This window comes from Alteromonas sp. ABD4_190, assembly GCF_056160105.1.
Genome location: NZ_JBSWWN010000001.1, coordinates 922,747 through 980,417, shown reverse-complemented (window position 1 = coordinate 980,417; position 57,671 = coordinate 922,747). Strand labels below are relative to the sequence as shown.

Annotated in this window: 43 protein-coding genes and 1 other RNA gene (1 of these 44 running past the window's edge); 27 read left to right on the top strand and 17 right to left on the bottom strand. The window is 43.9% G+C overall.

What is annotated here, in order from left to right; all coding sequences use genetic code 11:
* Positions 1-811: the 3' portion of a hypothetical protein gene (locus tag ACXAFM_RS04335; RefSeq protein WP_474827242.1), read on the top strand. It extends 176 nt beyond the left edge of the window; 811 of the gene's 987 nt are visible here — the last part of the coding sequence; its start codon lies beyond the left edge, outside the window; it ends in the stop codon at positions 809-811.
* A 100-nt stretch (positions 812-911) separates the two neighbouring features.
* Here ACXAFM_RS04335 and ACXAFM_RS04330 read toward each other — a convergent pair whose 3' ends face one another.
* Positions 912-1,982, bottom strand: a complete 1,071-nt coding sequence (locus tag ACXAFM_RS04330) for a LysR family transcriptional regulator (RefSeq protein WP_474827240.1) — start codon at positions 1,980-1,982, stop codon at positions 912-914.
* Positions 1,983-2,133: 151 nt separating this feature from the next.
* Here ACXAFM_RS04330 and ACXAFM_RS04325 point away from each other — a divergent pair, with 151 nt between their 5' ends.
* The 7 genes from ACXAFM_RS04325 to ACXAFM_RS04295 all read left to right on the top strand — a co-directional run bounded on the left by ACXAFM_RS04325 (position 2,134) and on the right by ACXAFM_RS04295 (position 10,615).
* Complete coding sequence (locus ACXAFM_RS04325; protein WP_474827238.1) at positions 2,134-3,411, top strand: efflux RND transporter periplasmic adaptor subunit; 1,278 nt, start codon at positions 2,134-2,136, stop codon at positions 3,409-3,411.
* Positions 3,411-6,533, top strand: a complete 3,123-nt coding sequence (locus tag ACXAFM_RS04320) for an efflux RND transporter permease subunit (protein ID WP_474827236.1) — start codon at positions 3,411-3,413, stop codon at positions 6,531-6,533. The genes ACXAFM_RS04325 and ACXAFM_RS04320 overlap by 1 nt, the downstream gene beginning before the upstream one ends.
* 163 nt (positions 6,534-6,696) lie before the next feature.
* Complete coding sequence (locus ACXAFM_RS04315) at positions 6,697-7,407, top strand: SIMPL domain-containing protein (protein WP_474827234.1); 711 nt, start codon at positions 6,697-6,699, stop codon at positions 7,405-7,407.
* A 176-nt stretch (positions 7,408-7,583) separates the two neighbouring features.
* Entirely contained in the window at positions 7,584-7,874 is a 291-nt protein-coding gene (locus tag ACXAFM_RS04310; protein WP_474827233.1) for a DUF1289 domain-containing protein, read from the top strand.
* 20 nt (positions 7,875-7,894) lie between these two features.
* Entirely contained in the window at positions 7,895-8,719 is an 825-nt protein-coding gene (locus ACXAFM_RS04305; RefSeq protein WP_474827231.1) for an HDOD domain-containing protein, read from the top strand.
* 132 nt (positions 8,720-8,851) lie between these two features.
* On the top strand, positions 8,852-9,655 hold the full coding sequence (locus ACXAFM_RS04300) for a DUF481 domain-containing protein (RefSeq protein ID WP_474827229.1): 804 nt from the start codon (positions 8,852-8,854) through the stop codon (positions 9,653-9,655).
* A gap of 213 nt (positions 9,656-9,868) precedes the next feature.
* Positions 9,869-10,615 (top strand): DUF481 domain-containing protein, encoded by a 747-nt coding sequence (locus ACXAFM_RS04295; protein ID WP_474827227.1) that lies wholly within the window; start codon positions 9,869-9,871, stop codon positions 10,613-10,615.
* Positions 10,616-10,836: 221 nt separating this feature from the next.
* Here the strand turns inward: ACXAFM_RS04295 and serA are convergent, their stop codons facing one another.
* The 7 genes from serA to ssrS all read right to left on the bottom strand — a co-directional run bounded on the left by serA (position 10,837) and on the right by ssrS (position 17,706).
* Positions 10,837-12,066, bottom strand: coding sequence for a phosphoglycerate dehydrogenase (serA, locus tag ACXAFM_RS04290; RefSeq protein ID WP_474827225.1), 1,230 nt, complete (start codon positions 12,064-12,066; stop codon positions 10,837-10,839).
* Positions 12,067-12,525: 459 nt separating this feature from the next.
* Positions 12,526-13,182, bottom strand: coding sequence for a ribose-5-phosphate isomerase RpiA (gene rpiA, locus ACXAFM_RS04285; RefSeq protein WP_474827223.1), 657 nt, complete (start codon positions 13,180-13,182; stop codon positions 12,526-12,528).
* Positions 13,183-13,272: 90 nt separating this feature from the next.
* Complete coding sequence (locus tag ACXAFM_RS04280; RefSeq protein WP_474827221.1) at positions 13,273-13,920, bottom strand: 5-formyltetrahydrofolate cyclo-ligase; 648 nt, start codon at positions 13,918-13,920, stop codon at positions 13,273-13,275.
* 33 nt (positions 13,921-13,953) lie between these two features.
* Entirely contained in the window at positions 13,954-15,582 is a 1,629-nt protein-coding gene (locus ACXAFM_RS04275) for an ATP-binding protein (RefSeq protein ID WP_474827219.1), read from the bottom strand.
* Positions 15,583-15,641: 59 nt separating this feature from the next.
* On the bottom strand, positions 15,642-16,583 hold the full coding sequence (locus tag ACXAFM_RS04270; RefSeq protein WP_474833543.1) for a nucleoside hydrolase: 942 nt from the start codon (positions 16,581-16,583) through the stop codon (positions 15,642-15,644).
* Between the two features lie 22 nt (positions 16,584-16,605).
* A complete protein-coding gene (locus ACXAFM_RS04265; protein WP_474827217.1) occupies positions 16,606-17,502 on the bottom strand; it encodes a ribokinase in 897 nt (298 codons plus the stop codon).
* A 21-nt stretch (positions 17,503-17,523) separates the two neighbouring features.
* Positions 17,524-17,706, bottom strand: a non-coding RNA gene (gene ssrS, locus ACXAFM_RS04260) — 6S RNA.
* A 532-nt stretch (positions 17,707-18,238) separates the two neighbouring features.
* On the opposite strand from ssrS, the gene ACXAFM_RS04255 reads away from it, so the two are divergent.
* The 8 genes from ACXAFM_RS04255 (at position 18,239) to ACXAFM_RS04220 (ending at position 27,837) form a co-directional block, all read left to right on the top strand.
* Positions 18,239-18,805, top strand: a complete 567-nt coding sequence (locus tag ACXAFM_RS04255; protein WP_474827215.1) for a UPF0149 family protein — start codon at positions 18,239-18,241, stop codon at positions 18,803-18,805.
* A 75-nt stretch (positions 18,806-18,880) separates the two neighbouring features.
* Positions 18,881-20,194 carry a Xaa-Pro aminopeptidase gene (pepP, locus tag ACXAFM_RS04250; protein ID WP_474827213.1) on the top strand — a complete coding sequence of 438 codons (1,314 nt, stop codon included), beginning with the start codon at positions 18,881-18,883 and terminating at the stop codon, positions 20,192-20,194.
* A gap of 45 nt (positions 20,195-20,239) precedes the next feature.
* On the top strand, positions 20,240-21,628 hold the full coding sequence (locus ACXAFM_RS04245; RefSeq protein WP_474827212.1) for an FAD-dependent monooxygenase: 1,389 nt from the start codon (positions 20,240-20,242) through the stop codon (positions 21,626-21,628).
* Positions 21,615-22,787 carry an FAD-dependent monooxygenase gene (locus ACXAFM_RS04240; RefSeq protein ID WP_474827210.1) on the top strand — a complete coding sequence of 391 codons (1,173 nt, stop codon included), beginning with the start codon at positions 21,615-21,617 and terminating at the stop codon, positions 22,785-22,787. Before ACXAFM_RS04245 ends, ACXAFM_RS04240 begins: the two co-directional genes overlap by 14 nt.
* A gap of 347 nt (positions 22,788-23,134) precedes the next feature.
* The gene (locus ACXAFM_RS04235; RefSeq protein WP_474830504.1) at positions 23,135-24,685 is read left to right on the top strand and encodes a M28 family metallopeptidase; all 1,551 of its coding nucleotides are present in this window, start codon (positions 23,135-23,137) and stop codon (positions 24,683-24,685) included.
* A 52-nt stretch (positions 24,686-24,737) separates the two neighbouring features.
* On the top strand, positions 24,738-25,613 hold the full coding sequence (locus tag ACXAFM_RS04230; protein ID WP_474827208.1) for an EamA family transporter: 876 nt from the start codon (positions 24,738-24,740) through the stop codon (positions 25,611-25,613).
* A gap of 142 nt (positions 25,614-25,755) precedes the next feature.
* Positions 25,756-26,739 (top strand): MBL fold metallo-hydrolase, encoded by a 984-nt coding sequence (locus ACXAFM_RS04225; RefSeq protein WP_474827206.1) that lies wholly within the window; start codon positions 25,756-25,758, stop codon positions 26,737-26,739.
* A 165-nt stretch (positions 26,740-26,904) separates the two neighbouring features.
* Positions 26,905-27,837, top strand: a complete 933-nt coding sequence (locus tag ACXAFM_RS04220) for an exopolyphosphatase (protein ID WP_474805405.1) — start codon at positions 26,905-26,907, stop codon at positions 27,835-27,837.
* Between the two features lie 51 nt (positions 27,838-27,888).
* Here the strand turns inward: ACXAFM_RS04220 and ACXAFM_RS04215 are convergent, their stop codons facing one another.
* The 6 genes from ACXAFM_RS04215 to ACXAFM_RS04190 form a co-directional block, all read right to left on the bottom strand.
* Positions 27,889-28,737 (bottom strand): LysR family transcriptional regulator, encoded by an 849-nt coding sequence (locus ACXAFM_RS04215; RefSeq protein ID WP_159117926.1) that lies wholly within the window; start codon positions 28,735-28,737, stop codon positions 27,889-27,891.
* A gap of 93 nt (positions 28,738-28,830) precedes the next feature.
* Entirely contained in the window at positions 28,831-30,147 is a 1,317-nt protein-coding gene (locus ACXAFM_RS04210; RefSeq protein WP_474833539.1) for a sugar MFS transporter, read from the bottom strand.
* Between the two features lie 121 nt (positions 30,148-30,268).
* Complete coding sequence (gene nagA / locus ACXAFM_RS04205) at positions 30,269-31,396, bottom strand: N-acetylglucosamine-6-phosphate deacetylase (protein WP_474833536.1); 1,128 nt, start codon at positions 31,394-31,396, stop codon at positions 30,269-30,271.
* Positions 31,397-31,398: 2 nt separating this feature from the next.
* Positions 31,399-32,400: a glucosamine-6-phosphate deaminase NagB-II gene (nagB-II, locus tag ACXAFM_RS04200; protein WP_474833533.1), complete on the bottom strand. Its 1,002-nt coding sequence runs from the start codon at positions 32,398-32,400 to the stop codon at positions 31,399-31,401.
* Position 32,401: 1 nt separating this feature from the next.
* Positions 32,402-33,280, bottom strand: a complete 879-nt coding sequence (locus ACXAFM_RS04195) for a glucosamine kinase nucleotide-binding domain-containing protein (RefSeq protein WP_474833530.1) — start codon at positions 33,278-33,280, stop codon at positions 32,402-32,404.
* Positions 33,281-33,290: 10 nt separating this feature from the next.
* Positions 33,291-34,376 carry an acyltransferase family protein gene (locus ACXAFM_RS04190; RefSeq protein ID WP_474833528.1) on the bottom strand — a complete coding sequence of 362 codons (1,086 nt, stop codon included), beginning with the start codon at positions 34,374-34,376 and terminating at the stop codon, positions 33,291-33,293.
* A gap of 201 nt (positions 34,377-34,577) precedes the next feature.
* Between ACXAFM_RS04190 and ACXAFM_RS04185 the strand changes: the two genes are divergently transcribed.
* From ACXAFM_RS04185 to ACXAFM_RS04145, 9 genes are all read left to right on the top strand, one after another.
* Positions 34,578-35,612: a LacI family DNA-binding transcriptional regulator gene (locus ACXAFM_RS04185; protein ID WP_474827193.1), complete on the top strand. Its 1,035-nt coding sequence runs from the start codon at positions 34,578-34,580 to the stop codon at positions 35,610-35,612.
* Positions 35,613-35,817: 205 nt separating this feature from the next.
* Positions 35,818-38,463: a TonB-dependent receptor gene (locus tag ACXAFM_RS04180; protein WP_474833524.1), complete on the top strand. Its 2,646-nt coding sequence runs from the start codon at positions 35,818-35,820 to the stop codon at positions 38,461-38,463.
* A 59-nt stretch (positions 38,464-38,522) separates the two neighbouring features.
* The gene (locus ACXAFM_RS04175; RefSeq protein WP_474833522.1) at positions 38,523-40,745 is read left to right on the top strand and encodes an alpha-N-acetylglucosaminidase; all 2,223 of its coding nucleotides are present in this window, start codon (positions 38,523-38,525) and stop codon (positions 40,743-40,745) included.
* A 202-nt stretch (positions 40,746-40,947) separates the two neighbouring features.
* Positions 40,948-42,027: a glycine cleavage system aminomethyltransferase GcvT gene (gene gcvT, locus ACXAFM_RS04170; protein WP_334038196.1), complete on the top strand. Its 1,080-nt coding sequence runs from the start codon at positions 40,948-40,950 to the stop codon at positions 42,025-42,027.
* Between the two features lie 26 nt (positions 42,028-42,053).
* Entirely contained in the window at positions 42,054-42,443 is a 390-nt protein-coding gene (gcvH, locus tag ACXAFM_RS04165) for a glycine cleavage system protein GcvH (protein ID WP_014979989.1), read from the top strand.
* 121 nt (positions 42,444-42,564) lie between these two features.
* The gene (gene gcvP / locus ACXAFM_RS04160; protein WP_474833518.1) at positions 42,565-45,462 is read left to right on the top strand and encodes an aminomethyl-transferring glycine dehydrogenase; all 2,898 of its coding nucleotides are present in this window, start codon (positions 42,565-42,567) and stop codon (positions 45,460-45,462) included.
* Positions 45,463-46,283: 821 nt separating this feature from the next.
* Entirely contained in the window at positions 46,284-48,221 is a 1,938-nt protein-coding gene (locus ACXAFM_RS04155; RefSeq protein ID WP_474833514.1) for a hypothetical protein, read from the top strand.
* A gap of 2 nt (positions 48,222-48,223) precedes the next feature.
* Positions 48,224-48,916, top strand: a complete 693-nt coding sequence (locus ACXAFM_RS04150) for a hypothetical protein (protein ID WP_474833512.1) — start codon at positions 48,224-48,226, stop codon at positions 48,914-48,916.
* On the top strand, positions 48,913-49,809 hold the full coding sequence (locus tag ACXAFM_RS04145; protein WP_474833508.1) for an SIR2 family protein: 897 nt from the start codon (positions 48,913-48,915) through the stop codon (positions 49,807-49,809). The genes ACXAFM_RS04150 and ACXAFM_RS04145 overlap by 4 nt, the downstream gene beginning before the upstream one ends.
* A gap of 721 nt (positions 49,810-50,530) precedes the next feature.
* Here the strand turns inward: ACXAFM_RS04145 and ACXAFM_RS04140 are convergent.
* The 3 genes from ACXAFM_RS04140 to ACXAFM_RS04130 all read right to left on the bottom strand — a co-directional run bounded on the left by ACXAFM_RS04140 (position 50,531) and on the right by ACXAFM_RS04130 (position 53,244).
* Entirely contained in the window at positions 50,531-50,752 is a 222-nt protein-coding gene (locus tag ACXAFM_RS04140; protein WP_474833506.1) for a hypothetical protein, read from the bottom strand.
* 119 nt (positions 50,753-50,871) lie between these two features.
* Positions 50,872-52,041, bottom strand: coding sequence for a serine hydrolase domain-containing protein (locus tag ACXAFM_RS04135; RefSeq protein ID WP_474833504.1), 1,170 nt, complete (start codon positions 52,039-52,041; stop codon positions 50,872-50,874).
* A 156-nt stretch (positions 52,042-52,197) separates the two neighbouring features.
* On the bottom strand, positions 52,198-53,244 hold the full coding sequence (locus ACXAFM_RS04130) for a hypothetical protein (RefSeq protein ID WP_474833502.1): 1,047 nt from the start codon (positions 53,242-53,244) through the stop codon (positions 52,198-52,200).
* A gap of 390 nt (positions 53,245-53,634) precedes the next feature.
* Here ACXAFM_RS04130 and ACXAFM_RS04125 point away from each other — a divergent pair, with 390 nt between their 5' ends.
* Both ACXAFM_RS04125 and ACXAFM_RS04120 read left to right on the top strand, forming a co-directional pair.
* Positions 53,635-54,819, top strand: coding sequence for a PQQ-dependent sugar dehydrogenase (locus ACXAFM_RS04125; protein ID WP_474833500.1), 1,185 nt, complete (start codon positions 53,635-53,637; stop codon positions 54,817-54,819).
* Between the two features lie 90 nt (positions 54,820-54,909).
* Complete coding sequence (locus tag ACXAFM_RS04120) at positions 54,910-57,564, top strand: ATP-binding protein (RefSeq protein ID WP_474833498.1); 2,655 nt, start codon at positions 54,910-54,912, stop codon at positions 57,562-57,564.
* Positions 57,565-57,671: the final 107 nt, after the last annotated feature.

Sequence of the window (57,671 nt, the reverse complement as noted above, 5' to 3'; positions counted from 1 at the left end):
TTTTGATTCGAATTTTGACTACTTAGCGCCAGGCACTCCCCACGAAGCTTTTGGTATTCGCTACAATACTGTAGCCGGCTCTTCTGGGTTACTAGGTAATAGCAACTCAGCTTCTGGTGATGTTACAAGTGGTGATGATTTTTCTCTCGTCTCGCTTACGGACATGACTCCCGGCTCTTCTTTTGATAATCACGTTCGTTGGAGTGGTACTAATAGCGTAATCAATATCGTACACGACTTTTTCTTTAACGATGATGAAGAACGAGTGAATATCAAAACTACGATTGAAGCGCTTGTTGATATTACCGACCTGTTGTTCGCTCGTGCAATCGACCCGGATCCTGATTCAAGGGCGCATGGAACGTCAGCGACTAACAATCAACGTGGCATCGACAATAACAACGATGGTGATGCGCTTGATTCTGGTGATGTGGCCGTAGAGAACTTTGTTGGTTCTTTAGGTTCTGTTAGTGGCACCCCTCTGGGCTTGTTTGCAAACACCTCGTTTACACAAAATACAGGTATCGTAGGCGCATGTTGTAGTGTTTTTGATCCCCTTACCTACCTTGCTGGTGGAAACTTGGGCGATAGTTCAACCGGTGATGATGGAATCGGAATCGCTTTCAATTTGGGTGATTTGTTGGCTGGTGAAAGTGTGTCTGTTGACTATGCTTATGTAATGGCGGGTTCTTTGGCTACTATAGACTTACCGGATGATGATGATTCGACAACTGTTCCTACACCGTCTTCAATAGGTTTATTTGGACTTTGTTTGTTAGCACTAACACGTCGTTTCAAACTGAAAAAATAAAGTTAGACATTACAATACAAACGCTATCTATCGATAGCGTTTGTATTATTTCTTACCAATCAATGTAGAGATAGAACTTCTGGTAATACAGCTCTTTCAATTATGCTGTTTCTTTTCCTGCTATGATTTTTGCTTCTTCATCGTTGCTCGGTGTTTTTAAGTGCGCAGGCGTGAACTCTTCACAATCCATATTACGCTGGTCCATAAAGCGTTTAACCGTATCGGCACAATATGCTTTGCGGCAGCACTGAGACAGCAGCATCTCGTGGCGCTGAACACGCTCACGAACAAATTTAACAACTAAGCTCCTAAGCCACTGCAAGCCAGCGTCTTGGTCTTGGCGTTTATGCCACATTATAGACAAAGGTGAGCTAATAATTTCCACAGGCGTTTCAAATACCGCTAACTCACCCGAGAAAATTTCCTTTTCCATGACCAATGAAGGCGCAACACAAATAAGGTTACTCTCTTTTAATAGCGGGGTAGCGTTGTAAAATTGGTTTACTGACATGGCAACGCGGCGCTTGAGGCCCAAATTAGCGAGCGCCTGATCTGTTGGGCCTGTCACATCGCCTGTCACTGACACTAGCAAGTGATCTGCTGCTACGAAGTCTTCCAACGATAATTGTGATTTTGCCAATGGATGATCGGGACGCATTACCACCACCCAGCTAGGGTCAAGCACATGTTCAGAGCGAATTACAGAGCCAGGCTCTTGGTGTTTAGAGAAGGTCAGTTCAGCTTCAGCATCTTTAAGTATTTTATCCGTTTCCATATCGTAATTAGGAATAGCATGGATATTAATACCAGGAGCCTCATTCTCAATGACTTTGCGAAGCGGCCCCCATACCATAGATACAATGCTGTCTGTGGCTGCAATACGAAAAGTCCGCTTTGCCGTTGCGGGGTTAAAGTCAGTCGGGTTTACGGCAACTTCAAGTTCGCCTAACGGGCCTTGAATCTGACTCCACAAGTTTTTAGCAAAAGAGGTAGGCTGAATACCACGGCCGTCTTTCACGAATAGCTCGTCGTTCCAGGCAGTGCGCATGCGAGACAATGCATTAGAGACCGCAGGTTGCGTCATTGATAACCTGTCAGCTGCTCGGGTAATGGCACCCTCAGTCATGATGGCATCAAAAATCATTAATAAATTTAAATCATGTGGACGCATCGTTCTCTCCGCTTTTTTCTTAATAAGCTCAAATTTAAATATATAACATAATGTGATGTGTTTCATATAAAAAGATAATTATTTTTATTGTTTGAGGGTGTGCATAATGCGCGGCATCAAACTTTAGTCTAACTTTTTAGAGAATCTTGCGATGAAAACTTTTACCCGTTTATTGGCAATAGTCAGCCTAACTGCGCTAGTCGCTGCATGCGGAGGTGACGAGCAGGATCCAAGTCAATCAATGAGCGCTGGTTCAAATGCCGGTGTTCCAGTTGATGTGGCTACCGTGGTGACTCAGCGTTTAACCGAGTGGGATAATTTCACAGGGCGTTTAGAATCGCCGCACATCGTTGCACTTCGACCTCGCGTGTCGGGCTATATCGATTTTGTCGCGTTTGATGAAGGTGAATACGTTGAACAAGGGCAAACCTTATTCTTAATCGATAACCGTGCATTTAAAGCTGAAGTGAACCGCTTAACTGCTCAACTTGAAGAAGCCAAAAGTCGCGTTCAGTTGGCGGAGCAAAACTACAGCCGCGCATTCAAACTGCGCAAAACACAAGCGGTATCTGAAGAAGTGCTTGACGCTCGCCTAGCAGAAAAAAATCAAGCACTAGCAAGCTTAAACCAAACACAAGCCGCACTTGAAGTAGCTCGCTTAAATCGCGGTTTCGCCCGTGTTGAAGCGCCAATCTCTGGACGTGTATCCCGTGCCAATATTACAGAGGGTAACTTTGTGACTGCAGGGCAAACAGAACTAACCCGTATTGTCTCCACTGACCGTTTATATGCTTATTTCGATATAGATGAGCAGACTTACCTGAATTACGTTAATAGCGATAAAAGCGCCTCGAGGGCGGTAAGCGACCAGCCAGTAGCGATGCGCCTTGCTAACGAGTCTGACTACAACCACTGGGGGCAAATCGATTTTATCGACAACCAAGTTAACGGTAGCACTGGCACGCTTCGCGTTCGAGCTGTGTTTAATAACGAAGAAGGGCGTTTAATTCCTGGCTTATTTGCACATTTAAAATTAGCAGGTGACACCGAAGAACAGGGCATTCTTATTAAAGAAAAAGCTATTGGCACAGATCTGAATAATAAGTTTGTACTGGTTGTAAACGACGAAAGTAAAGTGGAATATCGCGCAGTGAAGCTGGGTGACAAAGTGGGCAGCATGCGCATTATTACAAGTGGCCTAAACGCTAACGACACTATTGTGGTTGATGGCCTACAGCGTGTGCGCCCTGGTGCACAAGTTGCCGCAAATAAAGTCCCCATGGGTGATGAAGATGCACTTGCAAACCTATCTGATTGGCAATCAAAGGTCGATAACGCTACTCAAATAACCCAAAGCATGGCGCAGGTTGAAGATGTTTTATCTGGTGGTTCATTTACCTCAGGTACAGCAACAGCAGGTCTTAAGTAATGAATATCTCGCAGTTTTTCATTAGCCGCCCGATTTTTGCGGGCGTGCTTTCCCTACTTATTTTTATCGGTGGTGCCATCGCTGTTTGGCAACTGCCTATCACTGAATACCCTGAAGTAGTGCCGCCTACCGTGGTGGTAACTGCGAATTATCCTGGTGCAAACCCTGAAGTTATTGCTGAAACAGTCGCCACGCCGTTAGAACAAGAAATTAACGGTGTTGAAGATATGCTGTATATGTCTTCTCAAGCTACCAGTGATGGGCGTATGACGCTAACTGTTACCTTCGCGATTGGTACAGACCCAGACGAAGCTACAACGCTGGTACAAAACCGTGTTAATCGCGCTACGCCACGTTTACCTCAAGAAGTGCAGCGCCTAGGTGTGGTTACCGAAAAGTCCTCGCCAGATTTAACCATGGTGGTGCATTTAACGTCGCCTGATAAACGTTATGACATGCTGTATCTTTCAAACTATGCCGATCAGTTTGTTAAAGACGAATTAGCTCGCATAAATGGAGTGGGGCAGGTACGCCTGTTCGGTGCAGGCGAGTTCAGCATGCGAGTATGGCTAGACCCTAACAAGCTTGCATCGCTTCAATTAAACCCTGGTGATGTAGCAGCGGCTATTGCCGATCAGAACCAGCAGGCTGCGGCAGGTAGCCTTGGTGCGCAGCCAACAGGCAGCAGTGAATTTCAGCTACTTATTAATGTTCGTGGTCGTCTAAAAGACGAAGCCGAATTTGAAAATATCATCGTTAAGTCTGGCGAAAATGGCGAGATTACCCGACTTAAAGACGTGGCTCGCGTTGAGCTAGGGGCGAACAATTATGCGTTACGTTCGCTATTAAATAATAACCCAGCTGCGGCAATTCCAATATTCCAAGCCCCAGGCTCAAACGCTATTCAAATATCGGATGATGTAAGAGCGCGCATGGCAGAGCTTTCAAAGATGTTTCCCGATGGCTTAGAGTACGACATTGTTTACGATCCTACCGTGTTTGTAAGAGGCTCGATTGAAGCCGTGGTAAACACGCTTTTAGAAGCGGTATTACTTGTTGTTCTAGTGGTTGTGCTATTTCTTCAAACTTGGCGAGCATCCATTATTCCACTAGTGGCAGTACCTATTTCACTGGTAGGAACATTCGCCTTTATGCAGTTAATGGGTTTTTCTCTTAATGCGCTGTCTTTATTTGGCTTAGTGTTAGCTATTGGTATTGTTGTAGACGATGCCATCGTTGTAGTGGAAAACGTAGAGCGAAATATTGCTGAAGGTAAATCGCCATTTGACGCTACTGTCCAAGCAATGAAAGAAGTGACGGGGCCGATTATTGCTACCACGCTGGTTTTGGCTGCCGTATTTATACCAACGGCTTTCATGAGCGGCTTAACCGGGCAATTCTATAAACAGTTTGCACTTACTATCACTATTTCAACGGTAATATCTGCAATTAACTCGTTAACATTAAGCCCTGCTTTATCTGCTCTACTATTGAAGCCTCACGGTAAAGCAAATGATTGGCTTACTCGCGGTATGGATAAGGTGTTTGGTCGCTTTGTATTTGCGCCATTTAACCGGGTATTTGATCGTGGTTCGAAACAATACACAGGTGCGGTTGGCGGCTTAATTCGCAAAAGCGGCATTGTACTGGTGTTATATGCAGGCCTTATTGCGCTTACTTATAACCAGTTTGCCACTACACCTACGGGTTATGTTCCAGGTCAAGATAAGCAGTATTTGGTGGCTTTTGCGCAACTTCCTAATGCAGCGAGTTTAGACAGAACGGAAGAGGTGATCCGTGAAATGTCTCGCATTGCGATGGAACACCCAGGCGTGTCAGATGCCGTAGCGTTTCCTGGCTTAAATATTAACGGTTTTACTAATAGTCCAAGTTCTGGAATTTTATTTACGCCGCTTAAGCCTTTTAGTGAAAGACAGTCACCAGAGTTATCTGCTGGCGCTATTGCTGCAAAACTCAATCAGCAGTTTGGTTCGATCAAAGGGGCTTATGTCGCTATTTTCCCGCCGCCTCCGGTGATGGGGCTAGGCACTATTGGTGGCTTCCGCTTGCAAGTGGAAGATAGAGGGAATTTAGGTTTTGAAGAGCTAGAGCGTGTAACCCAAGAAGTGATTGGTAAAGCCTGGGCGCACCCAGCGCTAACAGGTTCATTTACAAGCTTCACCGTAGCCGTGCCACAACTTGATGTAGACGTAGATCGTGAAAAAGCAGTAAGCCAAGGGGTAAACATCGATACGTTATTTACCACGATGCAAGCTTACTTGGGTTCCCTTTATGTAAATGACTTCAACTTGTTTGGCAGAACATACCAAGTGAACGTGCAGGCTGATGCTCAATATCGTCAAGAGATAGGGGACATAACCCAGTTCAAAATCAGAAATAGCCAAGGTGAAATGATACCGTTAGGTTCATTCCTAGACGTTCAACATAGCGCCGGTCCAGACCGAGTGATGCACTACAATGGCTACGTTACCGCCGAAATTAACGGTGCTCCTGCGCCTGGCTATTCGTCAGACCAAGCGAAAGCGGCTATCGAAGAGATATTGGCTGAAACCTTGCCACTTGGCATGACCTACGAGTGGACAGAGTTGACCTACCAGCAAATATTAGCCGGTAATGCATCAGCGTTTGTATTTCCACTGGTTGTGCTTCTTGTGTTCTTAGTACTAGCTGCACAGTATGAAAGCCTTCGTTTACCACTGGCAATTATACTGATAGTTCCTATGACCTTATTGAGCGCCCTTATTGGTGTTCAGATTTACGGTGGTGACAACAATATCTTCACCCAAATTGGTCTAATTGTATTGGTCGGCCTTGCTACAAAGAACGCCATCCTTATTGTCGAGTTTGCTAAAGAGCTGCAGGACAGCGGCATGGATGCGCTTGCGGCAATTAAAGAGGCAAGCCGCTTACGTTTACGTCCGATTTTGATGACATCAATTGCCTTTATCATGGGGGTATTACCTATGGTTATCTCTACTGGCGCGGGTGCAGAAATGCGTCAAGCCATGGGCGTGGCCGTATTCTCTGGAATGATAGGCGTCACTTTCTTCGGCTTAATTCTTACTCCCGTATTTTACTATTTGCTAAAACGTAAAGGTTAACTCTCCCGTCTACCCAAGCGTTGCCCTCTTAAGGGGCTCTTTAGGCCACTCATTTGAGTGGCCTTTTTTTTGCCACCTTTGGTCAGCATTTGTGTCGTTTTGTGAAACCGAAAAGCTTATATTCGCTTGTATCCTGTTGAAAACAGACAGAATGGAGATTCGAATGAAATTAGGTGCGGCGATAGTAATGGCAATGGGCATGGTGGTTGCTGTGTCTTTGCTTGGTGTTCAGGTGTCTTCTGCCATGAACGATATGCAAACGTGGGATAGAGTAGTAACCGTAAAAGGATTGTCAGAGCGAGAATACATTGCTGATCAGGTTATTTGGCCTATTCAATTTGTCGACGCGGGCAATGACTTACCTCAACTGTATGAACATATCGAAAAGAATAGCCTTCAGGTGGCTAACTTTTTAGAAGAGAAGGGTATTTCAGCAGAAAGCATTACTATTGGAAAGCCTGAAATAAATGACAAATTGGCGCAACAATATGGAAGTAGTGAAAAAGCGCCATTTCGCTACAGTGCCATTCAAACCGTTACTGTCTTTTCAAATGATGTTGAAAAGGTGCGAGCGCTTATGCAGCAAATTGGGGAGTTAATTAAAACTGGTATTGTATTATCAGATCAAAGCTATCGCGCTCAGCCCGACTATGTATTTACCCGCTTAAACGAAGTAAAGCCGGAAATGATAGAAGAAGCGACGCTCAATGCGAGAGAGGTTGCGGAAAAATTTGCCAAAGATTCAAAAAGTACGTTGGGCAAAATTAAGCGCGCTAACCAAGGGCAGTTCAGTATTTCTAGTCGCGACGGTCATCATCCACACATAAAGAAAGTGCGCGTGGTTTCTACCATCGAATATACTCTTGTAGATTGATATTCATGCTATGCTAAGACCGCCATGTAGACACGGCAAATTCACGCATTTGTGCACTTTATGTATTATATTACTGCTAATGTCTAGTGGCTAGATTTGCGGGTATACGTTTTAATTTAAAGAAGTGCTGAGTACTTCAGCGCTTAACGCTTAATGATTAAGGTGGCAAGCCTGGAATGAAGGACCCTAAAGCGCAGTCCCAACAGCTTGAGTTTTTCGAGATTCCAAGCCCATGTATTGGTGTCTGCGAGTCGGGTCCAAGAGGGTTTTGTAAAGGCTGTTACAGAAGTCGAGATGAACGCCTCTATTGGCTTAAAGTTGATGATGCGACAAAACGAAAAATAATCAGTGCGTGTGTAAGACGTGAAAAAGCAGTAATGGCGAAGTTACGCAAAGCGCAAGAGCTTAAAAGTGAAGAGTCAACCGAACAGTTTTCTCTTTTCAATGAGCCGCCTGAAAGAAGTTAAAAAAGTTAGAGAATTTTTTGATGCCGTTAGATAAGTATGTTTCATATGCTGCGAAATCGTTTACGTTACCCGATATATGCGTTCGCTTGCGTTCAACGCTAGATGATCCTCGTTCTAGTATCGAAGAGATTGCTGTATTAGTTAGTGCCGACCCCTCTCTAACTGCTAAGGTGTTACGCCTGGCCAATAGTTCGCTTTTTCGTTTCCCCTCTCAAATTGAATCTGTAACAAAAGCCATAAATGTGATTGGTGGCGAGGCCCTTTATAATTTGGTTATTGCTGAAACTGCAACCACTGCCTTTAAGCACTTCGATACACTGCTAATTGATTTAGACAAGCATTGGCATGCTTCTGTTTATTGCGGGATGGTGGCGAAGAGTCTAGCCATGCGGCTGAATGTACGTGGCGCCGAACGCTTTTTCGTGATGGGTATTTTGCAAAACCTGAGCGAACTCATAGTTGCGAAGAAAGAGCCTAAGCTTTATGACGATTACCGCAATGCGAAAAAGAGCGACTTGCCACATATTGAACAACTGGCTCATTTCGGTTTTACGTTTGCGCATTGCAGCGGTATCATACTTGAAAAATGGCACTTACCTATTGGTCTTTTTTATCCCGTATCATTTATGAACGATGAAGCAAAATATACTTCTGATGTTGATATATGTGTTCTTGCAATTGCTAGTCGTATAACGCTTAGTCAACTTGATAAAGAAAATTATGCTGACATTGAACTTTTTACACCAGAAATAGCCAATACAGTAAGTCTCGACATGGAAGTGATAAGTAACTCAATTGAATATGCTGAACAAGAAACAGCAAAAATTGTGTCGCTTATTCACTGAGCTTTCAGTGCACTAATGCGGTAAGGTACTCTACATCGCAGAACATAGCAAAGCTCCGCCATAGGATTGGTATTTTAAGCGTCTCAATTAGACGTAATCTAATAACTATAAAGCTCGACGTAAAACCAGATTATGTTCAGAAAACTCTTCCGGCCACGTGTTGTTGTAGGTGCCATTTGTATTGGCGTGTGTTTATCTGCAAACGCGAGGGATCTCATTGAAACGCTTTATCATGCAGACTTCACTCCCGATGCCGATGATGAAATACCGCGTTTTACATTAGACGGAGAGCTCGGTGTTTTAATTAATACCGGCAACACATCTGCAGCCAGCGTGAAAGCGGCAGTGAATGCCGACCATGAAACTGAAAACTGGAGCAGCATTTATTTTGCTGAGCTGCTGTACAAAGAAAGCGGTACGCCTACCACGCAGCGCGACATAAGCGCACAGCGCTTTTTTACCAGCGCACAATTCGACTATAAACTGCTTACGCCTGGCCGCCGCCTTTTCATGTATGGCGATTACGAAGACGATAAATTTACAGGGTATGAGCACAGGGCTTCATTAGCCGCGGGTTGGTCACAACGCGTTTGGCGAAACGAAGACAGTGAGTTTCGTTATAGTGTAGGGCCAGGTTACACCTTTATCGAAGCAGAAGAAGACAGCGATAATCTTGTTAACGACGGGGTAATAGTACGCGCATCAGCCGAGTACAAATATCACTGGAGCTCGGGTGCCAAACTGCGTCAATTTCTGAGCACAGAAGCTGGTGAAGAAAATACCAAGTCCCGTTCTGAAACCTCGCTTTCAGCTAATGTATTTGGCTCTTTAGCGATGAAGCTATCTTTTATATTGAACCATGAAACCGACACGCCTGAAGACGTTGCGGCGTTAAGTACTGAAACGTCAGTAGCCTTAGTCTATCAATTCTTTTAGTCAATTAGTGTAAATTAACGGTCTAAATAGGGCTTTTTAACGTGTTCGCATTGACTGAGAGGCTTGAAAATGTACACTGCGCACCATTGTTTGTAGTGTCGTCTTCCTTGCGGCATTACTGAAAAGACTTCTTTTAAAACTCGTGTTGTACCGCCTTGTAGTTCAAAAGGTGTCGTGTACAACGAATGGACCGTTAATCAATAGGATTGTTCAATGAAAAAGCAAGCGCTTGCATCTCTAGTTGCAATTTCCCTTTCTCCTGCTGTATTCGCTCAAGACGATGAAGTTAAGCCTTTTACAATGGAAGGTGAACTAGGTTTCATCTCTACGTCAGGTAACACTGAAACAACATCTATCAGCGCAGGTATTCAAGCGCATCAAGAGCTCGAGAAGTGGAGTAACGACTACATTCTTAAAGGTCTTTACAAGAAAGAGACGGTAGAAGGCGATGACGGGGAAGATGTTGAATTTACTTCTGCACAAAAGTTCTTCGGTTCAGCGCAGGGTAACTACAAACTTGCCAACCCAGATAACCGTTTATTCGGTTTCGCATCTTATGAAGACGACAGATTCAGTAACTTTAACTACCAGGCTACTGTAGCTGCGGGTTGGAACCAAAAGGTTCTTCAAAACAAGCGCCATACCTTAGAATATTCAATCGGTCCGGGTTATTCTTTCATTGAAACTCAAGACGGTGAAAACCTTGATAGCATGATTGTTCGTGCATCATCAGCATATTCTTGGAAGATTTCTGATACTGCTAAATTTACTCAAACAGTGAGTACAGAAGTGGGTTCTGACAACACTAAGTCACGTGCTGAGTCAGCCCTAACTGCTACCATTAGCGGTAACCTTTCTATGCGTCTTTCATTTAAGTTAGATCACAACACCAACGTTGATGACGATGTAGAGAAGCTTGATACTGAAACTGCTGTAAGCCTAGTTTACAACTTCTTCTAAACTTTACTGAAGCGCCTTGACTGCTCGGTTGTGCGGTGAGGCGGTTTAATGTTTTACCTAGGTAATTCCTTTATACACTGATGCCATAGTGTTGTTGGAATAGGCGCTAGAACCAGTGCATTGCTGAGTAAAACAAAAGTACAGATACAAAAAACGCTGCAATGTTGCAGCGTTTTTTTATTCCATGTTCTTCAAAAAAGCCTAATGAAGAAAAGCGCTTTTTAGTGAAGAATGCGAGTCTTGATCGTACCATCAATTTGTTGAAGCTCTGCCAATGCCTCATAGCCACGGTCTTCTTTAACATCCACAACCACGTAACCAATTTCCGCGTTAGTCTGTAGATACTGGGCTTCAATGTTAATGCCTTTTTCTGCAAACGCTTGGTTAATTTGGGTAAGAATACCCGGTTGGTTTTTATGTACGTGAAGAAGTCGTGAACGACCGGTGTGCTCGGGCAGCGATACTTCAGGGAAGTTAACCGCTGACAACGTAGAGCCGTTGTCGCTGTATTTCGCTAGCTTTCCAGCCACCTCAATTCCGATGTTTTCCTGCGCTTCTTGTGTGCTTCCGCCTACGTGTGGCGTAAGAATAACATTGTCGAACGCGCGAAGCGGTGACTCAAACTCTTCAGTGTTAGACTTAGGCTCTACTGGGAACACATCGATGGCAGCGCCGTTAAGGTGGCCACTTTCCAGTGCCTTAGCCAGTGCGTCAATATCAACTACGGTACCGCGTGATGCGTTAATAAGAATGCTGCCTTTTTTCATTTGAGACAGTTCTTTCTCGCCAATCATATCTTGGGTTTGCGGCGTTTCGGGAACGTGTAGTGATACCACATCAGAGGTATTAAGTAGCTTTTCAAGCGACTTCACCTGAGCAGAATTACCTAACACTAACTTGTCTTCGATATCGAAAAATTGAACGCGCATGCCTAAATGTTCAGCAAGAATACTTAGCTGAGTACCAATGTGACCATAGCCAATTATACCTAAGGTTTTTCCGCGAGCTTCATAAGAGCCTACTGCGGTTTTCTCCCACTCACCGCGGTGCGCCTTAGCGTTTTTGCTAGGCACTTGGCGAAGCAAAAGAATAATTTGCCCAAGAACAAGTTCTGCAACAGAGCGTGTGTTAGAAAACGGGGCGTTAAATACCGGGATGCCACGACGTTGTGTGGCTTCAAGGTTAACCTGGTTGGTACCAATGCAGAAACAGCCGATGGCAACAAGTTTTTGTGCTGCATCAACTACTTTTTCAGTAATTTGAGTGCGTGAACGAATGCCAACAAAGTGGGCGTCTTTGATTTTCTCTATCAACTCATCTTCAGGAAGAGAGGTTTTGAGAAATTCAATGTTGCTATACCCATTGCTTTGTAGTGTTTCCAAAGCACTTTGGTGAACACCTTCCAACAACAAAATTCGGATTTTATCCTTCTCTAATGAAACTTTGCTCATGAACTCGCTATCTCTCGCTGATTTAATTTGGGTTGCTGGCAGTGCGAACCATAGACTCTTGTGATTTTCTCAGTAGTGAATAATCTAAATATGCACTACTTTCTTTGCAATAGAGCCTGGTCTGGCGCCTGCTGTCTAGCGTTTTTAATTACGCTATTTGCTTTAATAAAAAAGGTTTTCAACCTTAAGCAATATATACATCTAGCCGCAAAAACACCTATCACTTAAGACATCTAGACGTCTAAACGGAAATTAACAGAAAACACGCTAAGTTAAAAGCAGTATTTTGCGTAGCTTTTCACCAAAACGCTTTGATACCCACGGCTAAAATGCCTGTTCCGTTTATACTCATTGAATACGTTATTTAGAAGTAACACTTTTTGTAATGCAACACCAAGGCGCGTGCATACTGGTTGTTCTGTTATGCCATTGGCTGTACTTAGCATTTTTTAAGAGGTATCACTTAAAGGTTTCGACACCACTTTCTGTGGCACTTAGTACAATATCCGCTCCTCTTAGCGCAAAGATACCGTTAGTCACTACGCCCGGAATATTATTTATTTTTTGTTCCAGTTCGCGCGGATTAAGAATCTCAAGGTTGTGTACATCTAAAATAACGTTACCGTTATCTGTCACTACTCCCTGTCGGTATTCAGGATCGCCACCAAGTTTTACCAGTTCACGGGCTACAAAAGAGCGAGCCATAGGAATAACTTCTACAGGAAGTGGGAAGTCACCTAAAACAGGCACGCGCTTACTTTCATCTACAATACAAACGAACGTGGTAGCGGCACCGGCTACAATCTTCTCGCGGGTCAGAGCTGCGCCGCCGCCTTTAATCATATGCTTGTGTTCAGTAACCTCATCAGCCCCATCGATATAAACCGAAAGGTTGCTGACTTCGTTTAACTCGAACACTTCAATGCCTAGGGCTTTTAAACGCTCGGTAGATGCTTCTGAGCTTGATACTGCGCCTTCAATTTTGTGTTTAATGTTACCGAGTTCTTCAATAAAGAAATTTACGGTAGAACCAGTACCCACACCGACAATGCTATCTGCTTCAACATATTCGATGGCTGCTTTGGCTACGGCTTGCTTTTTTGCGTTCTGATCCATGGTGACTCTCCGAATTATCGTGTTCGCAAGTGTAACGTATAAGCGCACATGAACCCACAAATTCGTATGCTCAATTTGTTATAGCGACTATCACGATTTAGTAAATTGCAGAGTGCGCGTGGGTGTTACGATAGCATCGAGCGGCACATCCCACGGTGCAATAGGTAGGGCATCTACTTCTTGAATGTCGTGGGCAATGCCTACCAACTTTGGCGCACGTTTTTCTGAAGGCGAATGGAAACCAGTTTTGTGTTGAGTGAAGCTCAATGTGCGATCGTAATAACCACCACCCATACCCAAACGATTACCCTTGCTATCAAAGCCTACAAGGGGCATAAGAATAACGTCACACTGCGTAACAGGAATAACGTTTTCACAAGCCAGCACGGGTTCTTCAATGTTGTATTTGTTACAAATAAGCTGGGTGTTTGGGTTGTAACATAAGAAAAGTAAGTGCCCTCTGCATACAGGGTGTAGTACAGGAAGTGCGAATCTTTTTTTGCTTGAAGCTTGCCAAACACAATCGATGTAGTACTTTAAATTGACTTCGCCATCATTAACTAAATAACCCGCAATTGTTGTGCTGGTGTTGAGTAAAGGCAGGACATTAAGTTGTGATGCTATGCGTTTAGCAGCATCCTCATGTTGTTCATAGGATAGTTTACGACGTGCATTGCGAAGTTTTTTCCGCAACTGAGCACGAGCTTGCATGCTTTCCTGTGAAACGTATATTTGCATGATTGACGGCCTTACTCGCTTTAAACCAGAAAGTTAACGATCAGATTCACCTAAATATTGATTAAGTACACGAACCAATTCACTACTCTCAATGGGTTTGGTCAAGACATCATCAAGACCTTGCTCACGCAAATATTCTGGCTGGGTTATCACATCGGCCGTTAATGCAACAATAGGCAAATTTGGCTTGAAACCTTTTATTTTAGCTGTGGCTTCATCGCCTTGAATGCCAGGAAGGTTAAGATCCATAAGAACTAAATCCACAGGATTAGACTTGGCGTATTCAACACCTTCTTCGCCAGTGCTCACTACAGAAAGGGACACGCCAAGTTTTTCGAATAAGGTTTGAATAACCACTTGGTTTATATAATGGTCTTCGACCACTAAAACATTGGTGGATTTGCTAACGTTGACTTGGGCCACAAAACTGCGTGGTTCAGCCTCAACAAATTGGTTAGCATTTAAAGCATCAGCAGGTAAAGTCACGCTAATTCGCGTACCTTGGTTTAATTTACTGCTTACTTTGATAGTGCCATCCATAAGCTCGAGCAAGCGTCGAGATATGTTTAAGCCTAAACCCGTTCCATCAATTTGGTGCGCATTTCCCATACGCTCGAAAGGCGTGAAAAGACGCTTTTGGTCTTCATCGCTAATACCAATGCCTTGGTCAATGACATTAAATATTACCTGACCGTTTTTATATTTTACCTGCGCCTTCACAGATTTACCGCGACCAGTAAACTTAATTGCATTGGACAGCAAATTAAGCGCGACTTGTCCAAATTTGGTGTCGTCAAAAAGCAGCGTATCGGGCACGGCGTCATCAATATTTGTAGAAAATATGATACCGCTGTCTTCAGCACGGATCTTCGTTAATGAAAACAAGTGGGTGAAAAAATCTTTGGTGTTTACAGCGCGCGGCATTACGCGCATTTTTCCCGCTTCTATCTGCTTAATGTCTAAAACAGAGTTTACTATTTCTAAAAGCCTTTCACCGCTTTGGCTCACATGGGAAAGTGGTGTAGTAAATGACGAGGGTAAATTTAACTTTTGAGCTTCGCCTTCAAGCAGCTGGCTAAAGGTGTTTATCGCGTTAAGTGGCGTTCTGATTTCGTGACTTATGTAAGACAGAAAGTCTGATTTAAATTGACTGGTGCGCTCTAGTTCTCGGTTTTTACGTTTTAGCTCTAAATGCGCTACTACCGATTTGCTTAGGGTTTGAAGTGATGCTTTCTGCGCTTCTGTCAGTGTTTTGGGTTTACGGTCAATGGCGCAAAGTGTGCCGATTGCGTGACCTGAAGGTGTTATGAGTGGTGCACCGGCATAGAAGCGAATATCAGGGGCACCTGTTACCAAAGGGTTGTCATGAAATCGAGGGTCTATCGTAGCGTTAGATATTTCAAACACTTCTTCTTGCAAAATTGCATGAGAGCAAAAAGCAATTTCACGGGACGTCTCTTCAGCATCCAAACCCACTCGTGACTTAAACCACTGGCGGTCAGGGTCAATTAAGCTAATAAGTGCAATAGGGGTTTCGCAAATTTGCGAGGCCAGCGCTGTTAGGTCATCAAACAGCTGTTCAGCTTCGGTATCAAGTACGTCGTAACTGAGCAACTCGGCAAGACGCTCTTCCTCATCAACGGGGATTGGGGCTGATTGCATTGATTGAACCTAACGCTGAAATAAAAAAGGGATTGTTCATTAACAATCCCTTAAACATATCACAAAGCGTAGGTGTCTATGAATAGTTGTTCCAGTTTTTGATGGTCAACTTTAGTCGCTACCTTTATGGTATTTGCTTCATTCCATAGCGGGCTAGGTGTTGTACCAGTTGGCGCAACCACCGTTTGGCCTCTATCAAGTGTACCTGTACCAACGCGAACGTGACCTTCAGTCAGTTCAAATAGCTCTGGGTGACGAAGGTGAGCAATAGGGAATGCATCGTGGAAGAAGCACACGCGGTCTTCACGGTTTTGTGAGTAAAAGTCCATGTAGAACTGGGCGCTTTCTTTCACAAAGCCGCCAAGCGTATTGTTTTTCTCTTCTAGCTTTTCAACAAAAGCTGGCGAGAATGGCGTGAAGTTCGTCACGTCCAAACCAAACATAGTCAATTCCCAATCTGCCGCAAATACGATTTCTGCTGCGTGGGCGTCATTCCAAATGTTTGCTTCTGCTACAGGCGTAACGTTGCCAGGTACAAACGCAGCGCCACCCATAATGCTAACACCTTTAACCAACTTAGGTAGTTCTGGCTCTAGACGAAGGGCTAGGGCTAAGTTCCCCAATGGACCAATTGCCACTAATGTAATTTCGCCTGGGTACTTACGCGCCATGTCTACGATAAACTGCGCAGAGCTGCGAGGGTCTAGTTCCGTCTTAGGCGCTTCAGGTTTCATATGACCAAAACCGTGTTCGCCGTGCACAAAGTGTGCATAGGTAGACTCAGGCCCTACCCACGGCATGCCTACGCCTTTGGTTACAGGAATGTCTTTACCGGCAATTTCACAAAGGGTTAGCGCATTTTGCGCAGCCATTGTTACCGGGACGTTCCCGTAAACTGTGGTTAAACCAAGTACTTCAATGTCTGGAGATTGGAAAGCGAAAAAGATCGCCATTGCATCATCAATCCCCGGATCTGTATCTAATATGATCTTATGTGCCATCAAATTTTCTCAGTACGTCTTGCTAGTTGGCGTGTTTCGCTAAGAAACGATCCACTTCTTTTTGTGTTGGAATACTCTGTGCTGCGCCTTCGCGGGTTACCGCAATGGCCGAAGCTGCACACCCTCGACGCAATGCTTGCTTAGCATCGGTGTGGTTGCTGTATGCAGACAAGAAATAACCGATAAAGGTGTCACCGGCTGCGGTGGTATCTACCGCGTCAACAGAGAATGCTTTTACTTCTACAACTTCATTTTGGCGCAGCATCATTACACCGGCTTTACCCAGTGTAATAATAACTTCGCAGTGTGACCACTGCTCTTTGAAAACTGTCACAATATCTTCAAGTTCTTCTTTACCGGTAATCGCAGCAGCTTCGGTTTCGTTTACAATAAGTAAATCTACACAGTCTAGCGGAAGCTGTTTAACCGACTCGCTCATAGGCGCTGGGTTGAAGGCTACTTTTAGCTGTTTTTCTTTCGCTTGGCGAAGTACTTCTTCAATGCAGCTGGTTTCGTTCTGCGTTAATACCCAGTCCGAAGGGCGCGTATCGTCTAGCGCTTGCATTACGGTTTTTGCGGTAATAGTTTGGTTAGCACCACCAAATAATACGATGGCGTTTTCACCGCTTGGGGTAACTTGGATGATGGCGTGACCTGAAGGAACTTCTGAACACTTTACACCACGACAATCAACACCCTTTTTAATAAGAGCTTGTTTAAATGAGGCGTCGTTTTCGTGAATGCTGCCAACGTGCCTTACGTCTGCACCTGCTTGCGCTAGAGCAATAGATTGGTTTGCACCCTTACCACCTAACAAGGTTTGGTAATGGGTTGAGGCCAACGTTTCCCCAGGCTGCACAAAGTGGTCTACCTGATAAACGTGGTCAATATTTATAGAGCCAAAATTTATTATTGCCATTTCTTCTTCCGTCGAAAGAGGGCGCTTCCCAGAATGCCGCTGTCCATGTTTCGCCCGTGAACCGAAAAGTTCAGGGCGGAAGTATCACAATTGCCGTAGGCTTCTCGATACGCGCCGAGCTTGCACAATAGCAGCTGTTTCAACTTCCTTGGTTTAAAGCATCGGCCAGGGACATGAATGAACTAGCAAACATCCCAGGAAACATTGTTGTTGTATTAACGCAACAGGGTATAACAAACGCGAGATCCAGTGAAGAGGATCACCTAACGCGCTTTATAACTATTTTTGCGTGGTGAATATAAAAGCGGTAAAAAAATAATATTTTCTTGACCAATTGGTCAGCAATTATACACGCATATAAGATAAGCTCAATAATAACCAAACACGTAATTTAGTTACAAACTTAAAAGTCTTTTAAATACTGCTGCGAGAGGAATTCCGTATCCAACAACGAGGATCTTAGATTAATTATGCGTTCGTTGCTAGGGATAGCAGCGCTCATTTCGTTAAATTAACGTCAATTCGCGGTTGTTTGAACAGTCAGTAAACAATGTATGAGTTTGTTGTACAAAGTATAATCTTTACTATGAATGCGCTGTTTAAACACTGCACGCTAAATTGCCAAAAGTGGGCTTTGTATATTGATTTTTGCTAGTATTAACGCCATCACGGAGTAACGGCCGAAATCAAAAAGGGCTGTGAAAACTCAACTCATCTTAAATAAAGAGAACGAATCGTGGAAAAACAGCTCGAATACGATAGCGTAACTAATAAATTGTCACAGCAAGGTATCATTGTTGATGCGGCAGAAGTACACGGCATTCTAACCGGAATGCTTTGTGGTGGCATGTCGCTTACCGACCAAAAGTGGCTTGAAGCCCTTAGCGAAACCATCAACCAAGGTGATGCGTTCAGCGACCAAACTCAACACCTTCTCAATACGCTTTTCAATCAAACCTGTCAGCAGTTATTAGAGCCTGAATTTGCGCTTAGCTTGTTGCTTCCAGAAGACCAAGCGCCTATTAACGACCGCGGCGCTGCGCTTATCAACTGGGTGCAGGGTTTTATGCTTGGTTTCGGTTTACACCAGCAGGACCTTGTGCAGTGTTCTGACGATGTTAAAGAAGCCCTTGAAGACTTCTCAGATATCTCTCGTATGGAAGAGCCAATGGATGCCGATGAAGAATCTGAAAAAGCACTTTTCGAGGTGGAGGAGTACGTGAAAATCTCAGCTATTTTATGCTTCAGCGAACTTGGTCAATCACTTCTTGATGATCAACAAGACACGCCGTCCGTACACTAGTACATAGGGAAAATTGAAAGTAGTAGCTGTTTAAACGGCCTACTTTTCAGTGAATTAGTTAAGGTTTTCTAGTTTATGATTAGCGCTCAAGAGTTTATTGCTAGGCAAGACAGGCTTCTTGCACAGTGCCAACCAAACAGTGTATGTATAGTACCTGCCGCTGGGCTGGTAACGCGAAGCCGAGATACCGAGTATACCTTTAGGCAAGATAGCGACTTTTGGTATTTAACGGGTTTTGAAGAGCCTGATGCATGGTTGATATTGTCTAATCACCCTCGCTACGGCGAGAGCTATCGCGCAATGGTAGTTCAGGAAAAAGACAAAAGCGCTGAAATTTGGCACGGTAAGCGCCTTGGTGCTGAAGCTGCGCTATCACGGTTCAGCCTAGATGAAGCGTTTGAAACACATGAGTTAGAAGAAGCCTTGTTGGCGTCCATTCAAGGGCAAGATAATGTGTACTTCGCCTTAGGACACAGCAAGCCTCATGACCGATTATTTACCGAAGCCCTAAATACTTTGCGTGAAGCGCCAAAAGAATCATTAGCGCCTGGCGCGATACACGATTTGCGCCCACAGCTGCATGAAATGCGATTGTTTAAATCAGCCTGCGAAGTAGCAATGATGAAAGCGGCAGGGGAAATCAGTGCCCGAGCTCACAAACGGGCTATGCAGTTTTCCTCTCCTGGCTGTTTTGAATATCAACTGGAAGCTGAAATTCACCATGAGTTTGCTATGGCTGGCGCGCGTTCGCCTGCGTACAGCACTATTGTAGGAAGCGGTGATAACGCCTGTATTTTGCATTACACGCAAAATAACGCTCAGGTAAATGATGGAGATTTGATCTTGATCGACGCAGGCGCAGAATATCAAGGTTATGCTGCAGACATTACCCGAACATTTCCTGCAAACGGTAAGTTTAGTCACGCTCAGCGTGAAATTTACAGTGTTGTATTGAAGGCGCAAAAAAGCGTATTGGATATGCTAGTGCCCGGCGTAACGCTTTCTGAAGCAATGCTACACAGCGCAGAAATTATTACTGAAGGTTTAGTTGACCTTGGTGTTTTAGAAGGTAGTGTGGCAGAAAACCTCGAGAGCGAAAGCTGGCGCCAGTTTTATATGCACGGGTTAGGTCACTTCTTAGGGCTAGATGTGCACGACGTAGGTAACTACAAAATAGACGGCCAAGACCGCCCATTAAAACCTGGAATGGTTATAACGGTAGAGCCGGGTATTTATATCAGTCAAGACAGTGAAGCTCCTGATAAGTACAAGGGTATAGGTGTTCGCATAGAAGATGACGTGGTCATTACTGCATCGGGTGTGGAAATTTTGACATCTGACGTGCCTAAAGAAATTGACGAAATCGAATCACTAATGGCGAAAAACTAAAACAATAAAAAGCGCTAAAGCTAGAGCGACGGGAAGACAAATATAGTGGAATCGGCAACGGTTGATGTAGTTATTATCGGTGGTGGGATTGTAGGAACCGTGCTTGCTAAAGCACTTTCTGAAAACATATCTCTCGAAAATTCCGAGGGTGAAAAGCGCGGATTAAGTGTTGCACTTATTGACGCTGCAGACCCAAAAGAAACGACACCCTCTCACAATGATTTCAACCCATTTACCGATACACGAGTTATTGCGTTAGCAAGACGTACCGTTAACGAACTAGCCGATGTTGGTTTAAGCCTTGACGACTTAGCCAAGCAGCACAACGGCGAACTACCTCCTAAAATAAAGCAGATAGAAGTGAGCGATAAGGGCCATCTTGGCCTTTTAAATCTGCACAGTAAAGATTATCACATCGACGCGTTTGGCCAGGTGGTAAGTTTAAGCGCGCTAACGCGCTTAGCAGCAAATGCGAGTACTGCGTATCAGCACATAGCACCAGCAAAAGTGACCGGTGTTGAGCAGCACCGTGACAATGTAGACGTGTTGCTAGATAGCGGGGATGTGATAACCACTAAGCTGCTAATACTTGCAGATGGCGGGCGTTCGGGTTTGGCCGAGCAGGTGGGTATTGCTAAAACAGTTAGTGACTATCACCAAACTGCCATTGTATTTAACGTGCATACGCAAATGCCTCATGAAAATAAAGCGTACGAACGCTTTACCGATTCTGGCCCTCTTGCTTTTCTCCCCTTTGATAGTGAAATTGACGGCGTAAAGGCAAATGGCAATGGTTTTTCAGTGGTATGGACGCTAGAAACGCAAGCCGCTCAAGCACTTATGGAAATGGATAAAGCGTCGTTTATTAACGCGCTTCAACAAGCCTTCGGCTATCGTCAGGGCAAAGTATTAAGGGTGAGTGATACCGCTAGCTATCCCTTAGCGCTGACTAAAGCCCAGCAAGTTACCAGTCACCGAACGGTAGTGGTGGGGAACGCTGCGCAGGCGCTACACCCTATAGCGGGGCAGGGGTTCAATTTGGGTTTGCGAGATTTGAGTGCACTCGTTTCTGTACTGAAAAAAGAATCTGTATTTAAAAGTGCTGTACCTAAGCATTCTATGTCGCCAATTTCGAAGCAAGAGAGCAGTCAAGAAACGCAAACGAAAGCTGGTGCTGACCACTTTGATGCTGGGGCATTCAATATCGTTCAGCGATATGCGAACGAACGTAAGAAAGACCGAGATAACACGATTGCGCTTACCGATACCTTAGTGCGAACTTTCTCCAACCAGTATTTTCCTACCGTCATAGGCCGAAACGTTTCCTTACTTGCATTAAGTATGATGCCGCAAGCGAAGAAAACCTTCGTAAAGCACACAACAGGTTATGGTGTAACACCACACGAAAATAGAGATAACAATGCAGCATGTTGATATAGCAATAGTGGGCAGTGGAATTGTAGGGTTAACCCTAGCCGCAGCGCTAAAAGACAGTGAACTGAATATAGCGGTTATTGACAAGTTACCCTGTTATCAGGTGCTTGCAGATAAGCCAACGGCGCGTGTTAGCGCAATCAATCAGGCTAATATTAAAGCGCTGCAACAGTTTGATGTGTGGCCTCATTTACAGCAGGACCGCGCCAACCCTTATACTGAAATGCATGTGTGGGACAAAGACAGTTTTGGTGATATACATTTTTCATGTGATGAAATGGGAAGCGATACCCTAGGGGTAATCGTAGAGAATCAAGCCTTAGTGAATGCGCTTGCTAAGTCAGTAGAGGCACAGCCTAACGCGCATCTAGTCACTGCGGGTATTGAAAGGGTACTTGCTGGCCCTAATCAAACCATGCTAATGCTAGACAACGACGACGTGCTAAGCTGCAGGTTGCTTGTTGGCGCAGACGGCGCTAACTCTTTTGTAAGAAAGCAGGCCGGCCTGCCAATTACCTTCAAAGATTATGAGCATACGGCCATAGTCGCTAATATCAAAACCGAAGAGCCACACAGCAATGTGGCGCGCCAAGCGTTTGCGCCCACAGGCCCACTTGCGCTACTTCCAATGGCAGAACCAAACGTCTGTTCAATTGTGTGGTCTCAGACGCCAGATCAAGCAAGCTCATTAATGGCACTGGATGACCACGCTTTTTGCCACGCTTTAACTGCCGCAAGTAATAGCGTGCTTGGCACTATTTCGCTAGAAACCGACCGCGCCGCATTTCCACTAACCATGCGCTATGCAAGGCAATGGGCCAAAGATGGGGTGGTGCTGGTGGGCGATGCAGCGCATACCATTCATCCGCTAGCAGGGCAGGGCGCTAATTTGGGAATGCAAGATGCGCTAGCGCTGGCGGAAACTCTAAATGACTTAAAGGTGTCGGGCAAAGACATAGGTTTGTACAAGCACCTGCGCAGCTACGAGCGAAGCCGGAAAACAGAAGCTACGAAAATGATAGCAGCAATGGACGGCTTCAAATTCCTATTCGACGGCAACGACCCTATAAAAAAACTAGTACGCGGTATAGGACTTTCAGCTACAGACAAACTCAGCAGCATTAAAAACGCCTTCGTCAGCCACGCCATGGGCCTATAAACCCAAAAATAATGGGGTCAGAGTACTTTTTCGAATAGTGGGGTCAGAGTACATTATTGGCTTTCCCTATTACAAAACCGAATAAATGTACTCTGACCCCATTCTTGTGGTTTAGTCGTTTCGGCATTGAGATAGTCAGAGGTAAAGGATACTCTTCGGTATCCTTTTTTTATTTCTTGCAATGGCTTATGTTTACTTTCTTGTGCAAACCTTATCGCGCCTTTTCCTTTGCATGCGCAGCGTCTCTACTTACTTCTACTTTACTTACTGGTTCAGCGAATGCTGACGTCACTACTTCCAGTTTGACCTCGGTTGAGCCTTCGTCGACTAAAGCAAAAAATGCACAGATGTCGCTGAGTAACGCTTCTATCGATTTAGAAGTGTATCGTCAGCACGTTAAAACATTGGCTAGTGACGAGTTCGAAGGGCGAGGGCCGTTATCAAAAGGCGAGAAGAAAACCGTAGACTATTTGGTAGCAGAGTATAAGAAGTTAGGGCTGAAGCCGGCTTTTGGTGACAGCTATACGCAAGCTGTGCCGCTCGCAAAAATTACGCCCAGCAACATGAGCACATTAAACATTGGCGACCTTTCTTTTGAAGCGGGCAGTGAGTTTACTGCACGAACACAACGTATAGTAAATGAATACTCACTAACTGAAAGTGACGTGATTTTCGTGGGGTACGGTATAAATGCGCCCGAGTACAATTGGAATGATTACGCCGGCCTTGATGTAAAAGGAAAGACGGTGGTAATGCTGGTAAACGACCCGGGTTTTGCTTCTAAAGATCCAGCGCTGTTTCAAGGCAATGCCATGACCTACTATGGCCGTTGGACTTATAAATACGAAGAAGCCGCTAGGCAAGGCGCAGAAGCTGTTTTCATTGTTCACGAAACTATGCCCGCTGGCTACGGCTGGGGCGTTGTCGAAAACTCGAATTCTAATACTAAGTTTAGCCTAGTCGATGACAACAACAATGCGTCGCAAGTAGGCGTAATGGGGTGGCTTCATCTAAATGCCGCTAGGCAGCTTTTCGAAAAAGCAGGTTTAGATTACGGCGAGATTAAAAGAAAAGCATCTACGCCCGGCTTTACGCCTATCCCGTTAAACACAACAGCATCGTTAAGTTTCGCTAACTCTATCGAGCATGCTGAATCGCAGAATGTTGCCGGTATTTTAGAAGGCACCTCAAAGCCAGAAGAGTGGGTAATGCTGCACGCGCATTGGGACCACCTTGGTAAGGTAGAGAAGAATGGCAAAACCACTATTTACAATGGTGCGGTGGATAATGCGTCTGGCACAGCTGGAGTGCTAACGCTGGCAGATGCGCTCTCAAAGCACAAAGAAGGCTTTGCGCGTACGCTAATGTTTAGCGCATTTACCGCAGAGGAAACAGGGCTGTTGGGTGCTGATTATTTTGCAAATAACCCACCTGTACCTACCAAGAACATGGTAGCCTTTTTAAATATCGACGGCATGAATGTAAACGATGATGTTGATTACATCTTGCAGTACGGTGAAGGTTATTTATCTATTGAAGAGGATTTGGCAAAGGCTGCTTCACTACAAGGTCGAACGGTTAAAATGGACCCGCGCCCTCAAAATGGTCTGTTCTTCCGCTCTGATCATTTCGCACTCGCAAAACAGGGCGTGCCCTCTATTTTGTTCATGAGCTTAGGTGATACCGACCCAAGCTTTATCGCTAAACGCTATCACAAAGCAGATGACGATTATCTTCCAAGCTGGACATTAGGTGGCGTAAAACAAGACCTATCTCTTATTGGAACCATGCTTACTCATTATGCTCAAGGTGATGTATGGCCTTATTGGAAGCGCGAAAGTGACTTCAAAGCAAAGCGTCTACAGGCGTTATCTGGTAGCGAAACTAACGCTAAATAAAACACGCTTGAACGGCAGCTAGTAAAATGACTTTAAAGGTAAAGCAACGCTAATGAGTTGGGTTTTATTTACATTGGGCGCGGTTATCATGCAAACCGTGCGTAATGCGCTGCAAAGCAGACTAAGTGGTTCAGTTAACACCTCGGGCGTTACGCTATCTCGTTTTATCTTGGCTCCGCCCATAGCCCTTATTTATTTGCTTACGCTCTACAGCACTAGTGCCAGCCAAATACCGCAATTTACGGGCCCATTTATCACAGTGATCTTGTGTGCTTCACTGCTTCAAATAGCGGCCACTTCTTTAATGGTGATTTTGTTTAAGCAAAAGAACTTTGCTATTGGAGCAGGCTTGGCTAAAAGTGAAGCTTTAGTGGCGGGTGTGGTAGGCATGCTGTTTTTTGGTAGTTACCTAACACCCCTTGGGTGGGCAGGCATAGTCATAGGTGGAATAGCTGTATTTGTGCTAAGCAGCGGTAACCGACTTCATGGTATTAGTGTGAAAACCATGGCTATCGGTCTAGCTTGCGGTACTTGCTTTGCGCTGACATCACTTCTAGTGCGTGAAGCTAGCCACATGCTTAATATTCAGCATACAGTAGCCGCAGCATGGGTCTTATTATGGGTGCTCTGCGTTCAGACGGTTGCTTTAAGTTCATACATAGCATTAACCAAACCCTTCGTGTTTAAGCAACTAGTGAGCGCTAAGAAACAGGTGCTAGCGATAAGTACAGTAAGCTGTTTAGGCTCAATATGCTGGTTTACAGCTATGGCGCTACAGCATGTGGCGTTGGTGAAAACACTGGGGCAACTAGAGGTGTTGCTCACTTTAGTACTCTCACATTATTGGCTAAAAAACACGGTTACAAAACGCGAAATTATTGGGCTGCTGTTAATTGGCGTTGCGGCTATTATGGTGATGTGGGCTTGATGTTATGTAGCTTGTCTTTCTTGTTTTTTGCTTAGCTTTAAAAAGGTAAGAAACAGATATTTTTAATGGGAATAAAAAAATTTTGAAACATCTATTGGGTCTTTTAATTTTCTCAGCGTTAAGCGCTTGCAGCACTGCTTCAGTGAGTGATAGGGAAACGGAATATAACGTTACTGTTGAAACAAAAAAAAGCGATGTAGAACCGGCATTTCAACTTGTTACATTGGGCGATACTGGCGGTATTAAAGACGGTAATTTGAGCGCATTTTTACTGCGAAGTTTAGAAGAGGAGCGCTATGTTGCGCTAGACGCAGGAAGCATAGTTAACGGTATTGATGTTGCGTTGAAAGAAGGGGCTTTTAGCGGCTTAAAAAGTAAGCCCGACGAAAACCTGCGAGCTAACGGCAACGTACTGCATAATCACGTTGCTGCATATCTGATTAGCCATGGTCACCTAGATCATGTAGCCGGGTTACTCATAGCTTCACCAGATGACAACAATAAACCCATCTATGCCCTAAAGTCAGTAAACGACACCATGGAGGCAACCTACTTTAATTGGCAGGCATGGGCAAACTTTACCAATCGAGGTGTAGAGCCAAAGCTGAACAAGTACGATGTTATCGATCTGGCTCCGCAACAAACCACTTCAATTAAAGGCACGAATTTAACTGTCACGCCTTTTAGTTTAAGCCACCCTTTAGAGTCGACGGCTTTCGTTATTGAAAGTGACAACGATATGTTTGTTTACTTTGGTGATACTGGCCCGGACGATGTCGAGAAAGAAGGCAAGTTAGCCGAAATATGGCGCTATCTTGCACAGCAAATGCGAAACAAAACGCTAAGAGGCATGGTTATTGAAGTGTCTTTTGATAACAGTCGCCCTGACAATCTACTGTTCGGACACCTTACGCCTAAGTGGTTGATGCAAGAACTTACTCGCTTCTACGAACTAGTTGAAGATAAAAGCCAGGTTCCAGACATAAATATTGTGATAAGCCATATCAAGTACAGTTTAAAAGCAGGAGAAAACCCGCGTTCTGTCATATCAAAAGAGCTAGAGCAGGCTAACAAACTAGGCTTTAATTTTATACTAGCAACACAAGGCCAATCGCTTATCTTCTAATAGCCTTTTGGAATAGTGAAGTAAGTAAACATTTGAGGAGTCAGGCCTTTAGTTATACTTTCGTCGCGTTTTACGACTTTGTAATCAAAATCTATATAGGTAATCTCTCAAAATTTTTACTAGCTGTTACACTTACTTGATAATCGTTAATAAAGGAAACACGTGATGTCAGAACGAAAGTTTAGATTAGTTACCCGAAGTGATTTTGACGGGCTAGTATGTGCAGTATTACTGAAAGACTTAGACATAATTGATGATATTTTGTTTGTGCACCCTAAAGACATGCAAGACGGCAAAATAGACATCACCGAGAACGACATTACCACCAACTTACCTTACGTTGCAGGCTGCTATCTAGCCTTTGACCATCACCTTAGCGAAACCGTACGAAACGACAGCGATATCGAAAATCATATTATCGATCCAGAAGCGCCGTCTGCTGCCCGTGTTGTTTACGACTATTACGGAGGTGCAGATAAATTTCCTAATATCTCAGTAGATATGATGGACGCGGTAGATAAAGGTGATTCTGCGCAGTTTTCAAAAGAAGAAATTTTAGAGCCTACCGACTGGGTGCTTATGAATTTCATTATGGACGCGCGTACTGGGCTTGGCCGTTTCAGAGATTTTAAGATCTCTAACTACCAGCTAATGATGAAGCTAATAGATGCTTGTAAAGACCACAGTATTGAAGAAATACTGCAAATGGAAGATGTTGCTGAGCGCGTAAGTTTGTATCACGAGCACAACGAAATGGCGAAGGCACAAATTGCTAAGTGCTCCACCGTACACGACAACCTCGTTGTGCTCGACTTAACAGATCAAGAAACCATTTACGCTACAAACCGTTTTGTTATTTACGCAATGTACCCCGACTGCAATATCTCTATTCACAAAATGTGGGGGCTTAAAAAGCAGAACGTGGTTTTCGCGATTGGTAAGTCTATTACTAACCGCAGTTCAAAAACAAATGTTGGTGAGTTATGTTTGAAGTACGGTGGCGGCGGTCATATGAACGCAGGCACGTGCCAAGTTGAAACCAGCAAAGCAGAGACTGTGCTTGCTGAGATTATCGACACCATCACAAGCGACGGCTAACGCAAATTAGCATACGGGTGGAGGGGCAGAAAAAGTACTCTGACCCCTTTTTTACTGGGTTAGCCGCACTTTAAAGAATTCGGCGAGGGTTTTACTTATTACCGGATGCTGGGTGTCTTGGTTAAATAAGCAAATATTGACCTTTCCCAACTTAGGCAGATGCGGGTGGTTCAGTACGGCTAAATTAGCCGGTAGGCTCGATTTTGCTAATGCTGTAACACCAAGCCCTTGCTGAATGGCGGCAACCAAACCGCCTAAGTCGGCGTTGGTGTAGCTGATTTTCCAAGCAAACGTTTGCTGCTTTAGCTGTTCGATTACTCGGCTTCTATACATGCAGCCATCTGGCGCTAGCACTAGTGGAATGTTATTCCCCACTAACGGGTGAGACGTATCACCAACCCACACCACGTCATCTTCTAAAACAACTTCGCCCTCAGTTTCTTCATCTGGATTAACAAGTGCCAGAATTAAATCGAAGTGATCTCGTTGAGACGGATGAAGCAGATCGCGACTTAGCGCAGACGTTACCTCTAACGATACATCAGGGTAGCGCTTTGAAAACTCACCAATTAGGCCAGGCAGTAGCGTAGAGGCAAACTCGTTGGGGATGCCTAAACGTAATCTGCCGCTAAGTGGTGCAGGAGTGAGGCTTCTAAAAATGTTGTCGTTAAGTTCTAACAGTTCTTTCGCTTTTGGGTACAACCAGTTTCCATCGGCGCTAGGTACATGGCGCTGACCCACTTTAGTAAATAGCTTTCGGTCTAGCTGCGATTCAAGCTTTTTGATTTGCAAACTAATAGCAGGCTGAGAACGACCTAAAAAGTCGCCCGCCTTTGCATAGCCACCAAGTTCAATAACGCTAACAAAGGTGCGTAAAGTATCTAGAGAAAGCTGCTTCATTGTTAAAGATGGGTTCCGATATCACCATTATTAAACACATCAATCAAGAATACCACTTATGCGTATGTTAAACCCATCAAGTCGTCGCCTAAATTACCATTCTCTTAGACGCCACCCTTTCAGCGCATAGAAAAGAATAAAGGCATAGCAAGGTATCGTTGTCCAATAAGCATTTAAAACGCCGAAGTGGTCAGCCGCAAATCCGAATAGTAACGGAATAATTGCTCCTCCAGCTATACCCATTATCAAGAGTGCAGAACCGCGAGCAGTGAATTTACCTAGCCCCTCTAATGCTAGAGGCCAAACTGCAGGCCAAACAATGGCGTTAGCAAGTCCCAAAAGTGCAATAAGAGTAATAGGATCAGGAAGCGTTGCAATACCTGTCCAACCCCACAGAAAACTTGCAAAGACGTGGCTTTCAGCGTTAGTGAACGGTATACCGATTGACAAAACAATACCTAAAACTGAAGAGAGAGTAAGTAATTGGTGCTGAGTGCAAATTCGGGGCACAAGCACTAAACCAAGGCTGTACCCAATGACCATAAAAAACATGGTGTATGACGTGAGCCCTAGTGCTCCCGGAACGCCAAGTTGCGAGCCCGCTAGGCCAATGGTATCTCCGGCAACAACTTCTACGCCTACATAACAAAAAAGTGCAATTACACCTAATACTAGCTGAGGGAATTGTAATACTGAGCCTTTACCTTTTCCGTATTCAGCGAGTTTTTTATCCTCAACATCAAGGTCCAATTCAGGCAAGCCAGAAAAACTTAGCGCAACAGCAAGTAATACTAACGCTGCGGCCATACCTAAGTAGGGCAATACAAGGCTTTGTGCTAATTGCTGTATTTGTGCACTACGCTCAGCTTCTGGCAATGCAGCGATACTTTGTTCGGTGATACCTGATAAGTCACCGAGTACAAGAGCAATAAACACCATTGGTGCGAGCCAGCCAGCTCCTTTATTCAGTAGCCCCATAATTGATATTCGTGCTGCCGCACTTTCTGACGGCCCAATTTTTACTAAATATGGGTTTGATGCGGTTTGTAAAATAGTTAAACCGGAACCGACGATGAACTGAGCTGTAATAAATAATATGAATGTTTGCGTTTTAGCGGCAGGAACAAATAAACAGCACCCTGCAGCAATCAGTAAAAGCCCGAAAGTCATGGCGTTTTTATAGCCCAATTTATTGAGCACGAATGACATAGGAAGTGCCATAACAACATATGCGATATAAAAACTAAACGCGATTAGCAGTGCTTCTGTTCCGTTCAAATTGCAAACAATTTGCAAGAAGGGGATGAGTGCTCCATTTAACCATGTGATAAAACCAAAAACGAAAAACAATGTGCCGATTATTGCCATAGGGAGTATCGTCGACGGGGGGGATTTAACTGCAGTTTGCATCACGTTACCTTCTTATAATGTTTTTATTTCACTGTATTGCTTACTTAATATTTTAATTTTTTGTGAGTACGTATTATCTATTGTTCAAAAGAATACCGGGCTATGCATATTAGCTGCATACCTACCGGACGACTTCGCCGTTGCGCCAACAGCGTGTCACCCTTAAGTCTTTATTTAGCGTTATGAAGTTAGCGAAAGAACCTGTGCGTAACGTTCCAATGTTCGCGTCGCTTTTTATAAATGAAGCAGGGGTCGATGTTGCCATTTTCAATGTTGCTTGCAGGTCAATACTCAGGTCGAAATGCGTATGCTGGATGGCCTCTTCCATCGTTAATAGCGAACCCGCCAAGGTACCGTCGTTAAGACGAAGTGCATTATTTTTACGTATGACTTTTACGCCTTGATAAACGAAGTGGTCGACGTTACTTGCTGCCGGTGCCATAGCATCGGTTACCAGCATTAAGCGTTCATCACCTTTAAGCTTTATCGCTAGCTTTGCTGACACAGGATGAACATGATGATGGTCAACGATTAGTCCGCAATAGACGTCATCTCTGTAAAGTGAGGCCCCAACCACACCAGGCTCTCTGCTGGTAAACGGTGACATGGCATTGAAAAGATGTGTAGCACCGGTAGCCCCCGCATCAAAAGCGGCAAAGCAATCGTCGGAGGTGGCGTTAGTGTGACCTATAGACACAATTACGCCTGCATTGGTTAGGGTCTTAATATCTGAGGGCGAGACCGCTTCTGGTGCTAGCGTGACAATTACTTTACCTAGATCATTTCGAGTAAATAAGGCCAACTCTTTGTCGCTCAGTGATCGGATGTGCTTCGAACTATGCATGCCCTTTTTGGTTGTGCTGAGGTGAGGCCCTTCAAAGTGGACACCCGGGATAGCGCCTGGATCCCATTTGTGACCTAACGCTATAGCGTCAGCGCCTTTATTCATAACGCCGATGTCGTCAGTAATAATGGTTGGCATTAAGCTGCCCGTACCCACTTTTAAAAAGGCCTCTGCCATTTGCTGAAGCGTAGACAGTGTGGGCGTTTCGTTAAACTGAACGCCGCCTCCACCGTTTACCTGAACATCTACCATGGCGGGTATGACTAGCTCATGGATGACCTCAGCATTGCTATCATCCACGCTGCCTGCGCAGAAAGCGGACACTCGGTTGTTAATCACTTCAAAGCGCACGTTCGAATGAAATGAAAAGCCGTCAAAAAGGAGTTTGGCAAAATAAGATTTCATTGCTAGAGGGTTTCCGTTACTTTTTTAAGTCCTATAGGGCTGTCTGGATCCATATCCATATCGCGCGCAGCTTTTTCAATATCTAAGTAAAAACGTTGCATAACAATGAGCGCCGATGTGAGAGGATGCACGTCCAATGGTACCTCAAATAAAGGGAAAACTTGTGCTCCTCTGTGGATCACTTCTTCAATTTGTGACTTATGTACAGCACTTGAAGCGTCAGGAATATGGGCATCGATAATAGCTGTTTTGCGGTTTAGAAGGGATATGGGCCCGTGAAGAAATTCCGCGCTACTGAAAGCCTCAGCCTGTATTCCACAGACTTCTTTCATTTTAAGCGCTATTTCTCTGGATATGGCGTAACCGAAAGCGCGGCCTAGTACAACGCATCGTTCAAGCGGAGCTAAGTGCTCTGCGGTAAGTACAAAGGGGGAACTTATTACCGACTCTAATTGTGTAGGTAGGGCAAGTAAAGCTTCGTGAAGATCGTTGAGTTTAGTGAAATTTGCAACAATGCTTAATAACGCATACAAGGTCGCCAGATAGCTTTTGGTGGCGGCAACGGCAATTTCTGGCCCGGCACAAAGTGGTATAAATATATCTACAATATCTTTAACTGGTGATGACTCATCATTTACCAGCGCAACACACAGCGCACCTTTTTCCTTTGCCATTTTGGCTTGTGCAAGTATATCTGGACTTCTGCCCGATTGAGAAATGATAAAAACCAGTGCTCTATTTAATCGAAGGGACTTGCCGAAAACGCTGTTTACCGATGGCGCGGCAGAAGCAACGGGCAGCCCCATTTCAGTTTCAATCAAATATTTTCCAAACACGCCGGCATGGTCTGAGGTGCCGCGACCAATAATATACACAAACTCTGGATCGTGTTTTTCTATCGCTTCAGATAATTTGTTATATATATGGCTATTGTTGTTTAGTTGTCGTTTCAGCACTTGCGGCGTTTCTGCTGCTTCAGACGCCATTTTGGTCACATAAGCCATATTAACACTCCTTTACCAGATCTTTTATCAATGAAATTGCACCAAATTCAGGTGAACACTTTGCGGGTTGTAAACGTTGTTGAATATTGTCAGGTAGCCACTCAGCCCATTGCGAAGACAAGCCACCAATCATTGATATGCGTTTAGCGCCGAGTTCCTCGAGTTGAGAAACGACACCTGAAAGGTACTGCTTTCCTTCGTTCACAATACTAAGAGCAACGGGGTCACTGCCGTTAGCACATTTCGCAACAATTGGCGCAAACTTACCGAAATCACTCGACTTGAAGTGCAGCGACTTACCAACTATCGCCTGAGGGTCGTTTGTACCAAGAGCTTCGCACATATCAGTAACGAGCCGAGAGGAAGGTACCAAGGAATCGAGTGCTTCAAGGGTGTATTGCAAGGCCTGCAGGCCAAGCCATGCGCCTCCCGCTTTGTCGCCTAAAGGGAAACCGTGGCCACCGATACTTGTTAAGTTGCCACTCAAGCTTGCAAGTGCTGAACTACCGGTTCCAGTTATTATAATTGCGCCGTCTTGACCTGCATGAGCGCCTAAACAAGCAATGTGTAGATCGGTGGTTATGTGTGTACGTTTAAATGGAAATATCCAACTCTGTGCAATTTCTCGATAACGCGTAACGTTTACACCTGCAAGACCTAGACAAACATTAAGATTGCTTATTTTCGTCGCTGACATTGAGGCTGCCTCTAATGCCAGTGTCGTAGCTTCGATAATTGAAGCGAACGCGGTGTCGGCTGATTGAGCAGGGTTGCATGGACCTGACAATCCTTCGCCAAGCAATTCGCCTTGTTCGTTTTCAAGTCGCGCTTTGCATTTAGTGCCACCGCCATCAACGCCTACAAAGTAATTCTGAGTCACAGATTCCACCTTAAATCTTTACGAAAATTTGTTTGCGATAGAGGACATATACAGGAATAAAACAAACGCTGAGAAACAGAATGACCCACAACGTTGCACTTATAAAATCACTTGCTCCCATATCAGACATAAATGTGGTGTAGCTGTTGTGAACGGATACACCGGCGATTTCCCAATCAAGTAGCTTCTCTATGATTACGTGCAGGATATATGCGGTGATCGCGTTAGCCCCAAAGATGGTGGCTATTTGAGTACCGTTTCTGAAGCCTTTAATATCGGTGTACCACATCATACAGGCCAATATCATGGCGCCTATGCCGCCGGTGGCTAATACAAATGAGCTGGTCCACGCCTGTTTGATGAAAGGAAAACCTAGGCTCCAAATACATCCTAGAGAAAAAGTAACAAAGCCGAATACAAATAAATTCATCACCGTGGTAGGTAAGTCGTCCTTGCCTTTAACTATAATCTGGCCAATGAGCATACCCATAATACCGGTAACAATGGCAGGAAAAGTACTTAGCAGACCTTCGGGATCCCAAGTACCACGCCACAGCATACCCGGTACAAATTGATCGAACCAGTTTATAATGTTCTCTCCACGAGCAAGATGCCCGCTAGGGAGGCCCGGGGCAGGAACCAATAGAATAAATACCCAGTACAGAAACAAGATACCAATGCCCACTTTAACCACGCTCTTTGGTTTGCAGTAAATTGCTAAATAACAGCAGGCAATATAAACAATGCCAATTCGCTGTAATACGCCTAGTAACCTTATTTGTTCGAAGTGGGTATAGAACAAATTAACAATGAGCCCGATCCCAATGAGCGTAAAGCCTCTTCTCCACACTTTTTTCAAAATACTGGTCAATTGTGGTGAAGATGAATCAATATTCTTGAACCCCAAACTAATTGCTACACCCACAATGAGAATGAAAAAAGGAAACACTAAATCGGCAAAGTTGATGCCTATCCAATGTGCGTGCGCGAGTTCTCCATAAGTATTCGGACTGTTTACTACAATCATTGCGATTATGGTGAGCCCTCGAAATACATCGAGAGACAGAAGTCGTGAAGATGTCGTGTTTGTTGTCATGTTTCTTGCTTTTTTTATATTCAGTTGTTTAACCCTAACCCTTTTCTTTAATCTATGTCAACGTTGTCATTGTTGTTTTTTTTAACCTTGATGAAATTGTATTAGTTATTCATTGGTTAACGAAGGCCAAGAAATTTGCTTAAACAGGGGGTTCACTTTATTCTCTCTAACACTCAATACCTTTCACCGAAAAAGAGTTTCATGAAAAAGCCAACTATTAAGGATGTCGCGAAATTAGCGGGAGTATCGTTTAAAACGGTTTCGCGAGTGGTTAACCAAGAACCAAATGTTAGTGAGTCGGTAAAGGAAAAAGTGCTTGAGTCAATAAAGCAGTTGAACTATCAGCCTAACCACACAGCAAGGGTAATGCGTAAAGCACCGTTTTCTCTTGCGTTTGTTTATGACAATCCCAACAGCCATTATGTGATTGAAATGCAAAATGGAATTATTTCTGAATGCAGAAAAAAAGGGTTTGAGTTAGTTATTCACCCCACCGATTCTCATTCTGATGAGGTAGGGAATGAACTTGCGGCTATGATTGGTTCAAATCAGATTGGCGGAATTATTCTCACCCCGCCATTGTCCGAAAATAAAGAGCTTGTTACATTTTTACTCAGTAGAGATGCTAAAGTAGTTAGGATCTTATCTGGCGAGCAACCCCCTGATAATCTAGCCCCGGTGTTGCATGTAGACGACGTGGATGCGGGATTTAAAATAACGCAGTATTTGCTGGATTTAGGCCACAGAGATATTGCTTTTCTTGGTTTTCATGCCTCGCATGAGTCTAGTTTAGGGAGAGTAAGAGGTTTTAAAAAGGCACATGAAGCAGCAAAATTGCCTTTTGATAAAAATTTAATCATTGATGGGGAGTTTACTTTCGAATCCGGCATGGATATGACTAAACAAGTACTTGCCATGCCCAAACGACCTTCCGCCATTTTTGCATGTAACGATGAAATTGCAGCGGGAGCTGTATTTATGGCGCGTCTTAACAACCTTAAAGTTCCAGAAGACATCTCGATTGTTGGTTTCGAAAACAGTCCCTTCGCCATGCAAACGTGGCCTCATCTTACTACGATCGACCAGCCTAACTTTGATATTGCAGCAACAGCTGCAGCAATGGTTATTGAAATGATGAAATCCAATGATATTCATGCTGTTGATTCAAAAGGGTTTTCTCTTGATGTAGTTGTAAGAGACTCGGCTTCTAATTATTCGCTTGAAAGCGTAGTTTAGCGTTTTCGTCTTACTGAAAGTTCATATTTTGGTCTACCCAATATCGTAGTAATAATTCCTTATTTTTTGTTGACAACGTTGACATTGGTTGGTAGCGTCAATGGCAGGTGATGAAAAAATCATCGTTAATAATAAGAAATAAAATTAATCAGCTGGTTGCCTAAAGCTGAACAACAACCACTACAAAGAAGATGGGAACCACATCATGAATAACGCTCGTCCAAAGAAAACGTTACTCGCCAGTGCTATCGTAGGCATTCTTAGCTCTCCTGCACTGGTTTTTGCTCAAGCTGCCTCAGACGTAAGTGATAGTGAAGTTGAACGTATTGACGTTACTTATCGTTCTAGTTTGGTCCAAGCTGCGGCACTAAAACGCGATGAAACGAAAGTTGCAGACATTATTACATCAGAAGATATCGGAAAGTTTCCTACCGAGAACATTGCTGAAGCAATCCAGCGAATCCCTGGCGTACAGATATCAAATATTAACGGTAGAGGTTCTACAATCAGTGTTCGCGGTTTAGGCTCCCAATATGCCAGAACTACCGTGAATGGCCAAACTATGGCGAGTGCGGATTTTACTGGTGGCTTTCGTTACGACATTATACAGTCTGAGCTAGCTTCAAGTATTTCAGTAATTAAATCTCCCAGTGCAGACATGGATACTGGTGGTTTGTCAGGTACTATTAATATCGATACTACGAAGCCACTTTCCTACAGTGAGCGTAAAGTTGTAGCTTCGGTTAAGGGGCAATATTCGGAATTCTCACCCACAGATGATGTGACCCCCAAAGGTAATATCACCTATATCGACCAATTTGCTGATGACACAGTAGGATTATTTTTAAACGCAGGTTATCAGGAACTTGACGACAGGGTAGATAACTTCTGGATGGGTAGGTGGTTCAGCGATGATGAAGGTAATGATATTCCTCGACGTCCGCGTTACCGCCGTATTGACCGCGAAACCAAACGCTATTTGATGAACGGCGCAGTACAGTGGCGTCCTAGCGATAATTTCGAAACAACGTTTACCGCAATTTATGCTGATGACGACACGGTACAAGATTTGAACCAGCAGGTTTTCTTGTTCGATCGCGACGATATCACGCTACTTGGTGAGCCGGTAAATGGCGTTTATAACCAAGTGCGTATTGACGACTTTACTCTTGAAAATAATCGCCAAGCTGAGGACAAACAGGCTACCAGTAAAGCGTTTACGCTTGAGTCAAAGTACGAGACAGAAAACTGGACTTTAGTCGGTGTAGCTCATTACACGAAAGGCGAGGCTGTGCATGCAGAAGAGGCGGTAATCTTAGCGACTACGGTATCTGCGAACATGGATATATCAGATCGCAATAACGTTATCTTCAATGTAGATGAGGATCTAACCGACCCGTCTTTATACCCTGCTGATATGCCAAGAAACGAGTACCCGAATGGTGCAACTCGATATATGGATTCTTCTGAAAGTGCACTTCAATTTGACGCAATTCGCGTGCTTGAAGGCGACTTCTTCACTGGTTTTGCTTTTGGAGGAAAATTCCGTAAAGAAGAATTCAATAGAGACGTTTTTCGTACGGATAGATTCGCCATTGGTGAAGCTGATCCAAGCGACCTTCCGTTAATGAGTGACTTTAACTATATGGTAACTGACTTCTTGGACAACCAAATGTCCATAGAGCATGGCTGGGTCGCGCCAGATATTCAAGCTTACCGAGATGCGCTTGTGGCCGAAGGGGTAACAGTTCCCACTTTATTCGCTGCTCAATCTTCATATTCAATAGAGCGAGATATCCTATCGGTTTACGGAAAAGTTGATTTCGAAAGTTACATCGGTGAAATGACGTTGAGAGGAAATATTGGTGGTCGTTATGAAACTACCGACAGGACGATCAATACCTATCTGACCGGTGAAGATAACCCGATTAACTCTGAAATCAGTTTAGTGATTGGCGAAACGGCATTTGACTACGATTACAACAATTTTTTACCTAGCGTAAACCTTGTGCTCGAATTGACAGACGAAGTACAAGCGCGATTTGCTGCTGCCAAGGTGCTAGTCCGTCCATTACTGACATCGCGCACACAAATTGCTGCCTCTGAAACGTCGGTAAATAATTCTTTCGGTACGCGTACTTACACTGTAGATCTTGGCCAGCCTAACATGAAAGCGCTGACTGCCGATCAAGCCGACTTAGGGCTAGAGTGGTACTACGGCGAGGGTAATAGCTTAGCACTCACTCTTTTTTGGAAAGAAATTAAGAACGGGTCGGTTTCTGAGTTTGTTTGCCCTGATAGCTACAATGACGTTGCGCTAAGTGGAACGCCGGAAGATTGTGTGGACACAGAAGGTAACATCTATGAAATCACCAGCACCTATAACGATGATAGTGGTACGACTATCAAAGGGTATGAACTAGGTTGGAACCAGAGCCTTGATGCATTGTTACCTATCGATGGTTTCGGTTTCTCAGCAAACTATACCTTCATCGATGCGGAAGATAGCGAAGACTTTGTGCTAACCAATTCGTCAGAAGAAACATGGAATTTCATCGGATATTGGGAGAACGACACCTTTAGTGCAAGGGTCGCAGTGAACAACCGTAGCCCTTACGTTCAAGATAACACTGATGCATTCTTTGCACGCGAGGGAAGGGTAGTCGACGGTAGAAATCAGGTTGATATTCTATTGAGCTATAACGTTACTGAAGCACTTAACCTTCGTTTTGGAGCACTGAATATCAATGGTAACAACGAAGAAGCCTATTTCACAGAAGAGAAGCCGGTGTGGCAAACGACAAGTATTATAGGCACTAGCTTTTATCTGAGTGCGGTTTACTCATTTTAAGACAATTATGCTGCGGGCAACCGCAGCATTTTTTTACGATTTTATCAGGATATTAAGCAATGAAGAAAACGTGGTCACTCTCGATAAGCGCATTGTGCCTAAGCTTATCTGCTGTATTAGCTGGCTGCGAACAGCAGCAAGAAGTCTCAGAAGTTGCATCTAAACCGTTAGACCCTCAGGTGAGCGCTGTTCTAGAGCGAGTTACACAGGGGCAAGTAAAAAATATATCAACGATTAAAGTAACTGATAAAGAGCCTGAGTGGTTTGAAGTAAATGTAATTGATGGGCAAGCGGAAGTGCTGGCAAATAGTCGTACCGCACTAGCGTATGGCGCTTATCAATACTTACGAGAACAGGGCGCTTTGTCAGTAAGTTGGGAAGGAAAGCGCGTTGCGTTCCCTGACGTGTTTGAAGACTTTGATGGTGCAAAAACAACAACCCCATTCGAACAACGTACTTATCTGAATGTTTGTGCTTACGGTTATACAACACCGTGGTGGGACTGGGAGCGTTGGGAGAAAGAAATAGACTGGATGGCGCTTCACGGAGTAAACAATCCTGTAGCAATGGAAGGGCAAGAATTTGTATGGCAAGCATTATGGAAGGATTTCGACGTTACCGATAAAGAACTAGCCGATTACTTTTCTGGTCCAGCATTCACGCCATGGCAACGCATGGGGAATATCGAAGGGCACGAGGGGCCTCTGCCGCAAAGTTGGATAAACAAAAAACATCAACTGCAAAAACAAATCCTCAAGCGCATGAAAGCGTTGGGTATGCAGCCCGTTGTACCTGCGTTTAGTGGCTACGTACCTAAAGCGTTTGTTGAGCGTTTTCCCGACGCCAAGGTTTATGAAATGCCACGCTGGACTGGATTTGAAAATGCTACCTATTGGTTAGACCCTGCTGACCCCCTCTTTAAAACAGTGGCTAAGCGATTTATTGAGCTTTATACCGAAATTTATGGTGTACAGGACTATTACCTATCAGACGCATTTAACGAAATGCTACCGCCGGTTTCTGAAGAAAACCGACACGCTGAGCTCGCATCCTATGGAAAACGCATCTACGAATCTATTGCGCAGGTTGCACCTGATGCTGTGTGGGTAATGCAAGGATGGATGTTTGGCGCAGACGAAGAATTCTGGGACCTCGCGTCTATCGAAGCGTTCTTAAAAGATGTTCCTGATCAAAAAGCTATGATCCACGATATCGGAAATGACAGATATCACGTGTGGCAGCGAACGGAAGGTTTCAAAGGCAAGCCATGGGTGTTTGGCTTCATTCACAACTATGGAGGTTCAGATCCTGTTTATGCTGGCTTCGCAGACTATGTCGAGCAGCTAGACGTGGTGACAAACTCTGATAAAAAAGGCGTGCTAACCGGGTTTGGTGTATTTCCCGAAGGGATCCATAACAATTCTGTGGCCTATGAATTTCTGTTCGATTTGCCTTGGAACGCCAAGCCCGATATGAAAAAGTGGCTAGCAAATTATACTAAAGCGCGCTATGGAAAGACTTCACCCGAACTTATCGCAGCATGGGAAAAGGTGATAAAAGGAGTGTTCTCTGTTAGCTATTGGAAAAGCCGCTGGTGGGAAGGCTCAGCTGGCGCGTACTTGCTGTTTAAGCGCCCAACAATCGACATTGTAAACTTTGATGGGCACCCGGGTAATTTAATGGCCTTAGACGATGGTATCTCACAGCTAATTGAACTGGCACCGTTGATGGATAATGCGTACCTATATCAGTACGATATTGTCGATTTTGTGAAGCATGCAGTGTCTTTGCATGTTGACCTTATGCTGCAAGAGGTGGTTAACGCGTATTCATCAAAAGACTTCGAACGTGGCGACGAACTTATGGCCTCAATTGACGTTGCCATCACTAAGCTAGACAACTTGCTAGGGTTTCATCAAGAAAGCCTGCACACGTGGTTAAGTGACGCCTCAGCTTATGGTGAGACTGCGCAAGAGTCTGCTTATTACGTAAATAATGCGCGCCTGCAAGTAACGCAATGGGGTGGACCAAAACTGAAAGATTATGCATCTAAAGCGTGGCAGGGTATGTACAAAGACTATTATTTGCCTCGCTGGAAAATGTACTTATCTGCGTACCGCATCGCACAGGAAGCTCAAACTCCGTTTGACGATGCTGCGCTGCAGGAAGCGCTGATAAACTGGGAGCGTGATTGGATAAATCAAACGGAAATTCCAACGCAATATACCCCTGAAACACCAATCGAAGATGCGCAAGCGCTTATGGAAACGATAAAGCGATAATAAAAATTGGTGTGTCCGCTCTGATCAAAAGCCCCGTTACCGACTTGAATACGGGGCTTTTTACATTTGTATATCTAATCCAGTTGTTCGAATACATTTGCTTTTTAAATGTATTGATAAAAATTTCCAATTTGTTGCATAAACGCTAGCTCACTATACTCAATCTCGTTTTCTACCTTTCAAATTAAAAAGAGTAAGTGGAATGTCTAGTACCACCGCCCTACACGCAAAGCACCTAGAAGCCGGTGCGAAAATGGTCGATTTCTTCGGCTGGGATATGCCAATTAACTATGGTTCACAAATTGAAGAGCATCACGCTGTGCGTCAAGACGCCGGTATGTTTGATGTGTCTCACATGACCATTGTTGACGTAAAAGGCGCGCAAGCCAAAGCGTATCTTCAGTACCTTTTAGCCAACGACGTGGCAAAATTAAAAGACAAAGGCAAAGCGCTATACAGTGGCATGCTTAATGAAGAAGGCGGTGTTGTAGACGACCTTATCGTTTACCACTTCGACGAAACTAACTATCGCTTAGTGGTTAACTCAGCAACGCGCGAAAAAGACATGAACTGGTTAATGAGCAAAGCTGAAGGCTTTGACGTAACCATCACCGAGCGCCCTGAATTTGCCATGATTGCCGTACAAGGCCCTAACGCAAAAGAAAAAGCCGCCAGCCTGTTCAGCGCAGCGCAAAAAGAAGCGGTAGCGGGCATGAAGCCATTCTTTGGTGTACAAGCAGAAGACTTGTTCATCGCTACCACAGGTTACACCGGTGAAGCAGGCTATGAAATTATGGTGCCAGCTGAACAAGCGGAAAGCTTCTGGCAAGCACTACTAGACGCGGGTGTTAAGCCATGCGGCCTGGGTGCTCGCGACACACTTCGCCTAGAAGCAGGCATGAACCTATACGGCCAAGATATGGATGAAACCGTATCACCACTAGCCGCCAACATGGGCTGGACAATTACATGGGAACCGGCAGAACGTGATTTCGTAGGGCGTAAAGCACTAGAAGCGCAGCGCGAAGCGGGTACCGACAAGCTAGTAGGCTTGGTAATGACTGAAAAAGGCGTGCTGCGTCACGGCCTTAAAGTGAAAACAGAAAGCGGCGAAGGCGTTATCACTTCAGGTACCTTCTCTCCAACTCTAGGTCACTCAATTGCGATGGCACGAGTACCAAGTGATGTTGGTGAAACAGTAGAAGTGGAAATGCGCAAAAAGTGGGTTACAGTAAAAGTGGTTAAGCCCTCCTTTGTTCGCAATGGAAAAAGTGTTTTATAAGTTAACAGAGAATAACAGGAACGATTATGAGCAACATCCCAACTGATTTACGCTATGCCGCTACGCACGAATGGGTTCGCCCTGATGGAGACGGTGTTTTCACTGTAGGTATTTCTGAGCACGCACAAGGCTTACTTGGCGACATGGTTTTCGTTGATTTGCCAGATGTTGGCGACGCAGTAAGCACTGGCGACGACGTATGTGTTGCTGAATCGGTAAAAGCAGCGTCTGACGTTTACGCGCCAATTTCAGGTGAAATTGTAGCTATTAACGAAGACCTAGAAGATTCACCAGAACTAGTTAACTCTGACCCGTACGGCGACGGTTGGCTATTCAAAATTAAAGCTGACGATGCGGCAGAAGTAGAAGGTCTACTAGACGCTGAAGGCTACGAAAACAGCATCGACGAAGAGTAATTCGTTACGCAGTTTTAAAAGAACCATAATTTGAAAAGGGGCATGAAGATAATTCAGCCCCTTTTTAACTTAAAGATTTAACGCGCCCTTGCGGCAACCATTACGAGTGCTTAACAACGTTATGTCGAATACTTCCCCTACATTGGCTCAACTAGAGCAAAAAGATACATTTATCCGCCGTCACATTGGCCCGGGTAAAGGCGAAATTGAAGAAATGCTGTCTGCTATTGGTGCAAGCTCACTAGACGATTTAATTGAGCAAACTGTACCGGCAGGTATTGCGCTACCAGAGCCACTAAAATGTGGTGAAGGGGCGACAGAAGTTGAAGCATTAAGTGAACTTAAAGCCGTTGCACAAAAGAACAAAATTAACCGTTCTTTCATTGGTATGGGTTACTACGATACGCACGTACCCAACGTTATTCTTCGCAACGTACTAGAAAACCCAGGTTGGTACACAGCGTACACGCCTTACCAGCCAGAAATTGCCCAGGGTCGTTTGGAAGCTATTCTAAACTACCAACAAGTAACCATTGACCTTACGGGCCTAGAGCTAGCATCGGCGTCATTACTTGATGAAGGTACAGCGGCAGCAGAAGCCATGGGCCTTGCTAAGCGTGTGTCTAAGAACAAAAAAGCGAATGCGTTCTTCATTGCTAACGACGTTCACCCGCAAACGGTTGACGTGGTTGAAACTCGCGCTGAAATGTTTGGTTTTGAAATCATCAAAGGTGCGGCAGAAGAAGCAGCAGAACACGACGTATTCGGTGCGCTACTTCAATATCCAACCTCTACTGGTGAAGTAAAAGACATCAGCGACATCATTGCTGCGGTACAAGCGAAAAAAGGGATTGTGGCAGTAGCCGCTGACCTTATGAGCTTGGTAATGCTTAAGTCGCCTGGCGAGCTAGGTGCAGACGTTGCACTTGGTAGTGCACAGCGCTTTGGTGTACCAATGGGCTATGGTGGTCCACACGCGGCATTCTTTGCTACACGCGACAGCTACAAGCGTTCACTACCTGGCCGTATTATTGGTGTAAGTAAAGACACTCGTGGTCGCCCAGCACTTCGTATGGCGCTACAAACTCGTGAACAGCACATTCGCCGCGAAAAAGCGAACTCGAACATTTGTACAGCACAGGTGCTGCTAGCCAACATGGCAAGCTTCTACGCGGTGTACCACGGCCCGCAAGGCCTTAAAACTATTGCTGAGCGCATTCACCGCTTCGCCGACATCCTGGCTACTGGTTTGAACCAGAAAGGTATAGCCCTTAAGCACAGCACGTACTTCGACACGCTAACCGTAATGGTAGACAACAAAGAAGAAGTACTAGCAAAAGCCTACGCAAAAGGCATGAACCTACGTGCTGACCTTGAAGGTGCGGTAGGTGTGTCGCTAGACGAAACCACAACACGTGAAGACATTGTTGCGCTATTCGACGTACTGCTTGGTGAAGAGCACGGCTTAACAGTCGAAGGTCTGGATGCAGAAGTAACCACGCAAGAGGTTAAATCTATTCCTGAAGGTTTAGTACGTACTAGCGACTTCCTAACCAACGAAGTGTTTAACAAGTATCACTCTGAAACAGAGATGCTTCGCTACATCAAGAGCCTTGAAAACAAAGACTTGGCGCTTAACCACTCAATGATTTCATTGGGTTCGTGCACCATGAAGCTAAACGCAACGGCTGAAATGATCCCTGTAACATGGGCTGAATTCGGTCAGCTTCACCCGTTCGCGCCGCTAGATCAAGCAGTAGGCTATCAAGAAATGATTGCCGAGCTTAGCGAGTGGCTAATTAACGTAACGGGCTACGACGCCCTTTCAATGCAGCCTAACTCGGGTGCGCAAGGTGAATACGCAGGCCTATTGGCTATTCAGCGTTACCACGAAAGCCGTGGCGAAGGTCACAGAAACGTGTGTCTAATTCCAAGCTCTGCCCACGGTACCAACCCTGCGTCTGCGCAAATGGTTAGCCTTAAAGTGGTAGTAGTAGCGTGTGATAGCAAAGGTAACGTAGACCTTAACGACCTTCGCAAAAAAGCGGAAGAAGTGGGCGATAACCTATCGTGCGCCATGATCACATACCCGTCTACTCACGGTGTATATGAAGAAACCGTACGCGAGATTTGTGACATTGTTCACCAATACGGCGGTCAGGTTTACATGGACGGCGCGAACATGAACGCGCAGGTAGGCATTACGTCACCTGGTTTCATTGGTTCAGACGTGTCGCACCTTAACCTACACAAAACCTTCTGTATTCCACACGGTGGCGGTGGCCCAGGTATGGGGCCAATTGGTGTTAAGTCGCACCTTGCGCCATTCCTACCAAACCACACGGTTGTTAACGTAGAAACGGCGGGCAAAGACTGTGGTGCGGTATCGGCAGCGCCATGGGGCAGTGCATCAATTCTGCCTATTAGCTACATGTACATTAAAATGATGGGTAGCGCAGGCCTTCGCCGTGCAACCGAAGTAGCTATTCTTAACGCTAACTATGTGGCTAAAAAGCTAGAAGGGCACTTCCCAGTGCTTTACAAAGGCAACAATGGCCGCGTAGCGCACGAATGTATTATTGACCTTCGCCCGCTTAAAGAAGCAAGCGGTGTGACCGAGCTAGATATCGCGAAGCGCTTAAACGACTACGGCTTCCATGCGCCAACCATGAGCTTCCCAGTAGCGGGTACGCTTATGATTGAACCAACCGAGTCGGAAGCGAAGTACGAACTAGACCGTTTCATTAACGCCATGGTTAGCATTCGCCAAGAAATTGCGAAAGTAGAAAGCGGTGAGTGGGATGCAACTGATAACCCGCTACACAACGCACCGCACACACTAGCTGACATCTGTGACAGCGACTGGAACCGCAGCTACGACCGTATGTTAGCTGCGTACCCAGCGCCAGAAGTACACAGAAACAAGTTCTGGCCAACGGTTAACCGTATTGATGACGTGTATGGCGACCGTAACCTGATCTGTTCTTGCCCCAGCATCGAGAGCTATGTTGAGGAGTAGGGTGGTTGAATATGACAATTGAAGTTGTTAATTTCAATTGACGTTAACGATTCCAATGTATACCCAGAGGCGAGCTTAGGCTCGCCTTTTTTATGACAAGAATATTACTTCTTGAATTCAGCTGTGAGCGGGGGGCTGTTTTGCATATGCGGGGTAGTGACTGTAGAAATAGTTGAGAAAGCCTATTTACAGCTTTAACAGCCCACCGATAAAGAAGACACCCCGGCGCTAGTGTAGTACTTGAACAAAATTAATGCCAAATACGGCAGCTAGACGATAGGTACTGCTACAAAAAACAAAGTAATAAGTAGTATTGGTACACGCGCAGGAGATACTCGTCACTCCAGCAACTAATTGGTGACATTTACCAAAATTTAACTGTGATTATAATTAAGTGAAAGCAGCGAGAAAAATTGTAATTAACCGACATAGAAGGGGGGATTCGATTCAGGCGGCACGCTGATGGGGTCTAGCCTGGTCTTTACTGGTACGGGTAGCAAGTGGCGAGGTACGGTTGTTGGTTGACTTATAGTATCCCACTAATTTATTGTGTTGCATATTGTATATTATTTGTGCATAATGCGCGACCTGCTTTTAGATAGGACAAGTCCAATGGCTCTCGTTAAAGATATAGTTAAAAGCGCTAAGCTAGATAAAAATTACGGTTCCAAGAGGAGAGGAAACCCTAGGAATTCTGACAACTTTATCGGTTCTGGTGACCGTAGAACACGTCGTGCGAACAGTTCTGATAGCCAACAGGAAGAAAAAAGAGTACGCTTTAGCTATTACGTTGGTTTGGAATAATACTAGAACTATTTTAAATGGATTTAAAAAACGCCCAAATGGGCTATTTAAGGCTTCGCTTAAAATCTGCGGGCGACGTAGAACTAGAGCTTGATGAAAATTTCGATGAAATAATAAATAGTTGGAATTCGTCTACTCGTGTATCACCGATTTTTTGGTACACGGAAACCTCAGCGGGCGCGGAATTTCCCGTTCAATTCAAGAAATTTATTCTATTTGCTGGCCCAATTTATCCCCCAAAACTCTTCCAGCACGTACCACTATCTGAAGATACGGATTTCTATCTGACCTATGGCATATACAACTGTATCGTAACTACAAACGATGAGCGACTGCTAGAGCAGATTGAGGTTTTTTTAGAGTTTAACAATGTGGGTTTTGAGAGGTGGAAGGCCGATAGTGGTTATTATCCTACATCGAGTATAATACACTCCCTAGGTCACGATGTAGAAACGTCTTCGATAAATGAATTACTTTCTGGTCTTTATCGGCGAAGTGTCGGTAATGAAGTCAGTGTTGAGTTATCAGAATTTACTGCTTTGGCTGCTTCTGCGATTAACAGAGCGAGTATTTATCGCAAAGATATTTTTGCTTCATTGACAAAACTAATAAAAATGGTTGAAGCAGAGGTGCTATCAGGTTTGGCTGAAAACTCGGTCGAATCCGTGAACAATTACCTAACCAAGGCAAATGCAGCGCTTTCGCGTTTTGCTTCTCAAACATTTTCGGGAACCTTCCCAATTCCACATACGGAATGTCATTTTTGGTGTCATTCACTTTTAGGTACTGGCTTAGCAAACTATGGCCTTTTTAATTTTGTAAGTGAAATAGACTCAGTGTTAACTGAAAACAGCTTGTCATCGAAACTAATCGCTGCTGCAAAACTGACTGGCAAAAATGCACCTGATTTAACAAGGAAAGAAAACTCAAAAATCCCATTTTGGGAAGAAACATCTAGCCAACTAACTCTAAAAACTAGTGAATCGTCACATCTGACTACGTTACCATACTATTCAGGCCGTGATGGCTTTCTGAGCGAACACAACTTCATTAGTGCGCCTTTAAAAACAATTAATAAATGTGCAAATGAAAAATGGAGTTTGCTTACACTGACCCATGAACTATGTCATATAGCAATGAAAGGGCCGCTTTCAGTGCTTTTACCAATTAAAGACTTCGATATTGATGAGTTTGAATATGGATATGACGATGCATGGGAGTTAATAGAGCAGCAAGGTAAAAATAATGACCTATTGAGCCGTATTCGTGAGGTTTTCTTGAAGTCTATAGTTGGTTACCACCAAAAAACACCAAGTAAATCTATTGGGAATGGAAAAGAGCGCTATCAATATGCTAGTGTGAACACTATCGAAGAGCTTATAGATATCATTGAATATGAAAGTAAGGACATTGAAGAAATTTTAGTGCACATACTCGATTATTTAATATTCTACGCCGGTGATGAAAAGAGGTACATTAGAGGTATATGGAGTACTTGGGCAGTAGTTCCTGATGCCTTCAATAAAATAGAAGAATATTTGACTAGAACAGTAAGCGCTTTAATAAGTGCTAAATTAGCAAGCCATGGCAAAAATAGTTTTGAAGACATTAAAGCCACCCTTCTTAGGGAGTTAGAGTCAGTAAAAGACGACGACTTTGGTTATATTGACGAGGCAAAAAAAATAATTGAAGCTCAATGGGAGCAAATAGTTGTAACAGTAACTTCTCTCATTCCTATAATAAAGATCTGTAGATTTATCTTGTACGATAGTAAATATAGGGATTTTTATCCAAAAGATGTAATCAATAAATCGGATTATCCTAAATTAGTTCTAGGTCAGAAGAAAATACCTAACTCAATTGATTTTATTAATTTTGCAATGACAAACAATAAAACAGTTGATGTCGAGTCATATTATATATTGACCTGCTTAGCTTTTTGCTTGGAGGCTTAGCGATGTGGACTGGTAATGTCTATTGGGTTCCAAAAAAAAATCAAAAAGAATTCGAAGGCGAAGACTTTCTCAAATCAAAAAAGATAAAAAAAGAGAGTCGCGTATCCTCTTCTTGGCGAATCTACACTTACATCTCTTCAGAGCCTCTTCTTTTGCGAGATAAGACAGATAAAGCCGCGCCATATGAGTACATGTTTGCAATATCTATTTCAGAAAATAATAGAATGGTAATTGTTTCACAATATGCAGTTGTGTTGGAAAAATTAAAAGAAATATCACCATTTTCAAAGGTTTGTAGAGCTGCTAACTCAGTTCACTATAAAGTTGATGACTTTGTAAAATTTTATAGTGAAAAATATAGTGCCTTCCTGTCTGAGCCTGAAAATAAAAGTGACGTTTTAAGTGTAAAGGTGCTAAAAACTGAGGCACAAATAAAAGAGATTGGCCATGATCTTGATTCGATTTCATTATCAGGGAAAGACTTAGTTACATCTAAGATTTTCAGAGAGACGATAAACGTATCCTTTTACACTTCGGTTACGTTAGACTTTACTGATAATAAAAGTGTCAATCTGACAATAAGGAATAATGGTAAAATACTTTTGTCAGACATTTCACCATCCAACTTTTATTACATAAACCAAATTCTATCGATACTTATGCAGCATGGCTTTGTAGTTGAGGACCTATTATGAGTTCATTTCTTTCAGCGGATGATTGGGAATTAGAATCTAATCAGATCGACTTTTTGGGTGAGAAGATTGCAGCAGGGAATATTACTATTTTCCTTGGAGCAGGCGCTTCATATGACTTTAAGTTGCCAAATTGGGATGGGTTGATTAGTAATATGGCTACAGAGTGCGCTATAGATTACGATAAGAAAGATCTGTTGAAGAGTGCAAGTAAGATAAAAAAAGAAATCACTTCCCAAGGCAAAGACTTTATTGATGTACTCCATAGAGCAATATACAAAGAGTATGAAGATGACTTTGGAAAACTAAGGGGCAGTCATACGCTTAATTCTATTTATGCTACAATAGCCTCAGCGAAGAGAGCCAGTGCACAAGTCATCGTAACTCTCAACTATGATGATGTAATAGAAACCTTCTTGAGGTTTCATGGCCTTATTGTTCAAAGTATTTATCCAGGATGTCTAGTCAAAGAAGACGCTGACGTATATGTTTATCATCCTCATGGATTTGTCCCTTACAATATAAAAAACGAAGTGTCTAAGCCAGACGAAATTGTTTTAACTCGCGCTGACTATATTAAAATCTTCGCAAATACAGATAGTGAGTGGGATATTTTGATATTGGAACGATTAATAACTTCAACTCCAATTTTTGTTGGGCTAGGTGAGGATGACCTTAATTTGCTAAGATTGTTTCAACGATTAACTGCACATGATAAGAGAACCAGAAGTTCACCTTACATAGGGATCTCCTTTAAGAAAAACAGAAGTGATGAAACTGAAGAAGCTTGGAACGAAAACAATATTTATTGTAAGGAAGTACTAAACTACGAGGATGCAATTGCAAAATTTCTTTATTCATGTTGCCAAAAAAGCGCTGAAATAAGAAAGATTTAATAGTCTATGTTGAATTAGAGTATTGAGGGTATCAACGACCTGTATTACCCACTGCGTCAGCCCTCATTTCAATATTTTTATGTTCAGGTGGTGAGTTGTTTTTGCGTTTCAGATGGCAAAATAGAAATAGCGATGAATTATATAGTCGCTGCATTTAGTAACGTCCCGTATGGCTCCAAATCGCTGTACAAAAGCATCAACTTTGATCAGGAAAAGTCTGTTTGTTAGGGGGCGCCAAAATCTTATAGTTAATTTCGGGCTCGGTAATGCAGGCAATGATTCTTACATTAGTTTTTCACACGCTTCTCACTTTGGCAGTGTAAAATTCACGTTTAAGCCTCAGTACCCGCGCCATGCTTCGCTAATGGTTTGCCCCCACTCTTTTGTAATAACGCCCTCGAGGAAGACTATATGGAAGCGATTATTCAAGTTTAGTGCACTTCAAAAACGCGAAAAGAACGTTACCGCCCTCGTCTTGGTTTGCTTTTTGCGTTTGTCGTTTATAGACATATGTGTGAATAGCTGTTAATGGTGCCCTAGGTAAGGATTAGTAGTTCTGAGTACAGATTCTTTTATGGTTAGTCTACTGGCTGTTGAGAATGGAAACTCATTGCTCCAAGGTCTGCTTCACGTACCTAGCAGCCGTCTGGCTTCGAATATATTAACGGCGGCAACTGGCACAAAAAAGTATCAGGCAAATTAATAATTCGCACTCAATCAACTACTCTTTCCTAACACCCCGAATATTCCCATCCATAACAAGCGCCTCAACCAGCCCATTTTCATCATCCATCTCAAAACGAATACTACTGCCGTTCTTCGCAAAAAATCGTCCGCCACCCTCATAAAAATATTCTTCGTTTTCAACATAAGGTAAGGCGTTAAGCACAAAGCCATTGGTTGTTTTTTCTAGCACCACATTAACGTTAACAGGTTTAGTCACCACATAGGTTCCAATGTATTTACTCAGTTCCTTTTGCCTTATGGGTACTAACTTCCTAACCTCAGCTTCCGAGTAACCTACGTTTAACACTTCTTTTAAGCGTATTTCTAGTTCAGTTATTAACTGCCACCGTTGTTGCCGTTCGTCATAATGGCGTAGCCGTTGCCCGTTCCTAGCTCAATATATAGCTGCGACATAAACCCAGCATCTGCGCCGCCGTGACCAAAGCCTAAAATTTCACCGTTATCATCCATATTGATAAAAAAGCCTATTCCTACATTAGGCGGCTCAGCACTTGGCGTATTGTTGGTTAACATTTCTTGCGCGGTGGCTTGCGATATCCAGTCGGTTTTCTGCCCTAAATACGCGTTACGAACGCCCCTTGCCAATTTCAACATGTCTGATGGCGTACTCCACATGCCTGCCGCTGCTGATGTGGCGTAGGTATGGGCGCCACCTTTAATTGGCGAGCCGTCACCGTCATACGGCGTAGCCATATTATTTGATAAGTTGGTCGATATGGGTTGTTCGAAGCCAGAACGAGTCATGCCTAAAGGTTTAAACAATAGCCGTTGCGACATGGTTGGCAAGGGCTCATTAGCTACGTCTTGCAAGGTAAGTTGAGCGAGCGTAGTGCCGCCACCGGAATAACGCATTTGCGTGCCAGGTTGAATATCAACAACAACGGCATCGGTATTGGCGGGAAATGCACCTTCTAGCACCTGCTGCAAAGTAGGTACTGGTTCGCCAGTTGCGTAACCAGGAAAGCCATGTATTGTGGTGCCTGCCGTGTGGCTTAATAATCTGCGTAAAGAAACAGCGTCTTGCCCAGTCCACTCATGTTCAGGTAACTGCCAGCTGGTGAGTAAGGTATTAACATCTGCATCTAGATCTAGCGGGTTATCTTCGCGATATTTCATCAATACTGCTGCAAATGCGGGTTTTGAAATACTGCCTGCTTGGAACACCGTTTTTTCATCAACAGCCAATTCAGTGGCTAAATCTTTAACGCCGCTTTGCATGGTCCAAGCTATTTGCCCATGTCTCATAAACGCGACAGACACATCGGGCACATCATAATGCGCTTGTCTTTGCTCTAAAGATTGGTAATCAACCTTTTGCCCTTCAATTCGAATGCGTTCAGCCAGTCCAGTTTTTAAAAGGTCAGCTTCTTTAAATTCTGCGCCAGCAGAGGGAGAGGCGGGCAGGGTTTCAGGCTCTGTGCAGCCTAACAACGAAGTAAAACAAAGCGAAAGTGCTAAAGAGGCGAAGAGCTTATTTGTTTTCATTATGTGTATTCCATTACGAGTGAACGTACCAGAGTACGTTCCTATTATTATTCCTCCAATTTACAATGCTTTATATTATAGATGTTCATAAAGCGTAGACCGAATGGTTTGTGGGGTATTAACGTAACTAAACAAGGGAATGCATTTAACACGTTATCACTCGCCCAGCATTAACTCTCGAACCGTTTGCTTAATAAAGGCCTTCAAATTTTGCCTGTCCTGCTCAGGTAAATATCGGGTATGTGCAGTAATAAATTCAGCTTTTGAATACATGCGTTTTATTGCTGCGTTTAAGCGCGCTATGTGCTTTGCCCCTTGTGGCGTTTTGGGGCATATAACATGTCCTGATACGTGGCTTGGGTTACCCGCAATGGAATAACTGCGTACTTCAACAGGTATTTTATCTCCATAGCTTAGGTAAACACTGGCAGGATAGATAAGTGCAAAATTAGACTTTCCCTTTGCAAACATCTCCATAAAGCGAGTGTAATAAATATCATTTGCTACACGAAGAATTTTCTCTCGACTAACTTGCTTCAAATCTTGGTCAATCTTTTCACCGAATGAGTAATATTCAGGCAGTACAATGAAACCGTCGGAGTAGGCTTCAATTACCTTAGATACACTTAATAGCTGACCGTCCTTATTTAAAAGGTTTTCATCTATTGGTGGCATTGATGCTAGTTGATAAAAACGTTGTGTTTGAAAGAAGCTTAGTGGTAATGAATATAGGTGATTTTTTTCACGATCAGGGGCTTTAATTTTATTGAGTACGCAAATGTTTTCGCCGTGTTGCATATACGCGAAGGAACGGACAAGGGGAACATGAAGAACAGGTTCTTTATACCCTAGCTCATCAACTAGCATTTGTACTGTATCGACCGAGGTTGAAAAAGGCTGGTCGTCCAGATTTACTCGTTCAGTTAGAAACGCATTGTCAGCGTGGAAAGCGAATGCGTTTTTTTGATCACCGATGTCGGCTGCATTTGCACTAGCAAATGTTATTAAAGATATAAATAGTCCAACCCTGACCAACGTCTTACTCCTTGGCAAAACCTTACTAAAACTCACTCTGTAGCGAGCTAAACCTATTTTAGATCCTACATTTTTCAACAAATGTACATATTTTGGAATGAATCGAACTGAAAATATAGTTTTTTTGTTGTATATCTTTTTAGAAACAAAAAAAGCCGCAATCAGCAACGTGATGCGGCTTTCCGAGCTGGGCTGAAAGACAGCCTTCTAGAGCAATTACGTTAAAGGGGTTAGCTAGAACGAGCCTCACTCATAGCTGCCTGTTCGAATACCTTAACTCTCGACATATGATCACCTCCTTACATTCGTTGCTAAAACTTTTTTGAAATTAACATAGGCAGTATTCAAGTAAAGTATTGCAGCATTAAAGAAAGTTTAGGAAGAGCGCGCTTAACTCAAAAATACGAATAATTAAACCAAGTCGATAATATAAACCTCTTTAATTAAATCTCCGTAACCAATGTTAACTAAAACCCTATGCGCCACCCGTTGATGTGTAATAAACGCTTCACCGTGTAACTAGCAATACGCAAACTCTCGAAAAAGGTTAGAACGTCGATGAACACAACAAATTCGCACAAAAACAGCATGAGCCGAAAAGCTGCACTATTGGTTATGCTTGCTGCTACCTCTTTTTTTACGTTTGCCCAGTCAAACTCATTTGAACAAATCGAAATGAAGGGCAGTATGGGCACTTCAGTAACGGGTAATGTATTGGCATCCTTCGATAGCCCCTGGGCCATGACTTTTTTGCCAGATGGGCATAGTTTGGTAACGGAGAAAGCCGGCACATTATGGTTGCTTGATGAAAACCAGCAGAAGCGTTTCGAAGTTAGTAATCTGCCAAGCGTTACTGCCCGCGGGCAGGGCGGTTTGGGTGATGTCATTATTCACCCTGACTTTGCGTCAAACAACACTATTTATATTTCCTTCATTGAACGAGATGAAAAAGACGATGCGTTTAGCGGCGCAGTAATTGAGCGCGCCACGCTTACCATTTCTGATAGCGGTGCGAAGCTATCTGATAGAAAGCTAATTTGGCGTCAATCGCCTAAGGTGACCGGTAATGGCCATTACTCTCATCGCATGGCGTTTTCACCTGACGGACACTTGTTTATTACCTCTGGCGAGCGTCAAAAATTCACCCCAGCCCAAAACATGGCAATGAATTTGGGCAAAGTTGTGCGCTTGAATGACGATGGAAGTGTGCCAGAAGATAATCCGTTTTATGGTCAGGGCAGCGTAACCGAACAAATCTGGACATTAGGTCATCGCAACCCTTTAGGTATCGACTTCGATGAGCAAGGTAATTTATGGGTTCACGAAATGGGGCCGCGCCATGGCGATGAACTTAACCTTATCGAAAAAGCTCGCAACTACGGTTATCCCACTGTGTCGCAAGGCGACCATTATTCGGGCGTAAAAATTCCTAAACACGAAGATATTCCTATTTTTAAATCGCCCGAGTTAGCGTGGGTGCCTGCTATCAGCCCTGCCGGTTTTATTATTTATAAAGGTGATAAGTTTAGCGACTGGAAAGGTAACGGTTTCATCGGTGGTTTATCTTCAAAAGCGCTGGTTCGTGTTGCCTTCAAAAAAGATGATGAAGGTAAGTGGAAGATTGAAGAAGCAGAGCGTTACGAATGGGGTAAACGCGTACGCGAAGTCGAGCAAGACAGCATGGGTAATATCTATGTGCTTGAAGATAAGGAAGGTGGGCGTTTGATTAAATTAAGCCAATAAAACGTAAGCGCGTTATTATTTGGCTTGTCGATGTGATAGTTTTCGATTCATTCTCGCTTATAACGGACGGATACAAACTTTAGGAACTCTATGAATCAATCTCCTCAAAACTTTAACTTTGAACGTTGTGAAGACGAGCCAATACACATTCCCGAAAGTGTACAAAGTTATGGGTTTCTTATCGCGTTTAGCTACGACGATTTAAATATTTCAATTGTTAGTGAAAACTGCGAAACGATATTTGCTGAGAAGATCATAGGTAAAAACTTTTTAGATATTCTCTCCTCTGATACTAATGAGCGCGCGTTTCTTGAAGAAACCTTCGATAGAGTGTCGAAGAGCAAAATACGGCTGCCCATAAAGCTGATTTTAAATTCGTCGCTTTTAGTAGAGGGGGAAGCAAGAGATTATTTAGCGGTTGTTTACGATTCAGGTCATCATTATGTGGTCGAGCTTGAGCCTGCTACAGAATTTAGAGATGCCTACAGCGCAGAGCAATTCATTAAGCTTTATTCAATGTCTATCGCGCCACGCTTCAAAGAAATGACATCTCTCGGTGAGATGGCGCAAGAGATGGTGTCGACCATTAAATATCTCACTAACATGGATAGAGTGGTGCTTTACAAGTTCAACGATGACTTCTCAGGTAAGGTTATCGCGGAAGCTAAGGCTGAAGATATGGAGTCTTATCAAGATTTGTACTTTCCCGCTTCAGACATACCAAAACAAGCCAGGGAGCTCTACAAAACAAATTGGGTAAGGTTAACGCCTGATACAGAATTGCCCCCAGCTAGATTGGTGCCTCCTGTCGAGGAGGTTGGAAGAGAGCGGTTAGATCTCACTCGTTCGCTGTTGCGCACTTTCTCGCCTATTCACCTTCAATATATTAGAAACCAAGGGTTACGCGCTTCGTTCTCCATCTCTTTAGTTACAGACGGAGAGTTATATGGGCTTATTTCTTGTCATCATCGCGAGCCCTGTTATATCCCTCAAAATGTAAGGTTGCAGTGCGAAAACTTAAGCCAGTTGTTTAGCTGGCATTTGTTGGCAAAAGAAGAAGAAATTGCCAAGCACAAAAAATATGTCACCGACGAAGCCGTGGATGCCATGCTAGACAAAATAGGGCCAGCAAATCCTATCAGTCGCGTGGTGAAAAGCGGTGAACGGGCGTTTTTAGATGCGCTTAATAGCTCTGGGTTTGTGTACTATTCGCAGTATGAAACCATTACGCTTGGAGAGAGCTTACCAATAGAACTTATCAAAGATATCTTTTCTAAAGCGAGCGGCGAAGGCGGTTTCCCTTACACTAACGATTCACTTTATGATGATTATCCTGAAGCGCGAGAGTATGGGATAGCGGGTGTTATGATCATTCCGCTGTTTGAGAAAAAGCAGTACTTTACCGCTTGGTTTAGAAAAGAAACCCATCGCGTTCAAAAGTGGATTGGCGCTGAAGATGAAAAATCTGAAGATGCGCCAAAAGCAGAACGTCTTAAACCTCGTTCGGCGTTTACTATCCATACCCGCACAATTGAAGGGCGTTCAACAACGTTTGATAAAACTGACGTTGAAACTGCCAACCGATTAAACAGGATGTTTTTGGTTTATGCGCTTGATGTGCAAGAACGTATGCATATCAGTATCCAGGAACTTGAAAAGCAGGATAACTACAGAAATGAATTTCTTGCTACCTTGGCGCATGAGTTGCGAAACCCATTGGGCCCAATCATGTCGGGCGCGAGTATTTTAGAGAGCGTTGATGATGATAAAACCCGCAAAAGGGTAACGGCTATTATTAATCGACAAGCCGAGTACATGTCAAAGCTTATCAATGACCTAATGGACGTTTCACGTATAACTCGAGGAAAGGTTAAGCTAGAGTTTGAAAGGTTAAGCATTCGAGATGTACTTTCTGATTCGTTAGAAATTGTGGAACAGCAGGTTAAAGCGAAGAAACACGACATAACGGTTAATTGTCTTGAAGAAGATGTGACCGTTTACGGCGACAAAGCGCGTTTAAGCCAGATCTTCTCTAACATTATCCATAATGCGGCTAAATATACGAAAGATTCAGGAAAGATAGCAGTCGAGATCAAAAAAGAAGGCGTGATGATCGTCGTTTCTGTGAAAGACAACGGAATGGGTATCCCTGAAGACAGGCTAAAAGACGTGTTTAACATGTTCACTCAAATTGAAGCCCATTCTACGCATACAAAAGGCGGTCTTGGCATTGGTCTAACTCTGGTGAGTAAGCTTGTGGCTTTACATCACGGTGAAGTCTCTGTAATGAGTGATGGCGTTGACCAAGGCAGTACCTTTGAAGTAAGGCTACCTATTTCCAAAACCGCTTACGAACAGACAGAAAGTACAGAACTGGAGTCTTCTGTTCAAAGCAAAGGTAAAGTGATGTTTGTTGATGATAACGCAGACCTTATCGACGCTTATTGTTTGCTGACTGAATCGATGGGGGTTACCGCTCTGGGCATTACCTCGCCTAAGGAAGCTGTTGACGCATTTAAAACCTTCAAACCTGACTATGCATTTCTAGATATCGGCATGCCAGATATAGACGGTTACGAGTTAGTTAAAATGCTTAAGGCGTTACCTGAAGCGGAGAATACGAAATTTTATTCTCAAAGCGGGTGGGGGTCAGAAAAATACGTAGAAGACTCTAAATCAGCTGGGTTCGACGAGCACTTTGTAAAACCCTTGTCCAAAGAGACTATTAAGTCTGTGCTAAATTGAGTTTGTCGGGCGGGTGAGTACGGTAGCTAAAGATTTTGATAGTGAGTAAAGAAAAGTGATGCAAGTGAATAACAGCCGCGAAACGGGTTATAATGGCAGGCAAACGT

What these genes read in the sequence shown, in the direction of transcription:
- ACXAFM_RS04315 (WP_474827234.1), top strand. Translation starts at nt 6,697, where the DNA reads ATGAAATTAGGTGCGGCGATAGTAATGGCAATGGGCATGGTGGTTGCT.
- ACXAFM_RS04215 (WP_159117926.1), bottom strand. Translation starts at nt 28,737, where the DNA reads ATGAAGCAGCTTTCTCTAGATACTTTACGCACCTTTGTTAGCGTTATT.
- ACXAFM_RS04135 (WP_474833504.1), bottom strand. Translation starts at nt 52,041, where the DNA reads ATGAAAACAAATAAGCTCTTCGCCTCTTTAGCACTTTCGCTTTGTTTT.
- ACXAFM_RS04185 (WP_474827193.1), top strand. Translation starts at nt 34,578, where the DNA reads ATGAAAAAGCCAACTATTAAGGATGTCGCGAAATTAGCGGGAGTATCG.
- ACXAFM_RS04210 (WP_474833539.1), bottom strand. Translation starts at nt 30,147, where the DNA reads ATGCAAACTGCAGTTAAATCCCCCCCGTCGACGATACTCCCTATGGCA.
- ACXAFM_RS04190 (WP_474833528.1), bottom strand. Translation starts at nt 34,376, where the DNA reads ATGACAACAAACACGACATCTTCACGACTTCTGTCTCTCGATGTATTT.
- ACXAFM_RS04125 (WP_474833500.1), top strand. Translation starts at nt 53,635, where the DNA reads ATGAACACAACAAATTCGCACAAAAACAGCATGAGCCGAAAAGCTGCA.
- ACXAFM_RS04325 (WP_474827238.1), top strand. Translation starts at nt 2,134, where the DNA reads ATGAAAACTTTTACCCGTTTATTGGCAATAGTCAGCCTAACTGCGCTA.
- ACXAFM_RS04305 (WP_474827231.1), top strand. Translation starts at nt 7,895, where the DNA reads ATGCCGTTAGATAAGTATGTTTCATATGCTGCGAAATCGTTTACGTTA.
- ACXAFM_RS04120 (WP_474833498.1), top strand. Translation starts at nt 54,910, where the DNA reads ATGAATCAATCTCCTCAAAACTTTAACTTTGAACGTTGTGAAGACGAG.
- nagB-II (WP_474833533.1), bottom strand. Translation starts at nt 32,400, where the DNA reads ATGGCTTATGTGACCAAAATGGCGTCTGAAGCAGCAGAAACGCCGCAA.
- ACXAFM_RS04280 (WP_474827221.1), bottom strand. Translation starts at nt 13,920, where the DNA reads ATGCAAATATACGTTTCACAGGAAAGCATGCAAGCTCGTGCTCAGTTG.
- ACXAFM_RS04180 (WP_474833524.1), top strand. Translation starts at nt 35,818, where the DNA reads ATGAATAACGCTCGTCCAAAGAAAACGTTACTCGCCAGTGCTATCGTA.
- ACXAFM_RS04155 (WP_474833514.1), top strand. Translation starts at nt 46,284, where the DNA reads ATGGATTTAAAAAACGCCCAAATGGGCTATTTAAGGCTTCGCTTAAAA.
- gcvP (WP_474833518.1), top strand. Translation starts at nt 42,565, where the DNA reads ATGTCGAATACTTCCCCTACATTGGCTCAACTAGAGCAAAAAGATACA.
- ACXAFM_RS04310 (WP_474827233.1), top strand. Translation starts at nt 7,584, where the DNA reads ATGAAGGACCCTAAAGCGCAGTCCCAACAGCTTGAGTTTTTCGAGATT.
- ACXAFM_RS04330 (WP_474827240.1), bottom strand. Translation starts at nt 1,982, where the DNA reads ATGCGTCCACATGATTTAAATTTATTAATGATTTTTGATGCCATCATG.
- serA (WP_474827225.1), bottom strand. Translation starts at nt 12,066, where the DNA reads ATGAGCAAAGTTTCATTAGAGAAGGATAAAATCCGAATTTTGTTGTTG.
- ACXAFM_RS04275 (WP_474827219.1), bottom strand. Translation starts at nt 15,582, where the DNA reads ATGCAATCAGCCCCAATCCCCGTTGATGAGGAAGAGCGTCTTGCCGAG.
- pepP (WP_474827213.1), top strand. Translation starts at nt 18,881, where the DNA reads ATGATTAGCGCTCAAGAGTTTATTGCTAGGCAAGACAGGCTTCTTGCA.
- gcvH (WP_014979989.1), top strand. Translation starts at nt 42,054, where the DNA reads ATGAGCAACATCCCAACTGATTTACGCTATGCCGCTACGCACGAATGG.
- ACXAFM_RS04265 (WP_474827217.1), bottom strand. Translation starts at nt 17,502, where the DNA reads ATGGCAATAATAAATTTTGGCTCTATAAATATTGACCACGTTTATCAG.
- rpiA (WP_474827223.1), bottom strand. Translation starts at nt 13,182, where the DNA reads ATGGATCAGAACGCAAAAAAGCAAGCCGTAGCCAAAGCAGCCATCGAA.
- nagA (WP_474833536.1), bottom strand. Translation starts at nt 31,396, where the DNA reads ATGAAATCTTATTTTGCCAAACTCCTTTTTGACGGCTTTTCATTTCAT.
- ACXAFM_RS04295 (WP_474827227.1), top strand. Translation starts at nt 9,869, where the DNA reads ATGAAAAAGCAAGCGCTTGCATCTCTAGTTGCAATTTCCCTTTCTCCT.
- ACXAFM_RS04300 (WP_474827229.1), top strand. Translation starts at nt 8,852, where the DNA reads ATGTTCAGAAAACTCTTCCGGCCACGTGTTGTTGTAGGTGCCATTTGT.
- ACXAFM_RS04320 (WP_474827236.1), top strand. Translation starts at nt 3,411, where the DNA reads ATGAATATCTCGCAGTTTTTCATTAGCCGCCCGATTTTTGCGGGCGTG.
- ACXAFM_RS04230 (WP_474827208.1), top strand. Translation starts at nt 24,738, where the DNA reads ATGAGTTGGGTTTTATTTACATTGGGCGCGGTTATCATGCAAACCGTG.
- ACXAFM_RS04150 (WP_474833512.1), top strand. Translation starts at nt 48,224, where the DNA reads ATGTGGACTGGTAATGTCTATTGGGTTCCAAAAAAAAATCAAAAAGAA.
- gcvT (WP_334038196.1), top strand. Translation starts at nt 40,948, where the DNA reads ATGTCTAGTACCACCGCCCTACACGCAAAGCACCTAGAAGCCGGTGCG.
- ACXAFM_RS04240 (WP_474827210.1), top strand. Translation starts at nt 21,615, where the DNA reads ATGCAGCATGTTGATATAGCAATAGTGGGCAGTGGAATTGTAGGGTTA.
- ACXAFM_RS04270 (WP_474833543.1), bottom strand. Translation starts at nt 16,583, where the DNA reads ATGGCACATAAGATCATATTAGATACAGATCCGGGGATTGATGATGCA.
- ACXAFM_RS04235 (WP_474830504.1), top strand. Translation starts at nt 23,135, where the DNA reads ATGTCGCTGAGTAACGCTTCTATCGATTTAGAAGTGTATCGTCAGCAC.
- ACXAFM_RS04220 (WP_474805405.1), top strand. Translation starts at nt 26,905, where the DNA reads ATGTCAGAACGAAAGTTTAGATTAGTTACCCGAAGTGATTTTGACGGG.
- ACXAFM_RS04175 (WP_474833522.1), top strand. Translation starts at nt 38,523, where the DNA reads ATGAAGAAAACGTGGTCACTCTCGATAAGCGCATTGTGCCTAAGCTTA.
- ACXAFM_RS04145 (WP_474833508.1), top strand. Translation starts at nt 48,913, where the DNA reads ATGAGTTCATTTCTTTCAGCGGATGATTGGGAATTAGAATCTAATCAG.